The sequence below is a fragment of the Methylocystis sp. genome (assembly GCF_051062815.1).
GTDB lineage: Bacteria > Pseudomonadota > Alphaproteobacteria > Rhizobiales > Beijerinckiaceae > Methylocystis.
Window position 1 is genome coordinate 55719 of record NZ_JBPFDU010000099.1, and the last position, 56194, is coordinate 111912.

Annotated in this window: 56 protein-coding genes and 1 tRNA gene (2 of these 57 only partly in view); 24 read left to right on the plus strand and 33 right to left on the minus strand. The window is 62.8% G+C overall.

From position 1 onward, the window contains the following. Both ACR65W_RS20690 and ACR65W_RS20695 read right to left on the minus strand, forming a co-directional pair. Window positions 1-915, minus strand: the 5' portion of a protein-coding gene (locus ACR65W_RS20690; RefSeq protein WP_434503097.1) for an SMP-30/gluconolactonase/LRE family protein. The gene continues 27 nt to the left of window position 1, outside the view; only the first 915 of its 942 coding nucleotides appear in the window; its start codon is at window positions 913-915; the stop codon falls past the left edge of the window. Window positions 916-996: 81 nt separating this feature from the next. After that, window positions 997-2268, minus strand: coding sequence for a family 1 glycosylhydrolase (locus ACR65W_RS20695; RefSeq protein WP_434500587.1), 1272 nt, complete (start codon window positions 2266-2268; stop codon window positions 997-999). A 386-nt stretch (window positions 2269-2654) separates the two neighbouring features. Between ACR65W_RS20695 and ACR65W_RS20700 the strand changes: the two genes are divergently transcribed. Beyond that, window positions 2655-5090, plus strand: coding sequence for a TonB-dependent receptor (locus ACR65W_RS20700; protein WP_434500586.1), 2436 nt, complete (start codon window positions 2655-2657; stop codon window positions 5088-5090). A gap of 261 nt (window positions 5091-5351) precedes the next feature. Then, window positions 5352-6311, plus strand: coding sequence for an outer membrane protein (locus ACR65W_RS20705; RefSeq protein WP_434500585.1), 960 nt, complete (start codon window positions 5352-5354; stop codon window positions 6309-6311). A gap of 187 nt (window positions 6312-6498) precedes the next feature. Here ACR65W_RS20705 and ACR65W_RS20710 read toward each other — a convergent pair. After that, a tRNA-Pro gene (locus tag ACR65W_RS20710) sits at window positions 6499-6576 on the minus strand. A 49-nt stretch (window positions 6577-6625) separates the two neighbouring features. Then, window positions 6626-7219: a MerR family transcriptional regulator gene (locus ACR65W_RS20715; protein WP_434500584.1), complete on the minus strand. Its 594-nt coding sequence runs from the start codon at window positions 7217-7219 to the stop codon at window positions 6626-6628. Window positions 7220-7377: 158 nt separating this feature from the next. Between ACR65W_RS20715 and ACR65W_RS20720 the strand changes: the two genes are divergently transcribed. From ACR65W_RS20720 to ACR65W_RS20735, 4 genes are read left to right on the plus strand one after another with little or no spacing between them, the layout of a single operon-like run. Beyond that, entirely contained in the window at window positions 7378-8490 is a 1113-nt protein-coding gene (locus ACR65W_RS20720) for a COX15/CtaA family protein (RefSeq protein WP_434500583.1), read from the plus strand. A gap of 10 nt (window positions 8491-8500) precedes the next feature. After that, on the plus strand, window positions 8501-9424 hold the full coding sequence (locus tag ACR65W_RS20725) for a TIGR04222 domain-containing membrane protein (protein WP_434500582.1): 924 nt from the start codon (window positions 8501-8503) through the stop codon (window positions 9422-9424). Further along, window positions 9405-10247 carry a DUF692 domain-containing protein gene (locus ACR65W_RS20730; protein ID WP_434500581.1) on the plus strand — a complete coding sequence of 281 codons (843 nt, stop codon included), beginning with the start codon at window positions 9405-9407 and terminating at the stop codon, window positions 10245-10247. The genes ACR65W_RS20725 and ACR65W_RS20730 overlap by 20 nt, the downstream gene beginning before the upstream one ends. Further along, complete coding sequence (locus ACR65W_RS20735) at window positions 10238-10816, plus strand: hypothetical protein (RefSeq protein WP_434500580.1); 579 nt, start codon at window positions 10238-10240, stop codon at window positions 10814-10816. The genes ACR65W_RS20730 and ACR65W_RS20735 overlap by 10 nt, the downstream gene beginning before the upstream one ends. Here ACR65W_RS20735 and ACR65W_RS20740 read toward each other — a convergent pair. Next, the gene (locus tag ACR65W_RS20740) at window positions 10813-11217 is read right to left on the minus strand and encodes a flagellar export protein FliJ (protein WP_434500579.1); all 405 of its coding nucleotides are present in this window, start codon (window positions 11215-11217) and stop codon (window positions 10813-10815) included. The genes ACR65W_RS20735 and ACR65W_RS20740 overlap by 4 nt on opposite strands. Before the next feature lie 175 nt (window positions 11218-11392). Between ACR65W_RS20740 and ACR65W_RS20745 the strand changes: the two genes are divergently transcribed. Beyond that, window positions 11393-11866 carry a cupin domain-containing protein gene (locus tag ACR65W_RS20745; protein WP_434500578.1) on the plus strand — a complete coding sequence of 158 codons (474 nt, stop codon included), beginning with the start codon at window positions 11393-11395 and terminating at the stop codon, window positions 11864-11866. Between the two features lies 1 nt (window position 11867). Here ACR65W_RS20745 and pqqE read toward each other — a convergent pair whose 3' ends face one another. Genes pqqE through pqqB form a run of 3 tightly spaced genes read right to left on the minus strand, consistent with a single transcriptional unit; the run spans window position 11868 to window position 15029 of the window. After that, a complete protein-coding gene (gene pqqE, locus ACR65W_RS20750; protein ID WP_434500577.1) occupies window positions 11868-13340 on the minus strand; it encodes a pyrroloquinoline quinone biosynthesis protein PqqE in 1473 nt (490 codons plus the stop codon). Next, complete coding sequence (gene pqqC, locus ACR65W_RS20755) at window positions 13333-14103, minus strand: pyrroloquinoline-quinone synthase PqqC (RefSeq protein WP_434500576.1); 771 nt, start codon at window positions 14101-14103, stop codon at window positions 13333-13335. Before pqqC ends, pqqE begins: the two co-directional genes overlap by 8 nt. After that, on the minus strand, window positions 14100-15029 hold the full coding sequence (gene pqqB, locus ACR65W_RS20760) for a pyrroloquinoline quinone biosynthesis protein PqqB (protein WP_434500575.1): 930 nt from the start codon (window positions 15027-15029) through the stop codon (window positions 14100-14102). The genes pqqC and pqqB overlap by 4 nt, the downstream gene beginning before the upstream one ends. Window positions 15030-15304: 275 nt before the next feature. Here pqqB and ACR65W_RS20765 point away from each other — a divergent pair, with 275 nt between their 5' ends. Both ACR65W_RS20765 and ACR65W_RS20770 read left to right on the plus strand, forming a co-directional pair. Further along, window positions 15305-16474, plus strand: a complete 1170-nt coding sequence (locus tag ACR65W_RS20765) for an alpha/beta hydrolase (protein ID WP_434500574.1) — start codon at window positions 15305-15307, stop codon at window positions 16472-16474. Window positions 16475-16534: 60 nt separating this feature from the next. Continuing rightward, a complete protein-coding gene (locus tag ACR65W_RS20770; protein ID WP_434500573.1) occupies window positions 16535-16753 on the plus strand; it encodes an AbrB/MazE/SpoVT family DNA-binding domain-containing protein in 219 nt (72 codons plus the stop codon). Window positions 16754-16775: 22 nt separating this feature from the next. Here ACR65W_RS20770 and pssA read toward each other — a convergent pair whose 3' ends face one another. The 4 genes from pssA to moaC form a co-directional block, all read right to left on the minus strand. Continuing rightward, window positions 16776-17624 carry a CDP-diacylglycerol--serine O-phosphatidyltransferase gene (gene pssA / locus ACR65W_RS20775; protein ID WP_434500572.1) on the minus strand — a complete coding sequence of 283 codons (849 nt, stop codon included), beginning with the start codon at window positions 17622-17624 and terminating at the stop codon, window positions 16776-16778. Between the two features lie 7 nt (window positions 17625-17631). Continuing rightward, window positions 17632-18381, minus strand: coding sequence for a phosphatidylserine decarboxylase (locus ACR65W_RS20780; protein ID WP_256035090.1), 750 nt, complete (start codon window positions 18379-18381; stop codon window positions 17632-17634). Window positions 18382-18416: 35 nt separating this feature from the next. Beyond that, window positions 18417-19619 carry a molybdopterin molybdotransferase MoeA gene (locus ACR65W_RS20785; protein ID WP_434500571.1) on the minus strand — a complete coding sequence of 401 codons (1203 nt, stop codon included), beginning with the start codon at window positions 19617-19619 and terminating at the stop codon, window positions 18417-18419. 143 nt (window positions 19620-19762) lie between these two features. Next, window positions 19763-20242: a cyclic pyranopterin monophosphate synthase MoaC gene (moaC, locus tag ACR65W_RS20790; protein ID WP_434500570.1), complete on the minus strand. Its 480-nt coding sequence runs from the start codon at window positions 20240-20242 to the stop codon at window positions 19763-19765. A gap of 98 nt (window positions 20243-20340) precedes the next feature. Here moaC and ACR65W_RS20795 point away from each other — a divergent pair, with 98 nt between their 5' ends. Both ACR65W_RS20795 and ACR65W_RS20800 read left to right on the plus strand, forming a co-directional pair. Then, complete coding sequence (locus ACR65W_RS20795) at window positions 20341-20541, plus strand: type II toxin-antitoxin system HicA family toxin (RefSeq protein WP_434500569.1); 201 nt, start codon at window positions 20341-20343, stop codon at window positions 20539-20541. A 2-nt stretch (window positions 20542-20543) separates the two neighbouring features. Continuing rightward, window positions 20544-20942 carry a type II toxin-antitoxin system HicB family antitoxin gene (locus ACR65W_RS20800; protein ID WP_434500568.1) on the plus strand — a complete coding sequence of 133 codons (399 nt, stop codon included), beginning with the start codon at window positions 20544-20546 and terminating at the stop codon, window positions 20940-20942. A 35-nt stretch (window positions 20943-20977) separates the two neighbouring features. On the opposite strand, the gene trpC is transcribed toward ACR65W_RS20800, so the two are convergent. The 8 genes from trpC to ACR65W_RS20840 form a co-directional block, all read right to left on the minus strand. Beyond that, window positions 20978-21817: an indole-3-glycerol phosphate synthase TrpC gene (gene trpC / locus ACR65W_RS20805; protein ID WP_434500567.1), complete on the minus strand. Its 840-nt coding sequence runs from the start codon at window positions 21815-21817 to the stop codon at window positions 20978-20980. 123 nt (window positions 21818-21940) lie between these two features. Then, a complete protein-coding gene (gene trpD / locus ACR65W_RS20810; RefSeq protein WP_434500566.1) occupies window positions 21941-22963 on the minus strand; it encodes an anthranilate phosphoribosyltransferase in 1023 nt (340 codons plus the stop codon). A 70-nt stretch (window positions 22964-23033) separates the two neighbouring features. After that, the gene (locus ACR65W_RS20815) at window positions 23034-23648 is read right to left on the minus strand and encodes an anthranilate synthase component II (RefSeq protein WP_018408698.1); all 615 of its coding nucleotides are present in this window, start codon (window positions 23646-23648) and stop codon (window positions 23034-23036) included. Window positions 23649-23717: 69 nt separating this feature from the next. Then, on the minus strand, window positions 23718-24830 hold the full coding sequence (locus ACR65W_RS20820; protein WP_434500565.1) for a site-2 protease family protein: 1113 nt from the start codon (window positions 24828-24830) through the stop codon (window positions 23718-23720). Window positions 24831-25100: 270 nt separating this feature from the next. Next, a complete protein-coding gene (gene ldtR, locus ACR65W_RS20825) occupies window positions 25101-25601 on the minus strand; it encodes a transcriptional regulator LdtR (RefSeq protein WP_434503099.1) in 501 nt (166 codons plus the stop codon). A 199-nt stretch (window positions 25602-25800) separates the two neighbouring features. Further along, window positions 25801-26307, minus strand: coding sequence for a DUF6163 family protein (locus ACR65W_RS20830; protein WP_196399096.1), 507 nt, complete (start codon window positions 26305-26307; stop codon window positions 25801-25803). Between the two features lie 49 nt (window positions 26308-26356). After that, window positions 26357-27886: an anthranilate synthase component I gene (gene trpE, locus ACR65W_RS20835; protein WP_434500564.1), complete on the minus strand. Its 1530-nt coding sequence runs from the start codon at window positions 27884-27886 to the stop codon at window positions 26357-26359. Beyond that, on the minus strand, window positions 27883-29790 hold the full coding sequence (locus ACR65W_RS20840; RefSeq protein WP_434500563.1) for a SurA N-terminal domain-containing protein: 1908 nt from the start codon (window positions 29788-29790) through the stop codon (window positions 27883-27885). The genes trpE and ACR65W_RS20840 overlap by 4 nt, the downstream gene beginning before the upstream one ends. A 217-nt stretch (window positions 29791-30007) precedes the next feature. Between ACR65W_RS20840 and ppk2 the strand changes: the two genes are divergently transcribed. Further along, the gene (ppk2, locus tag ACR65W_RS20845; protein WP_434500562.1) at window positions 30008-31015 is read left to right on the plus strand and encodes a polyphosphate kinase 2; all 1008 of its coding nucleotides are present in this window, start codon (window positions 30008-30010) and stop codon (window positions 31013-31015) included. On the opposite strand, the gene ACR65W_RS20850 is transcribed toward ppk2, so the two are convergent. Then, entirely contained in the window at window positions 31012-31572 is a 561-nt protein-coding gene (locus tag ACR65W_RS20850; RefSeq protein ID WP_434500561.1) for a hypothetical protein, read from the minus strand. The genes ppk2 and ACR65W_RS20850 overlap by 4 nt on opposite strands. Before the next feature lie 253 nt (window positions 31573-31825). On the opposite strand from ACR65W_RS20850, the gene ACR65W_RS20855 reads away from it, so the two are divergent. Next, window positions 31826-32239 carry a ferritin-like domain-containing protein gene (locus ACR65W_RS20855; protein ID WP_434500560.1) on the plus strand — a complete coding sequence of 138 codons (414 nt, stop codon included), beginning with the start codon at window positions 31826-31828 and terminating at the stop codon, window positions 32237-32239. Window positions 32240-32282: 43 nt separating this feature from the next. Here ACR65W_RS20855 and ACR65W_RS20860 read toward each other — a convergent pair whose 3' ends face one another. After that, window positions 32283-33413, minus strand: coding sequence for a glutaredoxin family protein (locus ACR65W_RS20860; RefSeq protein ID WP_434500559.1), 1131 nt, complete (start codon window positions 33411-33413; stop codon window positions 32283-32285). A gap of 359 nt (window positions 33414-33772) precedes the next feature. On the opposite strand from ACR65W_RS20860, the gene ACR65W_RS20865 reads away from it, so the two are divergent. Beyond that, a complete protein-coding gene (locus ACR65W_RS20865; RefSeq protein ID WP_434503101.1) occupies window positions 33773-34210 on the plus strand; it encodes a hypothetical protein in 438 nt (145 codons plus the stop codon). Window position 34211: 1 nt separating this feature from the next. Here the strand turns inward: ACR65W_RS20865 and arsB are convergent, their stop codons facing one another. The 3 genes from arsB to ACR65W_RS20880 are packed head-to-tail and all read right to left on the minus strand — an operon-like array spanning window position 34212 to window position 36145. Then, window positions 34212-35279, minus strand: coding sequence for an ACR3 family arsenite efflux transporter (gene arsB / locus ACR65W_RS20870; RefSeq protein WP_434500557.1), 1068 nt, complete (start codon window positions 35277-35279; stop codon window positions 34212-34214). A gap of 3 nt (window positions 35280-35282) precedes the next feature. After that, complete coding sequence (locus ACR65W_RS20875; protein WP_434500556.1) at window positions 35283-35810, minus strand: arsenate reductase ArsC; 528 nt, start codon at window positions 35808-35810, stop codon at window positions 35283-35285. Beyond that, on the minus strand, window positions 35807-36145 hold the full coding sequence (locus tag ACR65W_RS20880; RefSeq protein WP_434500555.1) for an ArsR/SmtB family transcription factor: 339 nt from the start codon (window positions 36143-36145) through the stop codon (window positions 35807-35809). Before ACR65W_RS20880 ends, ACR65W_RS20875 begins: the two co-directional genes overlap by 4 nt. Window positions 36146-36259: 114 nt before the next feature. Between ACR65W_RS20880 and tpiA the strand changes: the two genes are divergently transcribed. The 3 genes from tpiA (at window position 36260) to ndk (ending at window position 38687) form a co-directional block, all read left to right on the plus strand. Continuing rightward, window positions 36260-37012, plus strand: coding sequence for a triose-phosphate isomerase (tpiA, locus tag ACR65W_RS20885; protein ID WP_434500554.1), 753 nt, complete (start codon window positions 36260-36262; stop codon window positions 37010-37012). Between the two features lie 91 nt (window positions 37013-37103). Further along, window positions 37104-38189: a hypothetical protein gene (locus tag ACR65W_RS20890; protein WP_434500553.1), complete on the plus strand. Its 1086-nt coding sequence runs from the start codon at window positions 37104-37106 to the stop codon at window positions 38187-38189. Between the two features lie 75 nt (window positions 38190-38264). Further along, window positions 38265-38687 (plus strand): nucleoside-diphosphate kinase, encoded by a 423-nt coding sequence (gene ndk / locus ACR65W_RS20895; RefSeq protein WP_018408682.1) that lies wholly within the window; start codon window positions 38265-38267, stop codon window positions 38685-38687. 90 nt (window positions 38688-38777) lie between these two features. Here ndk and ACR65W_RS20900 read toward each other — a convergent pair whose 3' ends face one another. Genes ACR65W_RS20900 through purM form a run of 3 tightly spaced genes read right to left on the minus strand, consistent with a single transcriptional unit; the run spans window position 38778 to window position 41217 of the window. Then, the gene (locus tag ACR65W_RS20900) at window positions 38778-39491 is read right to left on the minus strand and encodes a glutathione S-transferase family protein (protein ID WP_434500552.1); all 714 of its coding nucleotides are present in this window, start codon (window positions 39489-39491) and stop codon (window positions 38778-38780) included. Then, complete coding sequence (gene purN, locus ACR65W_RS20905; protein WP_434500551.1) at window positions 39488-40159, minus strand: phosphoribosylglycinamide formyltransferase; 672 nt, start codon at window positions 40157-40159, stop codon at window positions 39488-39490. Before purN ends, ACR65W_RS20900 begins: the two co-directional genes overlap by 4 nt. After that, window positions 40156-41217 carry a phosphoribosylformylglycinamidine cyclo-ligase gene (purM, locus tag ACR65W_RS20910; RefSeq protein WP_434500550.1) on the minus strand — a complete coding sequence of 354 codons (1062 nt, stop codon included), beginning with the start codon at window positions 41215-41217 and terminating at the stop codon, window positions 40156-40158. The genes purN and purM overlap by 4 nt, the downstream gene beginning before the upstream one ends. 148 nt (window positions 41218-41365) lie before the next feature. Between purM and ACR65W_RS20915 the strand changes: the two genes are divergently transcribed. From ACR65W_RS20915 to ACR65W_RS20925, 3 genes are all read left to right on the plus strand, one after another. Beyond that, window positions 41366-42451 (plus strand): hypothetical protein, encoded by a 1086-nt coding sequence (locus ACR65W_RS20915; protein WP_434500549.1) that lies wholly within the window; start codon window positions 41366-41368, stop codon window positions 42449-42451. 170 nt (window positions 42452-42621) lie between these two features. Then, window positions 42622-43338, plus strand: coding sequence for a DUF1013 domain-containing protein (locus tag ACR65W_RS20920; protein ID WP_434500548.1), 717 nt, complete (start codon window positions 42622-42624; stop codon window positions 43336-43338). A 155-nt stretch (window positions 43339-43493) separates the two neighbouring features. After that, window positions 43494-45152, plus strand: a complete 1659-nt coding sequence (locus tag ACR65W_RS20925) for an acyl-CoA synthetase (protein WP_434503103.1) — start codon at window positions 43494-43496, stop codon at window positions 45150-45152. 110 nt (window positions 45153-45262) lie between these two features. Here the strand turns inward: ACR65W_RS20925 and ACR65W_RS20930 are convergent, their stop codons facing one another. After that, window positions 45263-45430, minus strand: coding sequence for a hypothetical protein (locus tag ACR65W_RS20930; RefSeq protein WP_018408675.1), 168 nt, complete (start codon window positions 45428-45430; stop codon window positions 45263-45265). Window positions 45431-45738: 308 nt separating this feature from the next. Between ACR65W_RS20930 and ACR65W_RS20935 the strand changes: the two genes are divergently transcribed. Together ACR65W_RS20935 and guaB are read left to right on the plus strand one after the other, a co-directional pair. After that, a complete protein-coding gene (locus ACR65W_RS20935) occupies window positions 45739-47565 on the plus strand; it encodes an ABC transporter transmembrane domain-containing protein (protein ID WP_434499985.1) in 1827 nt (608 codons plus the stop codon). A gap of 423 nt (window positions 47566-47988) precedes the next feature. Further along, complete coding sequence (gene guaB / locus ACR65W_RS20940; RefSeq protein WP_175095083.1) at window positions 47989-49476, plus strand: IMP dehydrogenase; 1488 nt, start codon at window positions 47989-47991, stop codon at window positions 49474-49476. A gap of 622 nt (window positions 49477-50098) precedes the next feature. Here guaB and ACR65W_RS20945 read toward each other — a convergent pair. The 4 genes from ACR65W_RS20945 to ACR65W_RS20960 form a co-directional block, all read right to left on the minus strand. Further along, entirely contained in the window at window positions 50099-51193 is a 1095-nt protein-coding gene (locus ACR65W_RS20945) for a helix-turn-helix transcriptional regulator (protein ID WP_434499986.1), read from the minus strand. 107 nt (window positions 51194-51300) lie between these two features. Continuing rightward, window positions 51301-51699, minus strand: coding sequence for a c-type cytochrome (locus ACR65W_RS20950; protein WP_434499987.1), 399 nt, complete (start codon window positions 51697-51699; stop codon window positions 51301-51303). Between the two features lie 15 nt (window positions 51700-51714). Beyond that, window positions 51715-52788, minus strand: coding sequence for a metallophosphoesterase family protein (locus ACR65W_RS20955; RefSeq protein WP_434499988.1), 1074 nt, complete (start codon window positions 52786-52788; stop codon window positions 51715-51717). Between the two features lie 70 nt (window positions 52789-52858). After that, window positions 52859-54007 carry a cytochrome-c peroxidase gene (locus ACR65W_RS20960; RefSeq protein WP_434499990.1) on the minus strand — a complete coding sequence of 383 codons (1149 nt, stop codon included), beginning with the start codon at window positions 54005-54007 and terminating at the stop codon, window positions 52859-52861. A gap of 391 nt (window positions 54008-54398) precedes the next feature. Here ACR65W_RS20960 and ACR65W_RS20965 point away from each other — a divergent pair, with 391 nt between their 5' ends. Both ACR65W_RS20965 and acpA read left to right on the plus strand, forming a co-directional pair. Next, window positions 54399-55436 (plus strand): cytochrome-c peroxidase, encoded by a 1038-nt coding sequence (locus ACR65W_RS20965; RefSeq protein WP_434499991.1) that lies wholly within the window; start codon window positions 54399-54401, stop codon window positions 55434-55436. Between the two features lie 116 nt (window positions 55437-55552). Then, window positions 55553-56194, plus strand: partial view of an acid phosphatase gene (gene acpA / locus ACR65W_RS20970; RefSeq protein ID WP_434499992.1) — the beginning only. Its footprint extends 795 nt past the window's final position; 642 of the gene's 1437 nt are visible here — the first part of the coding sequence; its start codon is at window positions 55553-55555; the stop codon falls past the right edge of the window.

Genomic DNA, 56194 nt, shown 5'->3' on the forward strand with positions numbered 1-56194 from the left:
GTTTGGCGAACGTCCTTCTACGCCGGGCCGACAGCGAAAAATGCCGCCTGCATGAGGCTCCTGCTGTTTTGAAACGCCTTGCGACGCGGAGGTGACATAGAGCGAGCGATAATCTGCGTCTCCGAACGCGCACATCGTCGGTTGACTGACGGGCAGACGAATTTCGCGGTTTATGGCGCCATCTGGCGCGATGCGCACGATGCGTCCGCCGCCATACAGCGCGCTCCAGTAGAAGCCCTCGCTGTCGATCGCGGCGCCGTCGGGCTTTCCGTCCGATCGCTCGAAATGCGCAAAGGCTCGCGGAGACGATAGGGCGCCGCTTTCAATGTCGAAATCAAAAGCCGTCACCGTGCGCGTGGGCGTATCCGCAAGATACATGATGCGATTGTCCGGACTCCACGCCATGCCGTTGGCGATCACCGCACTCGCGGCCGCCGGACTCAGCGCCTGTCCATGAGCAAGAAAATGAATCGGCGCCGCGCCACCGATGGGGCCGGCGGCGCTTGCGCTGCGCTCGCCGGTCGCGCTCGGCAACGGGTCGTATTTCGCGCCAATCCAAAAGCGGCCGCGAGCGTCGCATTTGCCTTCATTGAATCGGTGCGTGAGCGGATTGTAGGGAAGCGCATTGAGCGAGGCGAAACCGCCTTCAAACAGTGAAATCCTTGCAAGTCCCAGCCGCAAGGCGGCGAGAATGTCGCCGCTGCGGCAAAGCGCAAAGGCGCCGATCTGGCATGGCATGACCCACCGCTGGTCCTCGCCGGCGCCGGGATCAAATCTATGTAGAGCAGGCTCTTCGATGTCGATCCAATAGAGGCGCTGCTCGCGCTCGGACCATGTCGGGCTTTCGCCGGTGATCGCGCCCGCGTCATGCACGAGCTCCACCTGCGCAAAATGTTCAAAGCGCGACGTCATCATCTAACTCGAGCCCGATTATTGTCGTGCAGGCGTAGAAGTTAGGGCGGCGCCGGAATCAGTCACCCCGCGAGACCCTGAGGATCAAGCGTGTTCCGACTGCTCCGCTTTGATATTGGGCGTTTGCGAGGGATAAGCGCGCGGACGCCGCGCCAAGGGAACAGTGAGGCACACGCTCTGCGCCGGCAAGACCTCGCGCCAATCCTGGATTAGCTGCTTGTAGGCCTTCCCAACCGGACGCGGCTTTCGGTCGAGATCATATAGACCCAAAGGATTCACATGTCCCCGCTTCTCGCGCAGCGCGATGTCCCAGTCCACTTGATCTGTCAGCGAATACCAAGTGAATCCGACGATTGGCACGCCGCTATTGCGCACGCGTAGAACGTTCGCCCATTCCTTGCGAAGCCAATAAGTCGCTTCGTTTCCGTCCGGGCCTTCGCAGGTGTTTGTCTCCGTGTGCATGACCGGCAGACGATACCGGTCATAATACTGGCGCGTGATTTCATTGTATCCGAAGATTTCACCGCAGGACTCGGTCTTGCCTTTGGCGTCGACCATGTGCTCGTTCCTGCTGTAATAGTCGTTGCCCATAATGCAGTGACTCTTGAGATGTTCGTTCATGAAGAAATCGTACTCCTGGTCGGTCATTCCGTTGTCCGCCAGGAATCGATACATTTCGGAATTCACTCTGTGCCCATAATTGAGATCAAGCGAAAGAAAGCGGCGCTCGTTCAAGATCTCCGCGGGCCCTATGGCTTTGGGGTTGGCGGCATGAAAATATTCCGTTGACTCGCTTTGCACGAAAATCGCGTCCGGCCGCACCGCAAGGATGGCATGCATGGCGAGGACGTTGGCTTTGACGATATGTTTGAGCGCCGTCACGAAACTCCTGTCGCTTTGCAATTGCTCGTTCCACCAGCCATAGGCGGCGGAGAAGGTGGCGCAGACGAACATTTCATTGACGGGCGTATAGAGCTGCACCCAAGGATAGCGCTCGGCGAAGGCTCTCGCGTAACGGGCGAAGAGTTCGGGAAAATCGGGATTTTGAAAGTTCCCGATCCAATCCGGCGCCCCGAAATGACAGAGATCGGCGATGGGGATAATTCCGCGCGCGTCGAGTTCGCCAAAGGTCAGGTCGGCGAACTCCCAATCGAAGCGATTGGGACCCAAAAAGACCTTGTAGAGCGGCGGACCGTATCGCAGGCACCCGATACGAAGCTCGTCCTGAACAAGAGCAAAGTCTTCGCGCCAGCATTGGTAATGCCTGCACGCCTCCATCTCGTCGACGCGCTTGCGGCCGTTATCAATGGTCGGACTGCTGTTTTCGATGCCTGTGCTGAACATGAAATGCGTCATCGTCGGGCTCCTCGAAGAGCGCACACGATGGCTAGCTATAGAGCCTTGCCGGAATTGAAAGCGCTCAGGCGAGAAAAGCTGCTGCGCTCACGTCCCGGCCCCGCTTTGGCGAGCGTCTTGACGAACATTCGATCGCGCTTGCGGCAATGCGCGGCGTGTCTGCGAGGGGCGCTCCCTCAAGACGCGCCGTGATGTTTCTGCATCACTGCCGAGAAAAAGATGCGCCAGAGAATGGCGCGCCATTTCATCGGCTTGCTGAAAAGCAAGTTTGACGCTTACTATCAGCGACGTTCCCGCAGGGCGCGGTTAAGCCGATGATGGCGCGTTCGCGCTCGACTGGCGTGACCCTTCGCAGTAATGGCCCATGTTTGCTGCGGAGTTTGCAAGTGTCATTTCGTTCAGCCTTGGCCTGCGTCCTGACTGCAATATTAGCGGCGGCGCCTCCCTTCACTGCGCTGGCGCAAACCGCGCTTCCCACAATCCAAGTCGGCGCGCATCGGGCCGCCCCGGCGGCGCGTTCCCATGCGTCCGCGCCGGGACGACCCGTCCATGCGCCGCCGCAACCGCCCCGCCCGTCGCCAATTGTCGCCGCGATCGCGCGCCCCGCGCCGCCTGCGGGCCCGACGCCGCCGCCAATCACCGCCTCAAGCGAGAAGTTCTTCACGGGCAAGGAGGTCAACGCGCTTCCCTTCGCGCGCCCCGGCGACGCGCTGGAGATCGTGCCCGGACTCGTCGTCACCCAGCACAGCGGCGAAGGCAAGGCGAATCAGTATTTCCTGCGCGGCTTCAATCTCGACCATGGCACTGATCTCGCGATCTATCTCGACGGCATGCCGCTCAATATGCGCACCCATGGTCATTCGCAGGGTTACGCCGACAGCAATTTCCTGATTCCCGAACTCCTGTCCTACGTCCTCGCCCACAAGGGTCCCTATGACGCGCAGGACGGCGACTTCTCGTCGGCGGGTTCGATCTACATGCAATATAAGGACAGGATCGACAAAGGCTTTTTCCAGCTCACCGGCGGGAGCTTCGCTTATGCGCGCGCGCTCGCCGTCGCGCCTTACCAGGATTTCGCCGGCGGCTCCGCTTATGGCGCGGTCGAAGCGCAATATTACAATGGACCCTGGGAGCGCGGCGACAATATGCGGCGCCTCAACAGCGTGTTGCGCTGGTCGCGCGGCACGCAGGAAGACGGCGCCTCCGTGACCTTCATGGGCTACGCCAACAAATGGTATGGAACGGACCAAATTCCGAGTCGCGCGGTCAGCGCCGGGTTGCTGTCGCTATGGGGCACGATGGACCCAACCGCCGGCGGCGCGACCTCGCGCTTCTCGCTCTCGTCGCGCTGGAGTCAGATTGACGGCGATCACGCCACGCGCGTCGAAGCCTATGTCGTCCATTCGACCTTGGACCTCTACAGCACTTACACCTATTTCCTGGCGCATCAGAATTTGGGCGACCAGATCCGTCAGTTCGACGATCGCACGGTCGTCGGCGTTAACGCGCAGCATGCGATCAGATGGGCCGATGTGAATGGCGCGCCGGTCGAGACCCGCGTCGGCTTTCAGGGCCGCTACGACGACATTCGTCTAGGATTGCAGGAGAGCGTCCGTCGACAGCTCTATGACACGCTCAGCAACAATGCCGTCGGCGAAGGCAGCATCGGCCTTTGGACCGATACGGCCGTGCGCTGGACGCCCTGGCTGAAGACTGTCGCGGGGGCGCGCTTCGACTATTACAACGCCGCTGTAAGCTCCCGCCAGACGCTATTGGACGCGCCAAAACTCGCGGCGAGCGCCGGCCTGCCGGCCTTCCTACTCACGGGACCGTTCAATCAGGGCGTCAAGAATGCGTCGCTGTTCAGCCCGAAGCTCTCGATCATCGTCGGCCCGTTCTACAAGACGGAATTCTACGCCAATTACGGCGAAGGCTTCCATTCGACCGACGCGCGGGGAACGGTGCTGCGATTCTCGACGGCTGAACTCGCGGACAATGACGGCTTCGTTCAGGCGGCCTCGATTCCGCTGCTGGTGAAATCACGCGGCGCCGAGATTGGCGCCCGCACGAAATTCATCGAAGGGCTCGATTCCAGCATCAGCCTGTTCTGGCTCAATCTCGAATCGGAGAACCAGTTTGTCGGCGATAGCGGCACGACGATCTTCGGTCGCCCCAGTCGCAGATATGGCCTCGAACTCGCCAACAAATACGCCCCGAACAGCTGGATCAGATTTGACGGCGATGTGGCGCTCGTGCAGGCGCGCTACCGCGGCGTCGACGTTGCGCAGACTCTGGCGTGGCTCGATTTGATGACGCCTGACGCATTGCCCTATGGAACATATCTCGGCAATGCGCCCGGCAATTATCTGTCGAACGCCATCGCGGTGACGGCGATGGGCGGATTGGAGATCGGCGAGGCGACAGGCTGGTTCGGCGCGCTGAAATATCGCTATTTCGGCGCCAGGGCGCTAACCGAAGATGGCTATTTCAATTCCCCGGCGACCGGCTCGCTGAACGCGCGACTGGGCTATCGATGGGCGGATGGCTGGCGATTGCAGTTCGACGCCTTCAACGTTTTCAACTCTCGCTCCGACCAGATCACATTTGCCTATGGCTCGCTCCTGCCAAGCGACCCTCTTTACGCGCAATGCGTCGCCGGCGTCGCTCCCACCCAGGTTTGCGGCGTCGGCGTCATGGACCGCCATCTTAAGCCGCTCGAGCCCGCGGCTGTGCGCGTGACGCTGAGCGGACCGCTTAACTTCGATGCTTCGTTCTCCGGTCTGCCCGATCGCGCGGGGCTTTGCTCGCAGTTGCCGAACTGATCGCCGCCGGTCCCGCCCTCCGCGATGCGCCGGTTCCACACGTCAGCGACGCCTTCAGAGCGAAGATCGGCGATTGAACGCAGCCAGGCCCCAACCGTGGATGTGACGGCAGGGCGCCGTTGTGTGGCGCCTCTGCCACAGTAACGCCGCAAGTGGAGGGGGGTGGGCTGAATAACCCTCATTCGGTTTGACTGCCCAAGCGCTGGCGGATTTTCATCGCTTTGGTTCGAGGCAAGGCTCAATCCGATTCGGGGAAGACAAATGAACAAGGCAGCTGTCACCGTTTTGGCCTTGACGCTGGCGGCCGGATCGGCCATAGCCGCCGACCTTCCGTCCTTCAAGGCGCCGCCGCTAGCCCCGCCGCCGCCGCCGCTGTGGACGGGTTTTTATGTCGGCCTGAACGCCGGCGGCACATGGTCAAGCAGCAACAGCACTCGGCTTGGCTCGTCTCCGCTCTGGGTGTCGAGAGATAATCCGGGTCCGAATCCGTCCGCTCCGGCCGATTACTCTGTGACTGCCGCGCTTGGCGCGTCAGGCGTCGTCTCGTCGGGCAATTCCAGCGGTTTCATCGGAGGCGGCCAAATTGGCTACAATTGGCAGGCTGGCTTCGGAGGGTATTCTTTCGTATTCGGCGTCGAGGCTGACATCCAAGGCATTGCGAACGGCGGCGGCGGCAACAATAGTTCCTGGACCAATATTCCAGCAACGGGAGCCAATGTCCTGAACGATTCGGTTCTGACGGCCGTATCCATCCGTAAGAACCTGGATTACTTGGGCACCGTGCGCGGACGTCTCGGCTATCTGATCACCCCAACGTTGCTTGTTTACGGAACGGGCGGTTTGGCCTACGGCGGCGTCAATTTTAACGTCAGCGGCTGGCAGGCAGTACTTCCCGTTCGTGCGTCCTGGCCGTCGAGTGGTTTTGGAGGCGGCGCATATTCGGATACGCGGGTCGGATGGACGGCGGGTGGCGGTCTGGAATGGATGTTCATGCCGAATTGGAGCGCCAAAGTTGAGTATCTCTACTACGACCTTGGTTCGGTTCAGATGGCCGCGGGCGTGACCGCTCAGTTTTATGACGGCAGTCTCGGCGGACCTCCCGCAGGCTTGAAATGGCTGAACGCCACGCAAGCGCGCGCCAATTACAATGGCAATCTCGTTCGCGCTGGCGTTAATTATCATTTCAACTGGGGCGCCCCTCCAGTCGTCGCCAAATACTGAACCGCTAAGTTCACCTTCCATCGCGAATCGAAGCCCGGCCGGCGACGTCCGGGCTTTTTTCGCGCCGGAGGGGCGGGAACGGGGAAAGGGTGCTACAGCGGCTTAAATCCCTCGTGAATCCCCAGCTGTGTAGAGTCCGAGCCCTTGCCGTCCGCAATTGTCCATTATCGGATTTATTTTCGGAAAATGGTCGGAGTGGCGGGATTCGAACCCACGACCCCTTGTCCCCCAGACAAGTGCGCTAACCGGGCTGCGCTACACTCCGACTGGGGCCGTTATAGTGACGCGGCGCGGCGCTGGCAACGCCCGGCTCGCTATCGCCTCGTCAGTCTGAGCAGGCGTTTGCATTCCTCGATCTCGGCCAGAACCTCGCGCAGGATGCGCGTTTGCGGCGCGGCAAGAGCGCGCGGTTCGCTGTGGGCCGAAGGCGGCGCAAAAGGCTCGTCAACTTCGACGATGGGAGCCGCGTCCGGGGCCTCGATTCCCGCCAGATTTGGATTTTGCGCGCGCAGAACGGCGAGGTCGTCGGCCGAGAGGGCGGCGTCCGTCTCGTCTTCGTCTCGCGCTGACCCGATTCGTCCCTCGCTCCCGCCCGGACGGAAAGGGGAGGGAGCCCCGGGCAGGTCCCCTTGGCGGCGCCCGGCGCCCGCCAGGACCGCCTCGACGCCAGCCTCCTTGAGGATGCGCTGCACGCCCTTGATCGTATAGCCTTCGTCGTAGAGCAGGCGGCGGATCGCGATCACCAGTTCGATGTCGCGCTCCCGGTAGAAGCGCCGCCCGCCGGCGCGCTTAAGAGGATTGATCTGCTTGAAACGGGTTTCCCAGAAGCGCAGCACATGCGCGGGAAGGTCGAGGCTCGCCGCGACCTCGCCGATCGTGCGCATCGCTTCTTCGCTCTTGCCCGACACCTGACCCCTCGACTCAAGCCGCGCTATTCTAGCATCTGCAGCGGCGCAGTTTTCAGCCAAATTAGGCAGATCCGCCGGAGACGGCCGCCGGGTGTGGACAAGCGAGGGCCGCATCCCTTAACTGGCCCCGTCATCCGCCTCCCAACCCTCGGCGTCTCATGGAAGATTGGCTGCACTTTCCCCAACCGGTTCCGGCGATCAGACACCATGCGACCGCGGCGAACGCCTTGGCGGTGCGCAACTGGCTGTGGCTCGTCGCGGGGCTGGTCTTTTTGATGGTCATCGTCGGCGGCGCGACCCGGTTGACCGAATCGGGCCTCTCCATCGTGCAATGGAAGCCTGTCACCGGCGTGCTGCCGCCGCTGTCCCAGCAGGAGTGGCAGGAGGCGTTCGAGGCATACAAGCAGATTCCGCAATATCGGGAATTGTTCCCGGACATGGACGTCGCCGGGTTCAAATACATTTACGCCTGGGAATGGGCGCATCGTCTTCTCGGACGCCTGATCGGCGTCGTTTTCGCCGTCCCGCTCATATGGTTTTGGGCGACCGGCCGCCTGCCGCGTTCGACGAAGCCGAAGCTTGTCGGCATTCTCGCGCTCGGGGCGCTCCAAGGCGGCGTCGGCTGGTGGATGGTCGCATCCGGCCTCGTCAACCGCATTGAGGTGGCGCAGGAGCGCCTCGCGATCCACCTGCTGCTCGCCGCGCTGATCTTCTCCGCCTGTTTATGGGTGGCTGGCGGCCTCGGGCCGCGCGCCGTTTCTCTCGTGCACGAGGGGGCAGGTCGGCTGAAGGCGGTCGCGCTGACGATCCTGACTTTTGTGTTTCTGCAGATTTTTGTCGGCGGCCTCGTTGCTGGATTGCGGGCGGGCCTCGTCAACAACACTTGGCCGCTGATGGACGGCGTCTTCATTCCTCCGGCCGACGTCTTGTGGCGATTGGAGCCCTTCTGGACCAATCTCGTCGACAACCCGGTCACCGTCCAATTCTTCCATCGCATGATCGCCTATCTGATCTTCGCTCTGGCGCTCGGGCATCTTCTGGACGCGTGGATGAACGCGGAAGGGCGCGCGCGCCGCGGCGCCACGATCCTGTTCGGCCATGTGCTCATGCAGATCGCGCTTGGCGTTGCGACGTTGGTGCTCGTCGAGCCGCCCTTCGCCGGCTCGCCGCATCTGGCGCTGGCGCTCGCGCATCAGGCGATCGGCATGGCGGTGCTGGCGGTCGCGACGCTGCAGGCGCGACGGCTTGTGCAAGACGTGATCACGAACTGAGGCGGTTGGCGTGCAGAATATTGCGATCCTTAATCTTCCCGGGCCAGAATTTCTCAATGTCTTCGGCCTCGTCGTCATCCTCGTGCTGGCGACCACTTACCTTTGCATTCGGCTTGCGGATCGCACCGATCGCCGCCCGCCGCCGCCGGTGCCGCAGAGCCCCGACGCGATGGAGGTCGCCTTCCTGCAGGGCGGCGTCAATCAGGTCATCCGAACGTTGATCTATGATCTTGCGCAGCGCGGCTTCGTCGTCCTCGCTGCGGAGGATCACATGATTCCTACAGACAAGCAGCCGGAGCCGGGCGAACTCAACGCCATGGAGACGCGCCTGCTCGAAGCCGTGCAGACGAAGCCGAAGGCGCATGCGCTGTTCGAAGATCGCGGCTTGCGGCGCTGGCTGCTGGAGCAGCTCGCGCCGCTACGCGCCAAACTCGCCGCGGAGGAGCTGATCAAGCCCAAGTCCGTGAAGATCTGGCGCCGGCGCGCGCAGATCGGCGGAACGCTGATCATCGTCGGCCTGGCGCTTGCCAAGATCTATGTGGAATGGACAGCGGGCGCCGTGAATGTCGCCTATCTGGTCTTTCTCGCAGCTGCGTCTGTCGCATCGCTTTTCGCGCTTGCCTATGTGCTGACCAGAACCCATGCCAGCCGTCGCGGCCACGCCTATCTCGACGCGATGCGGCTTGCCTATGGCAGCCGTCTGAAGGAGGCTGTCGGTCACATCGGATCGCCCGGACCCGAAGCGCGCGCGTTCCACGGCGCCGCGCTGTTTCTCATCGGCCTTTATGGATTCGCGCCGCTCAAAGGCACGACGGAAGCAATGTTCGCCGAAGCCTTCAGTCGCGGCTCGGGAAGCGATGGCTCCGATTGCGGAACAAGCTGCGGCGGCAGTTGCGGCGACGGCGGAGCGAGCGATGGTGGCGTCCGCGATTGACGCGCCGGCCCTGGGGTCCGGACTTGGCTACCGTCCGCAGTTTCGCGCCGATCTCTTCGCGCGACGGGAGGATGTCGATTTTGTCGAGATCATCGCCGATCATTATCTCGACGCATCAAAAGAAAAGCTCGCTGAACTCGAGCTATTAAGAGCGCATTTCCCGCTCGTCGCGCATGGTCTCGATCTCTCGATCGGAAGCGCGGACGGCGTCGACTCATGCTATCTCGATAAAGTCGCCGCGCTGATCGAACGCATCGATCCGCCCTGGTGGAGCGAACATCTTTGCTTCACGCGCGCGGGCGGAATCAGCATCGGCCATCTTGCGTCTCTGCCCTATACGCGCGAAGCGGTCGACGTCGTCGCGCGCAATATCGAAGTTGTGCGCAGGCGCATCAAGACCCCGCTGATCTTGGAAAACATCACTTGCGTGGTGCGCATTCCAGGCGGCGAAATGGACGAAGCTGAATTTTTGTGGCGTACGCTGGAGGCGACCGGATGCGGTTGGCTGTGCGACGTCGCCAACATGCATGTGAATGCGACGAATTTCGGCGTCGATCTCGAACGCGACTTCGAGCGCTGGCCATGGGACAGGCTCGTGCAAATCCACTACGCCGGCGGACGCCAGCGAGACGGCCTGCTGATCGACAGCCATGACGCCGCGACGAGCGATGCGGTTTGGCGGCTCTATGATCGTGTTGTCGCCCGTGCGCCGGTCAAGGCGGTCATTCTCGAGCGCGACGAGAAATTGCCGCCGTTCGGCGAACTCATCGATGAAGTGGCGCGTGCGCGACGAACGCTCGTGGAGAACGGGCGATGGCGTTAGCGCAGACGCAGGCGCTGCTCGCGCGCCTGTTCACCGACGGTGATCTGCGGCGGGAGTTCTTCGAAGCGCCGATCGCCGTCGCGACGCGCTTTGGCCTGAGCATGCGTGATACGCAGCGCCTCGCCGGAATCGACCGTCGCGAAATCGAAGCTTTTGCGCAGAGCCTGATCGGCAAACGCGCGCTTTATGCGCGCAGGGCGCTGCCGCTCACGGCGCGCGCATTGGGCGATCGTTTCGATGCGCTTTTCCGCCAGGCGATCCGCGGCGCCGCGCGAGAGGCGACAGATCGCTCGGACGCGGCGGCGCTGACTGCATTTCTCGATCGGCGTGTCGCAAGGTGCGAATTGGAGCCGCCCTGGGTCGCCGACCTCGCGCGTTTCGAATTGGCCTTCATCGATGCCGGGCGTTCCGGCGCGGCGCTTTTTTTCCGAGCGTTCGACTTCGATATCGTGTCGATCACGAACGCTCTCGCGAAGGGCGTAGGCGTGAGCGCCGTTCGCCGAAGAACGTTTGGCGTTTGGGCGCGCGCGCCGCGAGGCCGGCTGCGCTGGCGGCTATTTCAGCCTTAAGCCCTGCGCAAAACTTCCGGCATTTCGGCGTGGCGCCGCTCGGCGACGACATCAACCATGCGCTCGGCGCCGCGATCCCGCGCTTCCTGGTTTTGCGCCTTGGCGAAGTCTTCGCTGGCTTCCTTGAACTGCGTTTCGGCCTCTTCGAGTTGCCCGCGCAGTTCCGTGATCGACGCAACGATGTTGTCGCGTCGCGAGCGCGCCGCCCGCGCATAGGTCGGATAAGCGAAATGATTGGGATCGTCGATGTTGGCGCGCCGCTCTTCCTGACCGATTTCACGCTCGAGCTCATTGGCCATGCGCGTGAATTCGCCAATCATTGCATTCAATTGGATGACGCGCCGACGTTTTTCCTCGGCCTGGAACCGTTTGAGACGGACAAGCGTATCCCGCGACTTCATGCGACAAGCTCCATTACGCAACTTATGCGAAACAAATCCTTAACTCCGCGAGACAAGGCTTAATATGCCCGGTGGAAGTTGCTCGTTTGTTACCGAAATCGAATTTTTGAATTCTTCGCCTCTGTGTGTCTTCGGCGCACTATCTCAAGCGAGGGGCGCTTTGGAGGCCCAAGCTATGCGAAATCTTGCTGCAGTTCTTGCGGGCGCGGCCATAAGCCTCGCAGCTCCCATCGCCGTAATGGCGGAAGCTCCAGGCTTCGTGTTCTCGCAAGACAAACTCGAATGGCAGGCAGGTCCGCCGGAACTGCCGGGCGGCGCTGAAGTCGCGATGCTGTTCGGCAATCCGATGCAAGGCGGACCGTATATCCTGCGCATGCGCGCGCCGAAGGGATATAAGATAGGGCCGCACAAGCACAGCGGAATCGAAACCATGACCGTCTTGACGGGCGCTGTCCGCTACGGTCAGGGAAATCCGCTCGAATCGAACGCCGAGAAGACGCTTTCCGCCGGCGGCTTTGCGGCGACGCCCGCGGAAGCGGGCCATTGGTTGAGCTTCGACGACGACACGGTGATACAAGTGACCGGCGTCGGCCCCTGGAACATCACCTATCTTGATCCGCGCGACGATCCTCGCGCGGCTCAGCGGTAGATCACACGGGCTCCTTGGCGCGCGCCGTCGACGCCGCGGCGCCGCCATAGCGGCGGTAGACAAAGTCCGGCGCCGCGATATGCGATTCGACTTCGGCGTAAGCGGCGAAGCGCGCATGGTCCGGCGACAGATGGCAGGCGGGGTCTGTCGCTGCCGCATCGCCGGCGATCGCGAACGCCTGACAGCGGCAGCCGCCGAAATCGATTTCGCGGCGCTCGCAAGAACGACAGGGCTCCTTCATCCAGTCCGTGCCGCGGAAGGCGTTGAAGGCCGCGCCATGTCGCCAGATGTCGCCGAGCGGTCTCTCGCGCACATTGTCGAAGGTGAGTCCCGGCAAGGTCTGCGCGGCGTGGCAGGGCAGGGCCTTGCCGGATGGCGTCACCGCCATGATCGAACGCCCCCAGCCGCCGGTGCAGGCCTTCGGCCGCGTCGCGTAATGATCGTGGATGACGAAATCGAAATTGAGCACGCCGGCGAGACGCTTCTTCGCCGCGTCGACGATGCCGACCGTTTCCATGAAGGCTTCGCGCGTCGGGATGAGCGCGGCGCGGTTCATCTGCGCCCAGGCGTAATATTGAATATGCGCGATCTCGATGCGCTGTGCGTCGACCTCGACGGCGAAGTCGATGATCTGCGGCAGATGCGTGATGTTCTGGCGGTGCATCGGCGCATTGATCGTCAGTCCCATGCCGAATTCGCGCGTCCATCGCGCGACGTCGCGCTTCTTGGCGACGCCGCCCTGATAGCCCGAGATTCGGTCGGCGCTCTCAGAAACGACGTCCTGAATGGAGACCTGCACATGATCGAGGCCGATCTCGGCGAGACGCTGCAGCCGCTCGCGCGTAAGCAGAACGGCGGAGGTGACGAGATTGGTGTAGAGTCCCGCGTCGACCGCGTGCGCGAGTATCTCTTCAAGATCGCGTCGCACAGTCGGTTCGCCGCCGGAAAGATGCAGCTGCAGCGCGCCGATCGACGCCGCCTGACGGAAGGTCTCGCCCCATTCATCGGCGGTGAGTTCCGTATTCGAGCGCTCCAGTTCAAGCGGATTGGAGCAATAGGGACATTGCAGCGGGCAGCGATGGGTCAGCTCGGCGAGCAGCCCCGCGGGTCCGCCCGCGAATGGCGCGATCGACGCGGCGAAGGCGGACGGCGGCGGCGCCGCAAATTCGTCGGTTCCGTCGCGCAGCAGCCGCTTGTCGGCGAGCCCCTGCAGCAGCGCGGTAACGTCGCGCGTGATAACGTCGAGCGGCGCGGAATATTGCTGTGCGAGGCGCGCGCAAAGATCGGCGAGGCGCGTCGCGCCATCAATCGCGCGCAGCACGATGAGCCCAATCGGATCGAGTTCATAGGCGCGCTCGGGCGCGAGAATAACCGTTCGAGACCGCGCGCGGTCTTCATGCAGCCGCGCGTAGCGCGTGAAGGCCGGACGCGAGTCCGGGCCGATCACGAACCGCGCGGCCTGCGCCTCAGACACTGGCTTCTCCTGGCCGCCATGCGCCGGGCGGGATCAGCCCGGGCGTGACGTAGGCGTGATGTAATGCGTCAAGCTGCGCCCACAAGACGTCGCATTTGAACCGCACGGCGCCGACGCAGGCTTCCTGTTCGGCGCGCGTCCTGGCGTTATCGAGCACATAGCCGAGCGCAAACTCCGAATCGCGCGGCGCCTGCGTCAGTCGGCGCTTGAAATAGGCCATCACCTGGTCGTCAACGAAATCGTAATTTTCCAGCATTCCGACGATGCGTTCGCGATGGATCGACGGCGCGAAGAGTTCGGTCAGCGAAGATGCGACCGCAACGACGAGCGGCTGCTCGACGACAAAGCGCACATAGGCTTCAACGGCGAATTTCGTCGCGGGCAGGGCGCCGCGCCGAGAGGTCACGTAATCGCGCGAGAAGCCGAGCGCGTCCGTCAGCACGAGCCATCGCTCGATGCCGCCGCCTTCTTCGCCGAGGCCGTCATGATCGTGGATGCGATGTATCCACTCGCGGCGCAGCTCGCGATCATGGACGCGGCTCATGAAGGCGGCGTCCTTGCGCGGCACCGCCTCCTGGTAGCAGTAGCGGTTCAGCGCCCAGGCGGCGACCTGCTCCTTCTTGAGCTTGCCGCCGTGCAGCAATTTATGAAACTCATGCTTATCGTGATAGCGCTCGGCGCCGACGGCGCGAATCGAGGCTTCGAATTCGTCACGGGCGAGCGGCGCGGCGCCGCGCCAATCAATGGCTACGATCTCGTTCACAGGTCGACCTCCATGCCATCCTCGCCGATTTCCCAGCCGGCCGCTTGAGCGATCGCATATTCGTCCGAGAATTCGTTGAGCAGAGGATTGGAATTGTTGATGTGCACATAGATTTTGCGCTTTACGTCGAGCGGTTCAAACGCGGCGATGGAGCCGTCGGCGCCGCTGACATTGATATGACCCATGCGCGAACCGGTCTTGCCGAGCAGGCCTTGCTCGATCATCTCGTTTTCGTGGAAAAGCGTGCCGTCGAAGAACACCAGCTTGGCGCCCCGAAGCCGCTCAGCGAGATCCGCGTCAACCTTGGCGCATCCGGGAATGTAAAAGAATGAGTCGCCAGTTCCGGTTTCGATGATCTCAAGCCCCAGCGTGTCGCCGGCGCTCGTGCCGAAATTCGGCGCGTTGGCGTTCTCGAGATAGAGCGCGATCTTGCCCGGAACGGGAAAGGCGCGGATCGCGAGCCCAAGATCAATGCCCGCTCCGGTGACAGGCGTCGCTTTCTCTGTGTGCAGCTCAATGCGGGGCACGAGCTGCGTCTGCAGGATCGTGAAAATCGGATTGGCGCCGAGCGCATCGAGAACGCGTCCTGCGGCGTAGAGGCTGAACGGCTGCGCTTCTCGCATGTTGAGAAGACCCGCGACATGGTCCACGTCGCCATTTGTCAGCGCGACCGCCTTGATCGGGCTCGCGCGCAGACCGTCATCGGGAGCGGGAGCAAGCTCGGGCGCGGCGGCAATTTGCTGGCGCAGATCAGGCGAGGCGTTGAGGAGCAGCCAGTCGGCGCCGTTGACGCTCACCGCCAATGACGACTGTGTGCGCGGCAAAAAGCCGGGCGCTCCGGCGCGGACAGCCCGGCAATTGGCGCAGTTGCAGTTCCATTGCGGGAAGCCGCCGCCGGCGCCCGACCCCAAGATTCTGATCCGCATTGGCTTTTCGACATAGCGGGCGCGCCGCCACGTCGGATCTCCCTGAGTGTTATTTTCCTAGCACTATGCGCAGGCGACCCACATTCGCGCAAGTGCGACCGATTTGCGCGGGCTACATGAAATGTCGAGATTTTTTCCCTGTTGCGGCGGGCGTCTCGCCCCGGTTTCGTCGCTTTCCCAGGTCACAAGAGGGAACGGTGAGGCCAAGGCGCCTCAGGTCGAAGCGCGCCGCTGAGGATTCAGTTCCGAGCAGGCGCTGGATCGAGCCAACCAATTTGCGCACTCATGGAAAAGAAACGCTGACGCGCTTAAGCGCGCTCTTGATCGCGGCGTCGCTTGCCGGCTGCGTGTCGGACGGCATGCGCATGGTCGACGGCCACGTCGGCAACGCCGTCTCTCTTGTCTCTGGAGCCCAGGGGGAGCCGTCAAATGTCGCGATTTTCGTCGCTTCGACGCGGCGTTCCGAAGGCGCGACAGACGACGGCCGCGCGCATTTTTCACTAACCTCGATTGGCGTCCCGCTCAACCATCGTGCGGGAAGCCTTGAGCGTCCAAGCTTCGGCGGCGCCGATCGGCGTCGGCATTTCACCGTGCTGTCGAAGCGCAACATGGATGAGCGGGAGTTCTACGGCGAAGTCGCCTCGCATGTCTCGGGGCGCATCGGCAATTCGCGCGACGTGCTGCTTTACGTGCACGGCTTCAACACGGGAGTCGAGGAGGCGCGATATCGTCTGGCGCAGATTGTCGCCGACGGACGCTTCTCCGGCGTTCCCGCGCTTTTTACCTGGAATTCCCGAGGCGGGCTGTTCAATTATGAGTCCGACAAGGAGGCGGCGACGGTCTCACGCGACGCGCTTGAGAAGTTCGTCCTCGAACTGTCGCGCACGCCGGGCGTCGGCCGCATCCATGTGCTCGCCCATTCGATGGGCGCGTGGCTGACGATGGAGACGCTGCGCGGCGTCGCGCAGTCCGGCCATCCGGATCTCGACGGCAAACTTGGCGAGGTCATGCTGGCCGCGCCCGACATCGATCTCAATGTTTTCCGCCAACAGCTCGCGCGCGTCGATCCTCGGCATGTGTCGATCTTCGTCGCCAACAATGATCGCGCGCTGTCGCTCGCGTCGCGCATCGCCGGCGACCGTCCGCGCCTGGGCGCGATGAATCCCACCAATCCTGAAGACAAGTCGGAGCTCGATCGATTGGGCGTCGCCGTGCACGATATTTCGTCGTTCTCGACCGACTTCGTCGGCCACGGCGCATTCGCCGAAGCGCCCGACGTGGTGCGAAAGATCGGCGCGCAACTGTCGACGCCGCGCCCGGGGGAGGCCGAGACGCAGGCCGTGATCGATGCGCGCGGAAGCGAGGCGGAGCCGGACCGCGCCTCAGCGCCCGTCAATCAAAAGGTCGAGAGCCAGCCGCTGGCGCCGCTCGCCGCCGCTCGGTGAGCTTGATTTCGAACGGCCTAAGTCAATTTCTGACTTGATGACTATCGACGATGGTTGCTTATGAAAAACTCCGACGCCGTCACTCTCTCCGCAAAATTTCAGATCTCGATCCCAAAAGCGGTTTGCGAGGCGCACAAATGGCAGCCCGGCCAGGAGTTCGCCTTCATCCCCAAAGGATCTGGCGTGCTGCTTGTTCCCGCGCCTGAACGCGATCAACTGGCAGGGATTGCGCAAGGAGCTGGGCGGGAAAACTACCGCGACCGTGCAGATCGCTTTTGACGTTAGCGCTTACTGTCTGTGCTTACTGTGACGCCTCTTTCGGCGCCGCCGCCTTTTCCGCCTCGGCTTTTGCGAGACGGTTGTAACGCCGCACGCTGAACGGAATAGCGGCGAGGAACGCCACGCTCAATACGGCTAGAAGCTCCATCGGATAGATTGCGAGCAGCAGCGCCGTGACGCCCACGCCGAACAGCACGGGGATGACCAGATCGCGCGGTATGCGCCCGATGCGCTTGCCGGAGAAATGCGGAATGCGGCTCGCCATCAGGAAGGCGATGCCGAGCACATAGACGATGTAAAACGGCGTCATCGCCTTCGATGCCGGCAGCTCCAAAACGGAGAAATGCAGATAGAGCGGCAGCAACACCGTCACGGCGCCGGCGGGCGCCGGCATGCCGACAAAGAATTCGGCGTGCCAGGCGGGCTTCGTCGGATCGTCCATCGTCACATTGAAGCGGGCGAGCCGTAGTGCGCCAGCGATGGCGAAGACGAGCACGGCGAACCAGCCGAGGCCTTTGATCTCGTGCAGCGTCCACAGATACAGCAGCAGGCCGGGCGCGACGCCGAAATCGACGAAATCCGAAAGCGAGTCGAGCTCCGCCCCGAAGCGCGACGTGCCCTTGATGGCGCGCGCCAAGCGGCCGTCCAGCCCGTCGAGCACCGCCGCGGCCATCACCGCCGTCACGGCCGTTTCAAATCGTCCTTCGATTCCATAGCGGATCGCCGTCAGCCCCATACATAGGGCGAGCAGCGTCACGAGATTGGGAAGAACGATGCGCAACGGAATGTTGCGAAATCGCAGCCGACGCTGTTCGGAGGGCGTCAGCACGCCCTCTTGCGAATCACGCCCAGAGAAGAACGGATCGGCCATGGCGTGTTCAACCCGCCTTGAATGTCAGTGCGGCGACGCCGGCGGTCATGTCGGCGAGTATGGTCTCGCCGGCGATGGCCCGAGACCCGACAGCCACCATGGGCCGTGCCGATGACGGCATATAGACGTCGACGCGCGATCCAAAACGAATGAGGCCAAAACGGTCGCCGACGCCGATCTGCTCGCCTTCCTTGACGAATCCGACGATGCGCCGCGCGACGAGTCCTGCGATCTGCACCACCCCAAAGCGCCCTGACGGCGCTTCGATGACCATGCCGCTGCGTTCATTGTCGTCGCTGGCCTTGTCGAGGTCGGCGTTGAGAAACAGGCCCGGCTTATAAGCGATTCTCGAGATGCGGCCGGTGATCGGCGCACGGTTCACATGCACGTCAAAGACGCTCATGAACACGGAGATGCGCTGCATCGGCTCGGCCCCGAGCCCGAGTTCGGCCGGCGGCAGAAAGAAGCCAACCGCGCTGACGACGCCGTCCGCGGGCGAGATGACGAGCCCTTCCCGCAGCGGCGTCACCCGCGGCGGATTGCGGAAGAAATACGCGCACCAGGCGGTGGCGATGAAGCCCATCCAGCCGAGCGTCGGCGATAGCCAATCAAGCAGGAAGGAAACGGCGGCGAAACCGGCGATGAAGACGTAGCCTTCCGGATGGATCGGGACGAGCGACTTACGGACGGAATCGATGATCGACATGCGGGCCTGCTTTCGTGGCGGGCTGATCAGCGCGCGCGTTTCCTTTGCCATGTTGCGGCGCCAAAGTCACGGACGCGCGGCATGGATCATGGCAGCCGAAGGATGCGGCAGGGGTCGCCTTTCTTCAGGGGCGGCGCGCCTGGCTCGCGGATCAGCAGCGCTTGCGATTGCGCCAGCTCGGTGAGCAGCGAAGAATCCTGCAGCGGCTGCGGCGTTGCGACGAAGCGGCCATTTTCGTCCAGGGCGAGCCGCGCGCGCATATAGTCGCGCCGCCCCTTGTTGGCGGGAAGATCGGCGCCAGCAATCGCCGTCTCGGTCCGATCGGCGCCGGCGTCCGGATCGCCCTGTAGGGCGCGCAGGAGCGGCGCGAGAAAGACCAGCGCGCAGATGAAGGACGCGACCGGATTGCCGGGAAGGCCGAGGATGTGGGAGTCGCCCAGAGCGCCATGGATCAGGGGCTTGCCCGGCCGCATCGCGATTTTCCAGAAATCGAGCGACATGCCCTGCCGCGCCAGCGCCGGACGCAGCAGATCGCGGTCGCCGACCGACGCGCCGCCGAGCGTCACCAGAACGTCGGCGCGCGCCTCGCGGGCAAGGCCAATGCCGCGTTCGAGTGCCGCGAGATCGTCGCGGAAGATGCCGAGGTCGACAACTTCGGCGCCGGCGTCTTCGGCGATGGCGGCGACCGCCAGATTGTTGCAGGAGATGATCTGCGAGGGGCCGGGCTCGGCGCCCGGCGGCACGAGTTCGTCGCCCGAAGCGATGATCGCCACGCGCGGGCGCCGCGCGACTGGAATTGCAGCGTGATTCATCGCCGCGGCGAGCGCGAGTTCGGCCGGGCCGAGGCGCACGCCGGCGACAAGCGCGACCGCGCCTTCGCGAAAGTCGAGGCCAGCTCCGCGAATATGCGGGCCGGGCGGGGCGCCTGCCGTCAACGCGCCGTCGGCGACGACAGCGTCTTCCTGCAGCAATATGGCGTCGGCGCCCTCCGGGACCGGCGCGCCGGTGAAGATGCGCACGGCTTCACCCGCCTGGAGCGCCGCTCCATAGCCGCGGCCTGCGGCGCTTTCGCCGACGATGCGCAGCGGCCCGGAGGCGAGGTCAGCGGCGCGCAGCGCGAAGCCGTCCATGGCCGAGACGGCGACGGGCGGCTGGCTGCGGCGGGCGACAAGGTCGGCGGCCAGCGTGCGGCCGCGCGCCCGCGCCAGCGGCGTCGATTCTTCGCCAAGGCGTGAAGCCCCAGCGAGCACCCGCGCAAGGGCGTCGGGAACGGAAAGAAGCTTATCCACGCGAAAATCTATCCCCGGTTCGCGACGCGGCGGTAAATGAAAGCGCAGAGGCTCTCGGCCGCGAGCGCGGCCAGTACGATCACCGTCGCAAGCGCCGCGTCAATGTCGACGCTTGGATAAGCGATGGCGCCGCCCAAGTCGAACTATTCGCCGCGTCGCCAGTCGCCCGACTTGCCGCCGCGCTTTTCGACGAGTTCGACGCCTTCGATGCGCATGCCGCGATCGGCCGCCTTCAGCATATCGTAGATCGTCAGACAGGCGATCGAAACGGCCGTCAGCGCCTCCATCTCGACGCCGGTCCTGCCAGTGACAGAGGCTTCGGCCAGCACGCGCAGGCCGGGCAGCGCGTCATCGGGCGTGATCTCGACCGAGACGCTCGACAGGGGCAGAGGATGGCAGAGCGGAATGAGGTCGCTCGTCTTCTTGGCCGCCATGATCCCCGCAACGCGAGCGACGCCGAACACATCGCCTTTCTTGGCCTGACCTTCGACGGCGAGACGCAGAGTTTCGCGCGCCATCACCACATGGCCGCGGGCAAGCGCCACGCGCGACGTCTCGGCCTTCGCCGACACGTCGACCATATGCGCTTCTCCGGCGGCGGAGAGGTGGGTGAGTTTGGTCATCGCTCGCGTTTTGCGCTTTTGGCGGGTTCGAGGCAAGGTTAGATCACATTGATAATCGCTCAGTCGTGTGTATAATAGTGCGCATTACAGGGTGATTTATGGCAAAGGTCGAAACCAATGCCCGTAAAATCGTCGCGCGACTGGAAAGGGACGGCTGGATAAACATCGGTGGCGGAAGCCATGACCGTTTCGTCAACGAAAAGCGGCCCGGCGTCATGATCACTGTGCCACGCCATCGGCAATTGACGCTCGGAACCGCGCGGTCCATCGCTAAGGCCGCCGGATGGATGGAACAATAGGAATGACGCATTTCGTTGGAGTGATCGACGGCGCCGGAAAGAATTGGGGCGTGCGTTTTCCGGACGTGGACGGTTGCGTCGGCGTCGGCGCGACGCCGGAAGAGGCGATCGCCAGCGCGACGGAGGCGCTGCGCGAAGTGATGAGCTACAAGCATGGCGGCGGGTTCAAGATCAATAAGGCGCGAACGCTTACGCAAATTCTTGCATCCGGCGAAGTCGCGCCGGGAGAGACGACTGTGCTCATTCCGCTGCTGCTCGACTCCGGCCGCGTCGTGCGCGCCAATCTGACCTTCGACGCGGGGCTACTTGAATCGATCGATGCGGCGGCGAAGAATCGTGGCCTCACGCGCTCGGCCTTTCTTGCGAGCGCAGCGCGGGAAAAGATTGAGGCGGGGAGGTAACTAAATTCACCGCTCACGTTGGCGGCGCGCGCACCTTACGCCCCTGCCGTTGACCTTGCTGGGTCAGATTTGGGATTTCCTGCCGAGCCTTGCAGGAGTTCGCGCGCGGCCGCTTCCACGTCATGTTTGCGCATCAGGCTTTCACCTACGAGAAAGGTGAAGATGTGCGATTTTTCGAGGCGCACGCAGTCGTCATGCATCGTGATGCCGCTTTCGGCGACGATAATCTTGTCGCGCGGAATCTTCTCGGCGAGCCTCTCGCTGACTTCGAGCGACACTTTGAAGTCGCGCAGATCGCGATTGTTCACCCCAATCAGACGCGTCTCCAGCGCCAGGGCGCGATCGAGCTCCCGCTCGTCATGCACTTCGACGAGCACGTCCATGCGCAGATCATGCGCGGCCGTGTTCAGCGCCTTCGCTTCGTCGTCGTCGACGGCGGCCATGATGATCAGGATGCAATCGGCGCCGTAAGCGCGCGCCTCATAGACCTGATAGGGATCGAACATGAAATCCTTGCGGAGCGCCGGCAGATGCGTCGCCTTTCGCGCGGCTTCGAGATCTTCGAGCCTGCCCTTGAACGAGGGCGTGTCGGTGAGCACTGAAAGACAGGCCGCGCCGGCGGCTTCATAGGCGCGCGCCAATTTTGGCGGATCGAAGTCTGGGCGAATGATTCCCTTGGATGGGCTCGCCTTCTTGATCTCGGCGATGAGCGCGATACGACGCTCGTTCAGTTTCTGCTCGATCGCATGGACAAAGCCGCGCGGCGGATCATGATCGCGCACGTTGCGCTCGAGCGTCGCGAAGGGCATGCGCACCTTGGCCTCGGAAATCTCGGTGCGCTTATAAGCTTCGATCTTTCTTAGGATGTCGGTCATCTTCTCGCCTACGGCGGGCGGGCCGCGACCGCCATCGCTCGAATTCGTTCCGCCGACTGCCGGCTGCACATGAATAGCCGATAAACGGGCGTAATCCTATCCCGATCGAAAGGCGAAGGCCGATCAGCCGTCTCGATGGGAGCAGTGAATCAGCGCGTCGAGCTTATCCCGCGCCGCGCCGGAATCGAGCGCCGCCTCGGCGAGCGCCGCGCCTTCGCGCACATTTGCGGCGCGCCCGGCGACGACCAGCGCCACGCCGGCGTTGAGGACGGCGACGTCGCGGTAGGGGTTCTTCGCGCCCTCCAGAACGGCGCGCAGGGCTCTTGCGTTATGCGCCGCGTCGCCGCCGACAAGCGCCTGAATCGTCGCGCGGGGCAATCCGGCCTCCTCCGGCGAGAGGTCAAAGCTGCGGATCTCGCCGTCTTCCAGCGCGACGACATGGGTCACGCCCGTCGTCGTCGCCTCATCCAGTCCGTCGTCGCCATGCAGCAACCAGACGCGCTTTGCGCCGAGCTCGCGAAGCGCGCGGGCCAAAGGTTCGAGCCAGTCGCGGGAGAAGACCCCGATCGTCTGCCGCTCGACCCGCGCGGGGTTACACAGAGGGCCAAGCAAATTGAAGATCGTGCGCACGCCCAGCTCGCTTCTCACCGGCGCGGCGTGGCGCATGGCCGGATGGTGCGTCGTCGCGGCCATGAAGCAGATTCCGGCGTCTTGAAGAGATGCGGCGGCGGCGGCTGGCGAAACGCCGACCCTGACGCCGAGTTCGCCGAGCACGTCGGACGAACCCGAAAGCGACGAAGCCGCCTTGCCGCCATGTTTGGCGACGATCGCGCCGGCGGCTGCGGCGATGATCGCGGCAAGAGTGGAAATATTGTAAGTGCCGGCGCCGTCCCCGCCGGTTCCGACGATGTCGATTGCGCCGGCCGGCGCTTCGACCGGCGTCATCGCGGCGCGCATCGCCTCCGCGGCCCCGATGATCTCATCAATCGTCTCGCCGCGCAGTCGCAGGCCGATGAGAAAGGCCCCAAGCTGCGCCGGCGTCACTTCGCCACCAAAAATCAGAGAAAACGCCGCTCTCGCTTCGTCACGGGCGAGGGGCGCGCCGGAGACCAGCGCGGCGATGTAGGATTTGAAATCCTCGCTCACTGCAGTTCAGCGCCGTTGCGCAAGGGCAGGGCCGCCGGCCGACGGGCGCAGGCGAGCTTGGAAGCGGCCCTCACGCCGCCTTCTCACGCCGGCGGGGGCCCTCGTTCCACTCCCGAGCGAGATCGAGGAAATTTTGTAAAATCTTGTGGCCGTGCTGCGAGGTGATGCTCTCGGGATGGAACTGCACGCCATGCGTTGGAAGCGTCTTATGCGACAGCGCCATGATGAGGCCGTCCGGCGTCTCGGCCGTCACCCGCAGGCAGTCGGGAAGGGTGTCGCGGCTGACGATCAGCGAGTGGTAGCGCGTCGCCTGGAATGGCCCTTCGATGCCGCGAAACACGGCGTCGCCGTGGTGGAGAATGGTGGCCATCTTGCCGTGGATCGGCAGCGGCGCCCGAATGACGTCGCCGCCAAACACCTCTCCGATCGACTGATGGCCGAGGCAGACGCCGAAAATCGGCACGGTCTCGGCTGCGGCTGAGATCAGCTCCATGCAGATGCCCGCTTCATGCGGCGTGCAGGGGCCCGGCGACAGCACGATCGCGTCGGGTCCGCCGGCTAGCACTTCGGCGACCGAAACGGCGTCGTTTCGGTGCACGGTGACGTTCGCGCCCAACTGGCCAAAATAGTGAACCAGGTTGAAGGTGAAGCTGTCGTAGTTGTCGATAAGCGTGACGTTGGACATTGGGCTGCTGTCCAGCCTCCTGGCGCGGGTTTGACCGGTTTTGAGAGTGCAATAGGCCGGGCGGCTGGCTTAAGCAACCGTCGGACGGCTGTCGTCCCGCGGCGAGAAGCGCCAGTCCGGCCGAACATCTTTGATCATCATGATCTCGGCCAGCGACTGGCGGGTCAGGAGACCCAAGAACCGCCCCTCCTCGTCGGTGACGCCGACCGTCTCTCCCCCAGTAAGCTTAGGCAGGACGGCGTCGATGCTCTCGCGACCATCGATCGTCTCAGGCTCCTGGCGAACGAAAGGCGCGATCGGCGCGCCGGGTTCGGAAGCCCGCAAGGCTTCGATGATGTTGGTGCGGGACAGGAAGCCGCTGAGCCGGCGCGAGGCGTCCACGACTGGGAATTCGTCCTGAGACGTGGCCAAAAGGATGTCCACCGCTTCGCGCACGCTTGCGCTGCGTTCGATCACGGCGATGCGCGTCTCCATGGCGTCGGCGGCCTTCAGGCCACGCGCGGCCTCGGACATCGACGTCATCTGCGCTTCGCCCGCCGCCGCGATATAGACGAAAATCGCGATGAACAGCAGCAGTGGATTTCCGAACAGGCCGAGAAAGCCGAGGAGGAAGGCGAAGCCCTGACCGATCTGCGCAGCGATGCGCGTCGCACGGCCCTGGCCAATCCAGATCGACAGCGCCGCCCGCAGCACGCGGCCGCCGTCCATGGGAAAGGCCGGGATCAAGTTGAACGCCGCAAGAAAGATATTCACCGCCGCCAGACGCTTCAGAAGATTGACGGATGGGTCGCTGATCTGGATCCCGTCGGATACGTCGACAGCGCCAAGAAACAGGATCAGCAAAGCCGCAATGACGAGATTGACCGCCGGACCCGCGAGCGCGATCAGCAGCTCCTGGCGGGGCTTGTCGGGCATTTTTTCCATGTCGGCGACGCCGCCGATCGGCAGCAGCGTGATCACCGGCGAGACGATGCCATAGCGCCGCGCCGTCAAGATGTGGCCGAATTCATGCAACACGACGCAGATAAAGATCGCGACGATGAACAGGACGCTGTCGCGCGCTGCGACGGCGCCGCCGCGCTGGTAGGCCGCAAAGCCAATCCAGCCCAGGAGCAGCAGGAAGGTGACGTGAATGCGCACGGCGGTTCCCATGAAGGAGCCGATCGTGAGGGACCATCGCATTTGAGCTCCTGCGGTCGTAGTTAACAGCCGGTAAGATAGGACTGAGCGGCGGTTTGCGCTAGAGCGCTTCCCGCTCACATGGATTATGTGATTGATAAGGAAGCGCTCAAAATCAAAATGTTGAGCAGGTTCCGAAAAAGTCTGTCAACTTTTTCGGAACCTGCTCCAAGCGCGGGGGACGCGCACGAAAAACGCCGGCGAAGCGGCCCTGGGACGCTTGCCGGCGATAGAGAGACATCAGTTGAGAGACGAGAAGAAAGCGAAATCGCGTCAGAGACGATAGCGGACCTGATCGGTCCAGAAGCGCTCCAGCCGTGAAAGCGACGTATTGAGGGTGCGAAATTCGTCGCAGGTGACGCCGCCGATCTGCTCGACCGTCAGCGCGTGCTTCTCATAAAGCTGCGCGACGATATCGTGAATTTGCTTGCCCTTCGGAGTCAGGCTGATGCGCACCGAACGCCGATCAAGGCGCGAGCGCGCATGATGCATATAGCCCATGTCGACGAGCTTCTTGACGTTGTATGAAACATTGGAGCCGAGGTAATAGCCGCGCGTGCGCAATTCGCTCGCGGTCAACTCCTTGTCGCCGATGTTGTAAAGCAGCAGCGCCTGCACGGAATTGACGTCGCCAAGATCCCGGCGGTCGAATTCGTCCTTGATGACGTCGAGCAGACGGCGGTGAAGGCGTTCGACGAGCGTCAGCGCTTCGAGATAAACCGGTCGGATCTCGCTGGCGCGATCCTGCGGGGCGGTCTTCATCATGGCGCTCATCGTCTTCTCCATCACAGCGGATGCGTCGGGCATCTCTTGATCGGCCTTCGATGAAACCAAATTAGATCGACGCAGATGAAAGGCGGTTTAAACAACAGCCTGAATCCCGCGTTTACCGCGATAGGGCTGTTTGCGGTGAATGATGGATGAACTTAAAGGTTCGATTTACGCTAATGATTCCTCAAACTAACCTTGCGGATCAGGAATCTTTTGGCGTTTTCCTGTCAAATCTGCGGCGACGGCGGCGTTCGCGCATGTGCTGCGCCTCGACGTCGCGTCCGGCCTCGAAGGTCAGCCCGAAATACATGGCGATCAGCACGGCGTTGACGCCGATCAGCCAATAGCCGCCAGTGAAGAATCCCGGCATGCTGAGCGTAAGAAAAATCTGCGCGCTTGCAACGAGCAGCCACAACACGCCGCCCCAGGGCGTCGCCAGCCACAGGCCGACGCCGGCGATGAGATCGAGCACGGCGAAGAAAATAACGGCGGAGGCTGCGCTCTGCGGCATGGTTTCAAAAATCGAGCGTTCCGCAGCGAGAATGATCCGCCACTGCATCAAGCCTTGCACGAGCCAAAATAACGCGACGATGCGCATGAAGCGCGAGAGCAGCACGCCCCATTTGGCGGCGTCGCCGCCATTCGGTTCGCCGACGCGAATTGCGCGGTAGGGATCATCGCCGTCGTCGTAGATCGTTGGGCCGTCCATCAGATGCGCCGCCGCCTGTCTCGCTGTCCGTGCGCTTTGGCGGAAATGGCTACTGCCCCCGCCGCGCGCGCGTTGCGAAGCGAACCGCTTCCTCGGCGGCGCGAAAAAGCGCCTTCGCCTTGTTGACGCATTCGCGGTGTTCATACTCCGGTTCGCTGTCGTAGACGACGCCAGCGCCTGCCTGCACATGCATCTTGCCGTCCTTCACGATCGCCGTGCGCAGCACGATGCAGGTGTCCATTTGGCCGCCGGCGCCGAAATAGCCGATGCAGCCGCCGTAGATTCCGCGCTTGTCGGTCTCGAGTTCGTCGATGATCTCCATGGCGCGCACTTTCGGCGCGCCGGAGACGGTGCCGGCGGGAAAACCCGCGGCGAGCGCGTCAATGCAATCGTGGCGCGAATCGAGCTCGCCTTCAACATTGGAGACGATGTGCATCACGTGACTGTAGCGCTCAATGGTGAAACTGTCGGTGACGCGCACCGTACCCGTCTTTGCGACGCGGCCGACGTCGTTGCGGCCGAGGTCGAGCAGCATCAGATGTTCGGCGCGCTCCTTTTCGTCGGCGAGGAGATCCGCCGCCAGACGCTCGTCCTCCGCCTTCACCTCGCTGCGCCAGCGCGTGCCGGCGATCGGGCGAATCGTCACCTTGGCGTCGGCGACGCGCACGAGGATCTCGGGACTCGAACAGACGATCTGGAATTCGCCGAAATCGAGAAAGCATAAAAACGGCGCCGGGTTCACGCGGCGCAACGCGCGATAGAGCGCAAAGGCGGGCAAAGCGAAAGGCGCGGTGAACCGCTGCGACAGCACGACCTGAAAGATGTCGCCGGCGCGAATGTATTCCTTGGCGCGCTCGACCATCTCGAGAAAACGCGATTGCGGCGTATTCGAAACCGGCTCCTGAGCGAGGAGCTGCGCGTCAGCCCCGCCGTCGCGATGCTCCAGCGGCGCCTCCAGCGTCGCGACGACCTTGTCGAGGCGGGCGAGCGCCGCTTCATAGGCCGCCTTCGCAGCAACGCCGGCTTTTGGCCGAGCGGGCGTGACAATGGAGATTTCGTCGCGCACCGTGTCAAAGACGATCATGACCGTCGGACGCACGAAAAGCGCGTCAGGCGCGCCGATCTTGTCTTCCTTGGCCGGCGCGAGGCGCTCCATCTGGCGCACCATGTCATAGCCGAGATAGCCGAAGACTCCCGCCGCCATCGGCGGCAGCCGCACGGCCTGCGGCACGGCGGATTCGGCGATGAGCTGACGCAAGGCGACGAGCGGCGCCGCTTCGCAAGGCGTAAAGACGCTCGCGTCGTCGAGCGCGGCGTGATTGATGTCCGCTCTGTCGCCGACGACGCGAAAAATTACGTCCGGGTCGAGGCCGATCATCGAGTAGCGGCCGCGGGCGGCGCCGCCTTCGACGGATTCGAGCAGAAAAGCAGCGCCGCGCCGATCGCGCGTGAGCTTGAGATAGGCGGAGACCGGCGTTTCGAGATCGGCGATCAACCGGGTCACGACCAGCTGTGGCCGATCAGCGTCGTATTCGGCGCCGAAGGCGTCGACGTCGGGCTCGAACAGCGCGCCGCTCACTTGTCGGGTTCCGCTCCGGTCGCGGCTTCCAAGGCCTTCTGGTTGATATCGACGCCGAGCGCCTTCTCGAGGCCGCCGACATATTGCTCCAGCAGATCGTTGTGAAATGCAGGCTTCAGTTGCTCGGCGATCGTCTTCGCTTCGATCGAGTTCGGGTCGAATACGGGAGTCTTCGAGTCGCGGACGAAAAACACCAGCCGGCCATTGTCGACGACGACGGACCCGGCGTTGCGCGGCGCCACATCGAAGAATCGAACGATGACGTTGGTGTTGAAGTCGGGACGCGCCTCGCGCTTCACCTCATTGGCGCGTTGGGTCTGAACGCCTACTTCTTTGGCGACGTCTTCGATCGGCCGGCCCGCGTTCAGCTTGGCGACGATTTCGTCGGCCTTGGCGGCGAGCGCCTTTTGCGCCGCGTCGCTGCGCATGGCGTCGGCGACGGCCTGCTTCACCTCTTCGAAGGTCTTCTGCCGGGCGGGCTCGATGCCGTTAATCTCGTACCAGACATAGCCGCCGTCACGCGTTGCGACAGTATCGTTGTCGACGCCGATATCCGACGCGAAGGCGGCCTTCACGAGGTCTGGACCGGCAGGAAGGCCAGCGATCGGCTTGCCGCCGCGGTCATTGCCTGCATCGTCGACGCCGTCATAGACCTGCGTCTCTAACCCCACCGCATTTGCGGATTCGGCGAGCGTCTTGCCGGAGGCGCGCTGATCCTCGATGGCCTCATGGAGTCGGCGCACTTCAGGCATGGCGCCCTGCGCGGCGATTTCCGCGCGCAGCTCCGGCTCGGCCTGCTCGAAAGTTTTATTGTAGACCGCCGGGGCGATGCTCCTGACCTGGGACACGACGGCGCCGAAGGCGGTATGCACCGGCGCGGTCAGCCCCGGCTCGGGAAGCGCAAAAACGGCCGCTCCGACCTTGGGGTCGCCGAAGTCGCGCTGCTCGACGAGGCCGAGGTTGACGTCCTTGGGATTGAGTTTGAGTTCGGCCGCCATCGCGTCGATGTCCGCGCCGGCTTTGAGCTTGGCGAGCGCGGCTTCAGCTTCCGTGTCGGTCTTGAACACGATCTGCCGCACATCACGCTTTTCCGGCGTTCCATAGCGCTTCGATTTGACCTCGTCGTAAAGCTTGCGCGCCTGCTCGGCAGGCACGCTTTCCGGCTTCCCGACCGTGGAAGGGCTGACGACCAGCGTCGTCAGTTTGCGGTATTCCTTGGCGCGGAAGGTCTGCTCGCGCTCGTCGAAGTATTTTTTCAGCTCTTCGTCGGATGGCGTGGCCGCGGCGCCGACCAGCGACGGCGGCAGAATGATGTAGTCGATCGTTCGCGATTCATTGCGGAAGCGATGAATCGCCTCGACCATCAACTTCGGCGGCTCGATTCCGGCGACGGCGATGTCGGTAATCATCTTGCGCAGGTAAGCGTTCTTTTGATCCGCGACGAAGCCGCGCTCGGTGAAGCCGGAGTCATTGGCGATCTGCTTGAACCGCGCGGCGTCGAATTTGCCGTCGGGGCCCTGAAACACCTTTTCAGACGCGAGCAGTCGCTGGGTGGTCTCATCGCTTGCGGCCAATCCGAGCTGCCGCGTCTTTTGGTCGAGCGCGACCTCGGTGATCAGGCGCTCCAGGATCTGCAGATCCAGTCCTGACTGATGGGCTTCCTCATTGGTGATCGCGCGCCGCATCCGCTGCTGAATGCGGCGGAGTTCGTTCTGATAGGCGCTGCGATAGGTATCGACCGTGACTTCGCCGCTGCCGACGCGGGCGAGCCGCTGGGCCGTCATGCCGCGAAACACGTCTCCGACGCCCCAGATCGAAAAACTGATGACGATGACGCCCATGACAAGCGCCATGATGGTGCGGCCGATCCAGTTCTGCGAGGCGACGCGCAGGCCTTCTAGCATGGGTATTGCTTCCTTGGGTGCGTTGGATCCGGTTCCCCCGGTTTTGGCGGCGGACTATAGGGAGGGGGCGGGCGCGTGGCAATGCGCTCCGCACAGAACCGCCGACGCGTCGAAATGCGCTATTGCCCTGTGTTTCGAATGCCTGCAGTCTCCCCCGAGCCGAAATCCCGCCTGAGCAGTTCCAGATCGGAGCGCGCGCCGGAAATGAGATGCGATAATGGATGAAACCGTTAACGCCGTCGCTGCGACCGGCGTGGAGGTTCCAGGTCCCAAAGTCGAGGCTGAGCCCGGGGACGTTCAGGGGGCCGAGCGCGCGGCGCATCCCCACGCGCCATATCAGGACGTCCGTCGCCTGCGGGCTGACGCCGAGGCGGTCCGGAAGGCGTTTGAATCAGGAGAATTTCCCTACAAGACGCGCCTGAGCGAGAAGGTCTACCTCCGGCACATGGAACTCCTGCAGGTGGAGCTCCTCAAAGCGCAAAACTGGGTGAAGGAGACCGGTCAACGCATCGTCTTGCTGTTCGAGGGGCGCGACGCCGCCGGCAAGGGCGGCACGATCAAGCGCTTTATGGAACATCTCAATCCGCGCGGCGCGCGGGTCGTCGCGCTGGAAAAACCGTCCGAGCGCGAGCGCAGCCAGTGGTATTTCCAGCGCTACATCCAGCACCTGCCGGCGGCCGGCGAGATCGTGTTCTTCGACCGCTCCTGGTACAATCGCGCCGGGGTCGAGCGCGTGATGAATTTCTGCACCCCGAACGAATATCTCGACTTCATGCGCCAATGTCCCGATCTTGAGCGCATGTTCGTCAATTCCGGCGTTCGCCTCTACAAATATTGGTTCTCGGTGACGCGCGAGGAGCAACAGCGCCGCTTCCGCTCGCGCATGACCGATCCCTTGAAGCAGTGGAAACTCTCGCCGATTGATCGTGCGTCGATGGACAAATGGGACGATTACACCGAGGCGAAGGAGGCGATGTTCTTCTTCTCCGACACGGCCGACGCGCCGTGGATCGTCATCAAATCGGACGATAAAAAGCGCGCGCGCCTGAACTGCATGCAGCACTTTTTATCGAGCCTCGATTATCCGAACAAAGATCATAGCGTCGTACACGGGCCCGATCCGCTCATCGTCGGCGCCAGCGCACATGTCATCGGCCGCGACGAGCACATTCTGGGCAAGTCGCTTGCGATGGATATCGAGAAGAAGCGCAAGCGCTCCCGCTAGGGCTTTACGGTATGGGCGTGGACATCGCGCCCGGAATGGCGCGCCAAGATCTCCTTCGCCTTACGTTCGCGCTCGGCGTCCCAGGTCCGCACCCAAAGGAGCAGGCCGCCATGGCGAAGTTGTTCTTCGAGGTGTTTCGCGTGATGTTCGCCGATCAGCCTGGCCAAAGCCGCGCCGAGCACGCCGGCGCTTCCTCCCGCCAGCAGCGCGCCTGTGATCACCGTCGCCAGGGCGCCGCCTGACGCGAATATGGCGCTGATCGCCGCGCCGGCGCCGACATACACCAGCCCGCCGATCACGCCCCCTTCCGCATCGCCGATCGATTCCACCGAGACGTAATGCGTCCGCGGCGCGGCCTCCTCGTCTTCAAGCTCGGTGACCTTCTTGTATTTATGACCGAGCTTTTCATCGACGGCCTCCTCGCTTGCGAGCAGACTGATCTCAGCGCGATCGAAGCCCGACGACATCAGATCGTCGATGGCCTCTTGAAGCGCGCCAGCGTCGTTGAACACCCCAACGACCTCGCGCGTCTGACTCTGTTCTTCTTCGATCGTCATTAACGCGTCTCCTTGAAAAGGGCTGTCCGGCGACCGCAAACCGCGCCGTATCTGATGGATAAGGGCCCGGATCGCGGAACTTCAAGCGCGCGGCTGGCCGATTGCGGCGAACGCCGCCGTGGCGAATCGACGGCCCGCTGCTGGTGCGGTCGTCGCTACTTGTTGTCACGCCTTCTTGGTCTTGAACTCATGGCCACCATTTGAAACGCATGGCCGCCATTTGAATTGAAACCACTAAGTTGGAGAAGGCAGCATGTCAGTCGACGAAAAGACGATCGGAGCGCTGCGCGAGGCGCTCGACGATGAATACAAGGCTCGCGCGACCTATCAAAGCGTGATCGACAGATTCGGGCCAGTCAGACCCTTTGTGAATATCATTGAAGCCGAAGAGCGCCACGCGAACGCGCTTCTCGGTCTTTTTGAACGCTTCGGCATCGAGCCGCCGAAGGATAGATGGGCGGGTCAGGTCCTGGCGCCCTCGAGTCTTGCCGAAGCGTGCAAAGCGGGAGTCGAGGCGGAGATCGAGAACGCCGCGATGTATGCGCGGCTTTTGGCGCAAGTCAGCGACGCGAGAGTTCGCGACGTCTTAACGCGGCTTCAACAGGCTTCGCAACAGCGACACCTCCCGGCGTTCCGTCGCAGTGCGGAGCGTCGATCCGGTATATGAGCGCGCTCTTCCTTGCATTGCGGTTGCACGGGTGTCCCCTCGCTCAACGCGCCAGCATCCAACCGCCGAGGCCAATGAGAACGACTCCGCCGATCATGCGGCTGATGGCGGCGTAGCGGGTATTGACAATTTTCTGCACGGCGAAGGCCGCCAATCCGAAGATGATGAGATCGTCCAGCATGAAAAAGGCGACGTAGAGCCCGATGTAGGCATAGTGCAGAGCGATCGGCAGATCGGTTAACGCAAGCAAGTGCGTGTAGATCGCCGGCAATGCCGCAGAGCAGATGAATTCGATCGCGTTCACCGCGAAGGCGAGCGCAATCACCATGACGAGGCTGGCGATCCCTACGGGCGCGGCGACGATCTTGCGTCCCCATTGCATCGTGCGCTGGCGTTGCTCCAGGTCGCCCACTTCGCAGACGACCTCTCCGCGCGCCCTTGCGACGCCGATGAGATGGTCGAGGCCGAAACCGATGGCCGTCAGCGCGATGAGCTGCGTGAGCGGTCGAATATATCCAATGAAAAGAAAAGTGTTGAGCCACGCGGTCATGAACAGGAAGTACAGGACTCCTGAAGCGAGCACGAAAGTGCCCACCAGCCACCAGATTTTTCGCCGATCCTGAATATTCACGATGAGAGAGATCAGGTAGATCAGCACCCACATCGCGCACGGATTGAACCCGTCCGACAAACCCATGAGCGCTGTCAGCGCGAGAAGGGAATGATGCGTCGGATCGATTTCGCCGATGAGAGGAATGGTGATTTTCGATTCGGCGGCGCGTCGCGCGACGGTTTCCTGGCCGGAAAGCAGCGCGAGAATGTCGCGCCCGGTCGTTTGCGCTGAGTCAAAGCCAATGACATAGCGCGAGCCGCGCACGAAGAGGGGAACGGCTGGGTCCTCTATGCCGTAGTGCTTCACGACTCTACGAAAGAGCGCCTCGCTCGACGGCTTTGAAATGTCGTGTAGCACGTAAGCGATTTTGCGCCGCTGTTTGAGAAACTCGATGGCTTCATGGCAATGCGGACAGTCGGGCGAGAAAAATACATGCAGCTGGCCGTCCTCGCGCCAGTCGATCTGCGCGGGCGGCGGGCCGGCCGGCTCCGCAAACTGCAGCCACGCGAAAGCGAGTCCAAGAAGAATGACGAGCGCGACGCGAAATGGAGGGAGTTTCAACCTTCGCTCCTTTGCAAATGCGGGAAAATAAATTTAGCAGCTCTGGAGATGGATCCGCTGTGTTTGTTAGGCGCCGAACCTCCCGCGCGCCATGGATCTCGACGTATCGTTGGGCTGAAGGCGCTAGGGCGCATTGCCATCTTGCCAAGCGTCATCTACAAAAAAATTAACCATAAAGTTAAGGCCCTGCTTGCACTGCAGATATCGCTTGTTTAGAAAAGGAACGCTGAAGCTGGAAGAGGCGCGAGTTGTTGCCCTTCCCCTTCCCGAGGGGCCCGAGACATGCGCTCGGTCGACTGAGCCCTGACAGCTGTGGGCGGCGCGGCCGCCCCCTTACGAGCGCCCCAAAAGGAAATCCTATGCTGCGATCACTTGGTCTTGCAGGAACGATGACGCTTGTACTTTTGACTGCGCCCGCGAATGCTTTCGATGTCATGTCCCCGGATTATGGCGGACGCGTGGAGCAATATGAAGCCAGGCTTGCGAGGGCGCGAGCTCGGGGCGAGCCGATCCGGATTGGCCCGACTGAATGCGATTCCTCATGCACGCTCTATCTGGCGAATCCCCAGTCCTGCGTTTCCGAGGGCGCGGTTTTCGGCTTCCATGCGCCCTGGTTTGGCGGGCCCGAGGGGGGCGTCGTCGATCCGCGCATGACCGCGGTCTTCGCCGCGCATTATAAGCCCCGGCTGCGCCAAGCCTTCATGGCTCACGTGCGACGCCACGGCAATCGAGCTCCGGCGCCCATGATGCGCATCACCGGCCGCCAGCTCGCGGCGTATGGCTATCGCCTCTGCTGATCTAGGGCAGATCGATGGGCGCGGAGATTCGATCAGCCGATCGAAGCGCTCCGCGCTCATACCAACCCTTGCTCCGATTGACGATCCAGACGACGCTCAGCATCACTGGAACTTCGATCAGGACGCCAACAACGGTGGCAAGCGCAGCGCCAGAGTCAAAGCCGAACAGGCTGATGGCCGCCGCGACCGCCAGTTCGAAGAAATTGCTTGCCCCGATCAGCGCCGAAGGGCCGGCGACGCAATGCGCTTCTCCCGCCGCGCGATTGAGCAGATAGGCGAGCCCGGCGTTGAAATAGACCTGGATCAGTATCGGCGCCGCGAGCATGGCGATGATCGCGGGTTGCCGGATGATCTGTTCCCCCTGAAAACCAAAGAGCAGAACGAGCGTCGCGAGCAGCGCGATGAGCGACGCCGGGCCGATATGCGCGAGCGTCCTGGCGAGACCCTTTTCGCCGCTTGCCGCGAGCAGCCGTTTGCGGGCGAGCTGGGCGATGATCACCGGAACGACGATGTAGAGGACCACCGAGAGAAACAGCGTGTCCCAGGGCACGACGATCGAGGACAGTCCAAGCAGCAACCCCACGATGGGCGCGAAAGCGACGATCATGATTGCGTCGTTGAGCGCGACCTGGCTCAGGGTGAAATGCGGCTCGCCCTTGGTGAGATTCGACCAGACGAACACCATGGCGGTGCAAGGGGCCGCCGCGAGCAGGATCAGGCCGGCGATATAGGAGTCGATCTGGTCCGCCGGCAAATAGGGTCGAAACAGATAGCCGATGAAAATCCATCCGAGCAGCGCCATTGAGAAGGGCTTCACAGCCCAATTGACGGCGAGCGTGACGCCAATCCCGCGCCAGTGACGTCCGACTTCCGCAAGCGCGGCGAAGTCGATCTTCATCAGCATCGGCGTGATCATCAGCCAGATGAGCGCCGCGACAGGCAAATTGACCTTTGCGACCTCCATCGCGCCGATCGCGTGAAACACGCCCGGCAGAAAATGGCCCAGCGCGACGCCGGCGACGATGCAGAGCGCCACCCAGAGCGAGAGATAGCGTTCGAAAATGGTCATGACTTACTCCGTGACCGCGTTCGGCGATGTTGCGCCTTCCATCTCGCCGATCTCGCGCAGGCGCTGGCTCAGCGCGAGTTTGTCGAGGCGACGCAGCGGAATCGCGCAGAACTGATCGACGCGGTTGCGCAGATAGCGGAAGGCGGTGGCGAAGGCGCGCTGCTTTTCTATGTCGCTTCCTTCGACCGCCGCAGGGTCTTCGATGCCCCAATGCGCGGTCATCGGCTGACCAGGCCATGCCGGACAAGCTTCGCCCGCTGCGTTGTCGCAGACGGTGAAGACGAAATCCATGCGGGGCGCGTCAGGGCGGGCGAATTCGTCCCAGCTTTTTGAGCGATAGCCTTTGGAAGGAAGGCCCATCGTCTCCAGCGTTTTGAGCGCGTAAGGGTTCACCTCGCCCTTGGGATGGCTGCCGGCGGAAAAAACGTTGAACCGGCCGGCGCCGCGCTCGCGCAGCAGCGCTTCGGCCATGATCGAACGCGCGCTATTGCCGGTGCAGAGGAACAGCACGTTGTAGATCCTGTCTGTCATTGGGGAGACTCACATTTGATGCGTGCAAGAGATTCGGCGGGCGCGCAGGGCGCGCCGCCGCAACAGTCTTCGGCGAGGAAGCGCGCCAGCGCATTCAGCCGCGAAAGATCCGCCCGATAGACGATGCTTCGGCCAGTGCGGGCGCTGATGACGAGCTTCGCCTGTGAAAGCACGTTGAGATGGGCGGAGAGCGTGTTTTGCGGAACGCAGAGCGCCCGCGCGACGTCGCCGGCCGGCAGACCCTCGGGCTCGTGCCGGACGAGCAAACGGAAGGTCTCAAGCCGCGTCGGCTGCGAAAGCGCGGAAAGACAGGCGAGAGCCGCTTCTATTTCCATAAATCCAGATATATCGAAATAAATGACGGCGCAATGACATTCCTATGGGCGCGCGGCCGCATTGTTGCGCGCCCATAGCTCTGTTACCCAAGCGTATTGTCAGGAGCATTTCGCATGATCCGTCGTCCGCTCGTCGCCGGAAATTGGAAAATGAACGGGCTGCGCGCCTCGCTGGCCGAGATCGAGGCGATGGGCGCCGCCTATGACGATGCGCTGCGCGCGCGCGCCGAGCTGATCGTCTGCCCGCCGGCCACGCTGATCGCCCTCGCGCGCGAGATTGCGACTCGGGGCGGCTTAAGCCTTGGCGGGCAGGATTGCCACGCCGAGGCCAGCGGAGCTCACACCGGCGACATTTCCGCCAAGATGCTCAAGGACGCGGGCGCCTCCTACGTCATCGTCGGTCACAGTGAACGTCGTTCGGACCATGGCGAGACCGACGCCGACGTGCAGGCGAAAGCCGCCGCCGCCCTGCGCGCCGGGCTCACGCCGATCATTTGCGTCGGCGAAACGCGCGCCGAGCGAGAGGCAGGCGATGCGCTGAGCGTCGTCGGCGCGCAGATCGAGGGCTCTCTCCCCGCTGACGCGCCTGCGCATATCGTCGTCGCCTATGAGCCGGTCTGGGCGATCGGCACAGGCTTGACGCCGACCGTCGATGACGTCGCCGAAATGCACGCCTTCGCGCGCGAGCGGATCGAAGCCGGGCTCGGCGGCGGCAAGAGCGCCGACATTCGCATTCTCTATGGCGGCTCGGTCAAGCCGTCGAACGCCCACGAATTGATGCATGTCGCCAATGTCGACGGCGCGCTTGTCGGCGGCGCGAGTTTGACGGCCAAGGATTTTATCGGCGTCGCGAGCGCCTATCGCTGATCAGGCGAAGCTGGACAATCGTATGGGCTCGAATAAAGTCATCCGTTCAGAAGGGTTTGTTTTCATCAATCGATTGAAAGAAAGGCGCGCCATGAGCCAGAATGATTTCGGCGTCATCGAGCTGGTCGATGAAGACCGCGTCTATCCGGGTTCGCGATTCAGTGAAGTGCGCGACGCAGTGTTCTCCAATCCCTATCAAAAGGTCTGGGGCGCGCCAGGAGAAGAGCCGCTCCCCTTCGTGATGCCGACCTTTTTCGACATGTTGCGCGCGCTTTGGCGGGGCAGGCACTTCCTGACGCAGGCCGCCGAGCGATCGGTCGACGCCCGCAGCGACCTCAGGTGGGGACCTGACAAGAAAGGCTTCAGACGCATCGTGCATCCCTGGGGCGTCGTTCTGACGGGGGTCTGGGAAATTACCGAGGACAGCGGCTACACCGGCTATTTCCAAAAGGGCAGCAAGGCGCTTGTCGTCGCGCGCTATTCCAACGGCGGGGCGGTGAAGCGCGGCAAACCGCGCGGGCAGGGCATCGCCGGCAAGCTTTTTCCAACCACAGACCCAGACCATAAGGAGCCATTGCAGACGGCGAATTTCTTCACGATCGACGATATCGTCGGCGCCTCGACGCGCTACATCAACGATGTCGAATTCGTCAATGCGCCGAACGTCACGCTTTCGAATGATTGGCGGACCTCGCCAATTGTCATGACCGCGGGCGTCGTATTCGCGATCACCGATAAGGATCCGACCGAGCGGCAGCTCCACGAAGTCGCCGAGCTCGGCAAGCCTCGCGACATTCCTACCCGAGCGCCGCGCTTCATGCGCTTAAAGCTTGCGCCGGGTCTTCCGCGAATTGAAGGAGATGACCTCGATTCACGCGACGAATTGCTCGCGATGATGTTCGACAAGGGCGATCCGACGCCAAGGCGCGAGATTGTTTTCACCATCGAGGTCACCGAGGATGGCGAAATGACCGGCCGCACCGGATTTAAGAAAGGGACGTTTCGTAATTGGCGGCGGATCGGCGCGCTGACGTTCGACAATGCCGTCGTTTCCTATAATGGCGATCGCGTCCTGCATTTCCACCATCCGAACTGGCGCATCGATCGCAACGATCCGGCGACCAGGTTCCGGCCCTCGCCAACGAGCAGCGAAGCGGAAAAGGCCGAGGCGATCTAGGCTTGCCGCCTCGCCAAGCGACCGATATAAGCGCGACGCCTACACCATGCTCCAACGACGAGGCGACGCGCTCCTATGGCGATCGAACGCACTTTTTCCATTCTCAAGCCCGACGCGACGAAGCGCAATCTCACAGGCAAGATCAACGCGCTGATCGAAGATGCGGGCCTGCGCATCGTCGCTCAGAAGCGTATTCACATGACGCGCGAACAGGCGGAAGCTTTTTACGCCGTGCATAAGGAGCGCCCCTTTTTCGGCGAGCTCGTCGACTTCATGATTTCCGAGCCCGTCGTCGTGCAGGTGCTCGAAGGCGAGAACGCCATCGCGCGCTACCGCGAAGTCATGGGTGCGACCAATCCTGCGAACGCCGCGCCGGGAACGATCCGCAAGGAACATGCGCTGAGCGTCGGCGAGAATTCGGTGCACGGCTCAGACGCGCCAGAAACCGCGGCGGTGGAAATCGCGCAGTTCTTTTCCGGCAACGAGATCGTCGGCTAGCCAAGGCGTCATGCCCGCGCTTGTCGGGGGCATGAGATGTGACGGCGTGATGGCCGGGCCAAGCCCGGCCAAGACGGCCCGACGCGGAAATTAGGCCGCCGCGGTCTCAGGGAAATACGCCTGCATGATCCTGTCGCGATAGGCGACAAGGTTGGCGTTCGCGAGCGCCGCGTCGCGAACGGCGCTCTCCGACATCGGCGATAAGACCGACGCCACAAAGGCGAAGACCGTAGCGTCGGCGCCGCAGAGCGCATCGCCGAAGAGATAGGGCTTGTCGCCGATCAACGTCGCGAGCGCTTCGATGTCGCGCACGCCGAGCGCATCGATTTCCGACGGGCTGTGACGGCCCATACCCTGCGCCCAAAGCGATTTGGCGATCTTGCGGCGAATGAACCATTTCGCCAGCGGGCGCGCGAGGGCGGGCACGCTCGAGAAAAAACGCGCCGGACCGCGTTCGAAATTAGCCTCGTCCATCCAGCGGGTATGGACGATGATCCAATAGAGATGTTCTTCGCACATCTTTTCGACGCACCAGCCGACGGCCTTTTGCGCGTCGCTCAACTGCGCGTCAAAGTCCACGCCGTATGTCTTTTCGATATGGAAGCGAATGAAGGTCGAATCGGCGACGATTTCGCCGTCGTCATGGACATAGGGCTGCTTGCCTTTCGGCGCTTTCGAGAAGCCGCTGCGGTCTTCGACATAGTCGAGGCCCGCCATCTTCAAAAGCACCATCGCTTTCGTCACGAAAGGCGATGCGTCCGGCAGTCCGGCGACAGGGCGGAAGCAGTAAAGCGTGATCGTCATGAAATTCCTTGGATCGGCGTGGTTGCGTCGGGAACAATGAGCGCTGCCTCGCGGGGCGCCGGCGCCGCGAGCACGCGATTGCCTTCGATCCGTACGGCGCCCGACGCGACCAATCGCAGCGCCATCGGATAGATGACATGCTCCTGCGCAAGCACACGGGCGGCGAGCGTCTGCGGCGTGTCATCGTCGAGCACGGGCACGGCGGCCTGCGCGACGATCGGACCTTCGTCCATCTCGGGCACGACGAAATGCACGGTGGCGCCGTGAATCTTTACGCCGTCGGCCAGCGCACGCTCATGCGTGTCGAGTCCGCGATAGGAGGGCAACAGGGCAGGGTGGATGTTGAGCATGCGCCCGCGCCAGAGGCCGACGAACCAGGGCGTGAACATGCGGAGAAAGCCTGCGAGGCAAATGAATTCGATGCGATAGGTTTCCAGCACCAATTGCAGCGAACGCTCGAATTCCTCGCGTCCCGCATAAATCTTGTGGTCGACCGCCGCCGTCGCGACGCCAGCGGCCTTCGCCTTGGCGAGGCCCGGCGCATCGGGGCGATTGGAAAGCACAAGGGCGATTTCAGCCGGAAAGCTGGGGTCCCTGGCGGCGGCGATCAGCGCGTCCATGTTTGAGCCGCGACCCGAGATGAGAATCGCGGTGCGCAGCCGCGTCACAACGTCAGAGTCCCGTGCGTAACGACGCGCTCGCCGTCGGTCTCGATGACTTTGCCGATGCGCACGGGCTTCTCGCCGACGGCGCGCAAGGCCGACTCCACCTCGCCGGCGGCGGGCTCGGAGGCCACCACCACCATGCCGATGCCGCAGTTGAAGGTGCGCAGCATCTCGCTTGCCGCAATGCCTCCCGTCTCGGCGAGCCAACGGAAAACCGGCGGAGGCGCGAACGTCGACAGATCGAGCGCGACGCCTAGCCCGCTTGGCAGCACGCGCGGGAGATTGTCGGGAAAGCCGCCGCCGGTGATATGGGCGAGGGCGACGATTTGCGGCGTCGCCTTCAAGGCCGCGAGCAGGGGCTTCACGTAGATGCGGGTCGGCGTCAACAGCGCCTTGGCCAGATTGAGGTCTCGCGCGAAAGGCGCGGTGGCGCTCCACGCAAGGCCGGCGCGCTTCACAACGCTGCGTACGAGCGAATAGCCATTGGAATGGACGCCGGAGGAGGGGAGTCCGAAAAGCACGTCGCCGGCATGGACATCGCGGGGTAGAAGGCGATTGCGCTCTGCGGCGCCGACCGCGAATCCGGCGAGGTCATAGTCGCCGCGCGCATAGAGGCCGGGCATTTCGGCGGTTTCGCCGCCAAGCAGGGCGCACCCCGCCTCGACGCAGCCGGCGGCGATGCCCTTCACCACCGACGTCGCGACGTTCGGGTCGAGTTTGGCGGCCGCGTAATAATCCAGGAAGAAAAGCGGCTCGGCGCCCTGAACGATCAGGTCATTAACGCACATGGCGACGAGATCGATTCCGATCGTCTCATGCAGACCGGATTCGATCGCGATCTTCACCTTGGTGCCGACGCCGTCGTTTGCCGCGACGAGGACAGGATCGGAAAATCCGGCCGCCTGGAGATCGAACACGCCGCCAAAGCCGCCGATCTCGCCGTCGGCGCCGGAGCGCCGCGTCGAACGCACGGCGGGACGGATCATGTCGACGAACCGATTGCCTGCGTCGATATCGACGCCAGCGTCGGCGTAGGTAAGGCCCGAATTTCTCTGTCGCATTTCATCCTTCGCGTCGTGGGCGCCGCAGTTAGATGGGCGCAAGCGGCGGCGGCTGTCAAATTCGCTCGGAACGGCTACGCTCTTGTGCGTTTGCACAAAGTTTTTTCCGTAGCGCGGCATATGGATGTCCTCGCAAAGGAGCAGCGCCATGAAGTTTCGGTTCACCATTGACGATATCGCGGCCGCCCGCGACGCCGGCGCAATTGACGCGGCGTCCTTCGAGCGGCTGTCGCATTTTCTTGCGTCGCGGCGCGCAGCGATAGCGGAGGTGACGTCCCAAGCGCCGCGCTATGACGTCGTCAACCTGCTTTGGTACGCCGGCGCGCTGATCGTGCTCGGCGCCATGGGCATGTTTTCGACGACGGCCTTTGGCCTTTGGGGCGATAAGGCGCTGCTGGTCACCGCGATCGTCTACGCCGCCATGTTCGCCTTCGCCGGCGCTTATCTCTGGCGTCGGCGCGACCTGCATACGCCCGGCGGGCTGCTCATCGCTTGCGCGGTCGGCATGGCGCCGCTCGCGATCTTCGCGCTGCAGTCGATGTACGACGTCAGTCCGGCGGGGGAGGCGCGCCCCTACCGGGACTTCTACATTTGGATTCAATCCAGCTGGCTTCCCATGGAGCTTGGAACGATCGGCGCGGCGTCTGTCGCGCTGCTCGCCTTTCCCTTTCCGTTCCTCGTCATGATCATCGCCTTCGCGCTTTGGTTCATGTCGATGGATCTGACGCCCTGGCTGATGGGCGTCGCAGAATTTTCATGGGATCAGCGGGCGACGGTGAGCATGTATTTTGGACTCGTCGTTCTCGCCGTGGCCTGGCTCGTCGATCTCAAGCGATGGCGGAACGGCGATTTCGCTTTCTGGCTGCATCTCTTCGGGCTGCTGGCCTTTTGGGGTGGGCTGACGGCCCAGCACAGCGGCAACGAATTGGGTAAGGCGCTCTACTGCGGCGTCAACGTGGGACTGATTTTTCTGTCGCTCTTCCTGATGCGCCGCGTCTATGCGGTATTCGGCGCCGTCGGCGTCACGACTTATCTGAGCTATCTCGCCGGCAGCGTTTTCAAGGATTCGATCCTTTTCCCCTTCGCGCTGTCGGGCATCGGCGTTCTGCTCATCGTCTTCGGCCTCTTGTTTCACCGCTACGGCGCCGCCATCGGCGAAACGATCGGCGAATTGTTGCCGGCGCATTTGCGCGGATTGCGCCCGGCGCATGCCCGCGAGCAGGACTCAGCATGAGCGCTTGCCGAGTTGGCGGCGCTTTAGCGGGAGTTTCCGGATTGATTGCGCTTTAGGCGGCGGCGGATTATATAGGCAAAATCCCAACATGGACGGTCGTTCTGTGGGTCGCTGGCGCCGGGCGGCGCGGCGCCAGACGTCGCCCCCATGCCTGATCAAGGAGTTTGCAGATGGGCAACGCCCCGCTGATGCCGAAGGCCACGGCCGTTTGGCTCGTCGAAAATACATCGTTGACGTTCGATCAGATCGCCGATTTCTGCAAACTGCATCCGCTCGAGGTGAAGGGCATCGCCGACGGCGAGGTCGCGGCTGGGATTCGCGGCCATGATCCGATCACCTCCGGGCAACTCACGCGCGAGGAGATCGAAAAGGCCGAGAAAAATCCGGGCCATCGCCTCCATCTCTCCGTCTCCAAGGTCGTCGTGCCGGAGGTCAAGAAGGCGCGCGGGCCGCGCTATACGCCCCTCTCGCGCCGTCAGGACCGTCCGAATGCGATTCTGTGGCTCGTGCGCAATCATCCGGAGCTGAAGGACGCCCAGGTCATGCGTCTCGTCGGCACTACAAAGACGACGCTGAAGGCGATCCGCGAGCGCACCCACTGGAATTCCGCGGCGCTGACGCCGATGGACCCGGTGACGCTCGGGCTTTGCTCGCAGATCGATCTCGACTTTGAGGTCAATCGCGCGGCGAAGGACAAGCCGGCGACCGTGGAGGATCATGGCCAGACGCTGGTGCCTGCAAGCGTCACCACCAGTCCGCGGCCCGAGCCGTCCACGACCGAGGACGTCTTCGGCAAGGCCAAGCCAGCGGCGCCGCCGGACGATGAAGATAATTTCGACGCCGACCGCGTATTCGGACGGCTCAAGGATGTCGATTTCGGCGAGTAACGACGCTGGTCTTCGCGCGAGCGCCGATTGATCAACCGGTAGCTCGCGCGTATCTTTCACACAGAGCTTAGCCGCGCGGACGTTACGCATATCGCGCTGGCGAGGTCGCTTTCGCCGTGATCCCATTCTCGCTGGCGAACCTTTGGACTCTCCGGATGACCAACTCGCCTTATGATCGCGACCTCGGACGAAATCCCGCCAATTTCCAGCCGCTGACTCCGATCACCTTTCTGGAGCGCGCCGCAGCCGTCTTTCCCGAACGCATCGCGATCGCGCACGGCCAGCTGCGGCGCAATTATCGCGATTTTTACGCCCGCAGCCTGCGGCTCGCGAGCGCGCTGGAGAAGGCGGGGCTTGGTCGCGGCGACACAATCTCCGTCATGCTCGCGAACACGCCGGCGATGCTTGAATGCCACTATGGCGTTCCGATGATGGGCGCGGTGCTTAACACGCTGAATACGCGGCTTGACGCTTCGATCCTCGCCTTCACGCTCGACCATGCCGAGACGAAGGCGCTGATCGTCGATCGGGAGTTCTCGGACGTCATTCGCGAGGCGCTCTCGCTCGCGAAGGCGAAGCCCGTGATCATCGACTACAGCGATCCGGAATATGACGGGCCCGGGGAGCGGTTGGGCTCCGTCGAATATGAGGAGTTCCTGAACTCGGGCGACGCCGATTATCAATGGTCGCCGCCGGAGGACGAATGGGACGCGATCTCGCTCAATTACACCTCCGGAACGACGGGCGATCCGAAAGGCGTCGTTTATCATCATCGCGGCGCCTATCTGACCGCGCTTGGCAATGTCCTCACCGGCGACATGGGCCGCCACCCGGTCTATCTGTGGACGCTGCCGATGTTCCATTGCAACGGCTGGTGTTTCCCTTGGTCGATTTCGGTCAACGCCGGAACCCATGTCTGTCTAAGGCAAGTGCGCGCGGGCCACATCTACGAGTTGATGGCGGAGCACGGCGTCACGCATCTGTGCGGCGCGCCCATCGTCATGTCGACGCTGCTCAACGCGACTGATTCGGAAAAGAAGCCGCTGACGCGAACCGCGCGCTTCTTTACCGCCGCCGCGCCGCCGCCGCAGGCGGTTCTCGCCGGCATGAAAGCGGCCGGATTCGAAGTCACGCATCTTTATGGACTGACCGAAACCTATGGCCCCGCCGCCGTCAATGAATGGCACGACGACTGGGATTCGCTGGACAGCGCCGCGCAGGCGCAGATGAAGGCGCGCCAAGGCGTGCGCTATCTCGTTCTTGAAAATCTCGACGTGATTGACCCCGACACCATGCAGCCGGTGCCGCGCGACGGCGCGACGATGGGCGAGGTCATGTTCCGCGGCAACGTCGTCATGAAGGGCTATCTGAAGAACAAGAGCGCCTCGGAGAAAGCCTTCCACGGCGGCTGGTTTCATTCAGGCGATCTTGGCGTGCGCCATCCCGACGGATATATCCAGCTGAAGGACCGTTCGAAGGACATCATTATTTCGGGCGGCGAAAATATTTCCTCGATCGAAGTGGAAGACGCGCTGTTTCGCCATCCCAAGGTGCGAGCCGCCGCGGTGGTCGCCGCCCCTGACGACAAATGGGGTGAAACGCCTTGCGCCTTCGTCGAGCTGAAGGATGGCGAACAGGCGAGCGCGGAGGAGTTGATCGATTGGACGCGCCAGCATCTGGCCCATTTCAAATGCCCGCGCCACGTCGTCTTTTGCGAGTTGCCGAAGACCTCGACAGGGAAGATTCGCAAATATGTTCTGCGCGAACGCGCTCGAGAAATCTGGCCGGCGAGCGCGACGACGGCGTCACTTTAAAGGATCCGAAGGAACGGCCCAAAAAGAGAAGCCAGCAGTCTTTACGACTGCCGGCTTCGCGTCGGGGGCGGAAGGCCGAAACTTTCCGCGCCCCGCTATGTCGCTTGAATCTAGAAGAAGAGTCCGAGGCAGCCGCCAGCCAGAGCGCCGACGACAGCCGCCGCGATCGTGTTCGGAATGCCGCCAAGCGCGACAGAGGCGAGACCGCCGAGGATCACGGCGCCGATGCCAGCGAAGATGTAGGTGTTCGTGGTGATTTCGAGTTCTTTCTGAGCCATCGTTCTTCACTCCTCTTATTTTCGTTCCCTGAGTCGCGCCTTGTCCGCCGGCGCATTCTCATCCCATGGGCGCGTCATTTCGACGCAGGCGGGAGGTTAGCACAAGTTGGCGCTGAGTCAATTGCGTGTGCGACAGGATGTCGCGCATGTAACCAAATGATAGATATAATGCTTCGCTGTTTATACGATTATAGCCGCTCAAGAGGGAAAAAGAAATTTCGATTTCGACGCGCTTCTGCGTCGGTTTCGGTCGCGAAGCGCCCGCTTCAATTCGTTTTCGTCGAACACGGACGCTATACCCCCAGCCGATGACAAAAAAGAACGCTGACGTCGATTCCGTCGATCCCGTGGCGCGCAAACCGGATCGCGGTTTGAAAGCGACACTCTCTCCGCTTCGGCCCTTGCTGCCCTATGCGCTGCGCTACAAGCGAACGATCGCGTTCGCCTTTGTCGCGCTCCTCATGGCGGCGGGCGCGACTCTCACCTTGCCGCTCGCCGTGCGCGGCATGATCGACCACGGCTTTTCGGCCGACAGCGCCGGCGCGGTGAACGCCTATTTCGGCGCAATGATCGCAGTCGCCGCGACGCTCGCGATCGCGTCGGGCACACGCTACTATTTCGTCATGACGCTCGGCGAACATGTGGTCGCCGACCTGCGCGCCGATCTCTTCAAACACCTCACAGCGCTCGACGCCGCTTTCTACGACACCGCGAAAACGGGCGAGCTTCTCTCGCGGCTGACCGCCGACACGACGCAGCTGAAATCCGCCTTTGGCTCATCGGCGTCGGTCGCGCTGCGCAATCTCTTCATGTTCTTCGGCGCAATCATCATGATGGTGGCGACGAGCCCCAAGCTTGCCGGTATGACGCTCGCGGCCATCCCGATCATCGTTCTGCCGCTCATCGCGTCGGGCCGGGCCGTGCGCCGACGCTCCCGCTCCGCTCAGGACACGCTCGCGCAGGCTTCCGCCTATGCCGGGGAAAATCTCTCGGCCGTGCGCGCCATGCAGGCGAACGGCGCGCAGGCGTCGACGACGGCGCGATTCACGCGCGCGGTGGTGGCCGCCTATGACGCGGCGCAGGCGGCGACGCTGCTTCGCGCCTTCGTGACCGCCGGAGCCATTCTCGTCGTCTTCACGAGCGTGGTCGGCGTGCTCTGGTTGGGAGCCCAGGACGTGCTCGCCGGACACATGACGTCGGGCGTTCTGTCCCAGTTCGTTCTCTATGCGGTGCTTGGCGCAAGCTCGCTCGGCGAGCTCACGCAGACCTGGAGCGAGCTCTCCGCCGCCGCCGGCGCGGCGGGCCGCATCGCCGAAATTCTTGCCATTCAACCGCGCATCGTGGCCCCGGCGCGGCCGACGCCGCCGCCCGCGCGCTGGCGGGGACGCATCGCCTTCGATCATGTGCGCTTCGCCTATGCGACGGCGCCAGAGAAGGCTGCGCTGCAGGATTTCTCGCTCGTCGTCGCGCCCGGCGAGCGCGTCGCGCTGGTCGGGCCGTCCGGCGCGGGCAAATCGACAACCTTTGCGTTGCTCCTTCGCTTCTACGACGTCGACTCCGGCTCCATTACTCTGGACGGGGTCGACCTGCGCGATCTTGATCCTGTGGCGCTGCGCAGGGCGATCGCGCTCGCTCCGCAGGATCCGGTGATCTTCGGGCTCTCCGTCGCCGAAAATATCGCCTACGGCCGTGACGACGCGTCGAGCGGGAAGATCGTCGCCGCGGCGAAGCGCGCTCAAGCGCACGACTTCATCATGGCGCTGCCGATGGGCTACGACACGCTGCTCGGCGAGCGCGGCATCACGCTTTCTGGCGGGCAGCGCCAGCGCCTCGCCATCGCGCGCGCAATTCTCGCCGACGCGCCGGTGCTGCTCCTGGACGAAGCCACTTCGGCGCTCGACGCCGAGAACGAGGCTTTGGTGCAGGCGGCGCTGCATGACGTCATGCAGGGGCGCACGAGTCTGGTCATCGCCCATCGTCTGGCGACCGTGTTGGAAGCAGATCGAATCATCGTGATCGACGAAGGACGCATCGTCGAGCAGGGCACGCACGCGAGTCTGACCGCCGCCGGCGGCCTTTATGCGCGGCTTGCGAAACTGCAGTTCGACACCGACCGCGCCGGCGCCGCCGCCTGAGCGCGGATGCGTCTTCGTTGACGCCAAGGTTCCTTGAAGTTGCGCGCCTCCGGGTCGCCGAAAAATCATGTCCGCATCGCCGACAAAAAATCATGTCCGCGTGCCGACATATGTGTCGATGGTGGCGCCAGGTCAGCGCGAGGTTCGCCATACATCGAAGAAATCGTTCAGCACGCGAGCGATGCCTTCTCGGCTGCCGACCGCGCATACGCCTGGCGCGCCAACGAGGCCTGCGCACTCGGACTCTCAAACGGAGCCGTCCACGAAGGCTCTGTCCTGCGGCTGTTCAAGGCGAGATTTCCTGTCATTTGCCTTCGTCCTGAATAATGCTATGAGCACGCGCCAACCCCAGACGGCGCAGGCCGTCAAATTTCCATCCTGCGGCTGACGCGTTTGCATCGCCGCTCAGAGGAGTTGGCGCCAATGGCCATATCGCCCGTCACGTTGACCGAGGCATTGACCTTCGACGACGTGTTGCTGCGGCCCGGCCATTCGCGGGTAATGCCCTCCGCCGTCGATGTCACGACCCGGCTGACGCGCGAGATCACGCTTAATCTGCCGATCGTTTCGGCCGCGATGGACACCGTCACCGAGGCGCGTCTCGCGATCGCCATGGCGCAGGCGGGCGGCATCGGCGTCATCCACCAGAACCTGTCGCCCGCCGCGCAAGCCGCCGAGGTGCGCAAGGTCAAGCGCTACGAAAGCGGCATGGTGATCGACCCGATCACCATTTTCCCCGACGAAACCCTCGCCGACGCGCTCGCTCTGATGGCGGGCCACGGCATTTCGGGAATTCCGGTCGTCGAGCGCGCCAGCGACGGCGGCAGGGGCAAGCTCGTGGGCATTCTCACCAATCGCGACGTGCGCTTCGCCCAGGACCGCAGCCAATCCGTGGCCGAGCTGATGACGAAAAAGCTCATCACGGTCCAAGAAGGCGTGGGGCAGGCGGAGGCGCAGCGGCTGCTTCACGAACATCGCATCGAGAAACTGCTCGTCGTCGACGAGGATTACCGCTGCGTCGGCCTCGTCACCGTCAAGGACATCGAGAAGGCGACGCAGCATCCCTACGCCTGCAAGGATCACGAGGGGCGGCTGCGCGTCGCCGCCGCCTCGACCGTCGGCGACCACGGCTTCGAGCGCGCGCTTCAGCTCATCGACGCCGGCGTCGACTGCGTGGTGATCGACACCGCGCATGGTCATTCGCAGTCAGTGATCGACCAAGTGATGCGGGTCAAGAAGGCGTCGAACAAGGTCTCGATCATCGCCGGCAACATCGCCACCGCCGAAGCGGCCAAGGCGCTGATCGGCGCCGGCGCCGACGCGATCAAAGTCGGCATCGGCCCCGGCTCGATCTGCACGACGCGCATCGTTGCGGGCGTCGGCGTGCCGCAGCTCACCGCGATCATGGAGGCCGCGGACGAAGCGCGCAAAGCCGACGTGCCGGTGATCGGCGACGGCGGCGTCAAATATTCCGGCGACCTCGCCAAGGCGATCGCGGCAGGCGCCGACGTCGTCATGATCGGCTCGCTGTTCGCTGGAACCGAGGAGTCGCCCGGCGAGGTGTTTTTGTATCAGGGCCGCTCGTTCAAGGCCTATCGCGGCATGGGTTCAGTGGGCGCGATGACCGCAGGGTCGGCGACCCGCTATTTCCAGGGCGACGTGAAGGAACAGCTCAAACTTGTTCCTGAGGGCATCGAAGGACAGGTGCCCTATCGTGGCCCGATCGCGCCGATTCTCTACCAGCTCGCGGGCGGCCTGCGCGCGGCGATGGGCTATGTGGGCGCGCCGACGGTCAAGGAATTCCAGGAGCGTGCACAGTTCGTGCGCATCACCAACGCCGGATTGCGGGAGAGCCATGTGCATGACGTCGCGATCACCCGCGAGAGCCCGAACTATCCGACGGGCGTCTAATGCGCCGGGCAAAAAAATGGGGCCGCGCAACGGCCCCTAAGAGATGGGAGAAAAGTCGAGGAGGAAACATCCTGGTAAAAGTCTCGCCTGAGAAGTGAGCGCCAGATAAGCGAACAATGAGAGCATATGCGCTCGTCCAACTCCTTGCGCCTCTCACTGTTCACAAAAAAAACTACGACCAAAATCGCTTCTCCGCGTCATTCGAATTGATGATGACGGCAGTTTTTTTGAAGCGTGGCTCAAGTATTCGTCGAGAGCAGGTTCCGAAAAAGTTGACAGACTTTTTCGATGAGAACCTGCTCCAATATTTTGATTTTCGAGCGCTTCCCTCCCGATCACATGTGTCGATCTCTGATGGTGCGCCCTTAAGCTGACGTGGGCGAACAGAGGGCCTCGCGAAGACCCTCCAAATTTAAGCTCAAAAGGGCTGCTGAAAGAGCCGGGCTCAAAAGGCAGGCTGAAAATTGAGCGCGTAGTATCGAACCCCGAGTTACTGAAGCGTCCGCGGCAATTTCGTCCGCCCCCCCGACGTTCGAGAAAACGTTAAGACGAAAGAAAGGGGCCGGCATCATCCAAACGGATGAGGCCGACCCCTCAATTGCTTGAAATCAAATGTATACGCTTATTCGCCCTTTGGCGGGTTGAGCGGGGCGAGTCCACCCAGGAGCGCGACCACCTCCGCCTGACGGTTGCATCCGGTTTTCTCCATCACGCCGCGCAGATGCGTGCGCACGGTGTTGCGCGACACGGACTGCTCGGTGGCGATTTCCTCGAGCGTCTTGCCCGTGACAAGTCCGCGCGCGACGCGCGCCTCGGCCGGCGTGAGGTCATAGAGGGACTGAACCAATTCGATCGCCGGCGCCTGCGGCGAACCCACCGGGGTCATCACCAGAACCGCCGCGCAACGCACGAAAATGTCGCGCGCCGCGCCGCGGATCGGCACCAGATTGGCGATCATTGGGCTTTCGTCTTCGCCAGCCCGGGCGGCGAAGGATTTCGGCGCGCCGACGAGATCGTCGTCGAGCGTGTCCATCGCCTGACGCAGCAGCCCGTCGGCGGAGGCGTCGACGAGCGACACGCGGTCATGGGCGCGCCAGCGGACGTATTTGTTCAGCGCATTGCTCGGGTCATTGGCGGAGATGACGCGCCCGTCTTCGTCAAGCACGAGCGCCGGAAGGCCGATGAGCGCGAAGGTTTCGCCGGCGACGCGCGCGCGCTCGAGTTGCAGACGGGTGGCGAGGAAGGCGGCGCGCGCAAGGTGAGGCCGCAATTCGTCGAGCTTGCGGATGACGGACGGCTCGACCGGTCCGCGGTTATGCGCGCGTTCGAGGCAGATGATGCCAGTGTCGCCGGTGGGCAGCGAGATCGCCGTCGCCGCGCTGAACCCCAGCCCGCGTGGCCGCAGGAAGTCGCTATAGTTGGTGTCGCGCTCAAGCTCCTCCGCCGTATAGACGTCGTCGTCGGTAAGGAATCCCGGATGGCGGCGACTGAACAGCCTGCCGCCGCGCGTGCAGTTGCTCAGCCAGTCGCCGCGCATGAAGTTCTCGACATGTTCGCAGATCGCCGGAGACGCCGTCCAGCGGGAGACTTTTTCGCGCGCCGCGAACAGCACGCCGCCCTGCGCCTCGGCAAGATGTGAAAGCTCGTCGAGCACGTCGGGCCACATGTCCGGCGCGAAGGAGCATTCGTAAATACGATCGATGAGTTCCTGAACCATATTCAATATCTCTTGCTGGCGGTCGCGCTAAAGGCGCGTGCGCTTTGAAATAAACCGTATGCAAACGTGCGGCCGGCGAGATGGTTCCAGCCGGCCGCGAATTTGGGTCAGTGCTTGCCGGCGTCGATCGCGACTCCCTTGCGCTCCTTATGAATATAAGCGACGAGCGCCGTCATCTTCGGATCGTCGGCCGGAAGCGCGGCTCCCTGCAGCGGGTTTCTGATACACCAGTTCACCATTTCGAACAGCTGCGCGACCTTGCCGAGCTGCTTTTGGAATTTCGGGTAAGTCTCCGGATGGGTGTTGGCGGCGTTGGGATGGCACTGCGCGCAGGCCACGCCGTTCGTGCCGACGGCTCCGCTGGTCCAAAGCTCCCGGCCTTTCTTCGCGACGGAATCAAATTCGCCCTGCCAGCGGTCGACGTCCGTCGTCGTAAATTCGTCGGCGAGCGTTGCCGGCGAAAGCAGCACAGCGCCCAAAACAAGCGCAATCGTAAAGCGGCGCATCGTCATTCTCCTCGACTAGTAATGCAGTTGCGGCGCCTTGCGGACGATCGCCTCTTGATATTTCTTGTCGACAGGCTTTCCGAGCTTCGGATCGTAGCCGACGACGCGCTCCTGGTTGTCCCACAGCTGATAGCGCGCGGTGACGCGGCCGGAGTTGACGTCGATCATCTGCCAGCCTGTGGCGTCGCGTTCGAAGAAGGGGTCAGCGCGGTTCATCGGAACCGTCAGCACAGGAACATGCGCGCCAGCTTGCGCATAAGTGTCGGGATATGGCCAGGGCCAGGCCGTCGCCATCACCGCATTGAAGGCGATGTTGCCGATCTGATTGTACTGGATCTGGTGCACATGGCCGTAGATCACATTGACGGTCTTGAACGGCTGCAACAGCTCCTGCACCTGCTCGGCGTCGTCGGTCCAGAAATTCCAGCCCTTGTAAATCTTCTGCAGCGGCGAATGCGAGAAGACGATGAGCGGCGTGTCCTTGGACACTTTGCTGAGATCATCCTTGAGCCAGGCGCGCTGCTTTTCGCCGACCATGAACGGCGAACCGTTGGGATTGTCGAGGCCGGCCATCTCGAGCATGCGCTGCTCGGCCGTCGGCCACCGATGAAACGTCCATTCATCCGTCGTGAGAATCGAATTCAAGACGACGAAATGGACGCCCTTGTGGTCGAAGCTGTACCACTGCGGACCATAGAGCTTTGACCAATACTCGCCGAGGTCGAGATAATAGTCATGCTCGCCCATGACGCAGTGGAGCTTGCCCTTCACATGCGAAAGCATTTCGCCGCCGTGATCGAGCTCCTCCTTCTTGCCGAGCTGCGCGAGATCGCCGCCGAACATGACGAAATCGGCTTCAGGGAGGATGAGATTGGCCTCGGCGACGGCGCGCTTCAGGCCCATGTCCCAGTTGCGCACGAAGCTCGCGCCTTTGATCTGCTGAATGTGCGAATCGGAAATATAAGTGAAGCTGAAATCCTCGCGCGTTCCGCCGAAGGCGAGGCGCACCATGGAGATCGGCAGGGTCGTGAGCGTTCCAGCGGCGGCGCCGGCGGCGATCACGCTGCGTCGGGTGATGAGTCTGGTCATTTCTATCCTCCCTCGCGACTTCGCGCTCTCGTGACGACGCCGCTTGTTTTCTCCTGCGCTTTTCTCGCTGTTATTTTGTCTGCGCCGTCACATAGGCGGGACTCGTCAGCGTCTCCAGGAAGGCGACGAGGTCGTCGATCTGCTGATCCTTCAAATCCAGCGGCCGAATGCCGCCGGAGAGATAGGGATTGATCGGCGTCGGATCGCCGGGGCTCTTTCCGCCCTCGTTGTAATGCTTGACCACGTCTTTGAGCGTTTTGAGCGAACCGTCATGCATATAAGGCGCGGTCATTGCGATATTGCGCAGCGTCGTGGTTTTGAAGGCGCCGATTTCGTCGAAGGAATTTGTGACGGCGAAGCGGCCGAGTTCGGAGACCTTCGGATCGGCGAGCACCGTCTTGTCGACGGAGGCGCCAGCCGCTTTGGCCTTGAGGAATTCGGCGGCGAGGCGCGGCACGTCGTTTTGGATGCGGTTGATGCCGACGCCGATATTGTGGAACCGATTGTCGGTGAAGAGCGCCTGCGTCTGTTCGATGACATGGCAGGAGATACACCGTCCCTGGCCGACATAAAGCTCGAAGCCGCGCTTGGCCTGATCGCTGATGGCGTTGCGGTCGCCGCCGAAATACCATTTGTCGAAGGGCGAATCGCCCGAGATGACCGTGCGCTCGAAGCTCGCGATCGCCTTTTTGACGTCGTCCATCGTCACGTCTCGACCGCTCTTGCCGAACGCCTTCTTGAAACCGTCGACATAGGCGGGATCTTCGCGAACGATCTTGAGCACCGGCTCGTGATCGGGCAGCCCCATTTCGACGGGGTTGACCATCGGGTGCTGCGACTGATCCTCCAGCGAGATCGAGCGCCCGTCCCAGAACTGCGAGGTGTAAAAGGCCGCGTTGATGACCGACGGGGCGTTGCGCGTGCCGGTCAGCTTGTGGTGACCCTCGGAAACCCGCAACGGACTGTCCGTGAAAGCTTTTTTGTCGTTATGACAGGTCGAGCAGCTCACCGTGCCGTCGATCGAGAAGCGCGCGTCATGGAACAGCTTGTCGCCGAGCGCGATCTTTTCCGGCGACTGCGGATTGTCCGCCGGAACCGGGACTTTTGGCAGGCCGAGCGGCTCGGCCCTCGCCCAGCCGCCGGCGGCGAGCAGCGCCGCAAGCGGAAGCGCAACAAGCGCCGTCTCAACGGATTTGCGAAACTTAGGAACGCGCGCCATGAGCCCCTCCGCGACCGCTCGGCTTCTCGCCGGCTTTGTTTTCACGTTAAGTTTGCTCTGCTTTTAGCGGCAGGGCAAGTCATGCCTGTGACGCTCGGCACAGCCGTCAAAGAACTCGCCGGACGAATATTCCGTCATGGCGAGTAATGATTGTGCATTGCATTAAAGTGGCGCAATAAACCGCACGATCTCCTGCTTGGCCTGTGCTTGGCGTTCCGTTCTGGTGCTACGGTCTTCTGGTCGTGTTCATGCTACACTGGATTGTTTTTAAAGAGGTCACTCCCCAGGCGCCCTTCCGCCGCCAGCGTGGCTGTGGTAGCTGAGGTCCGCAGAGAGGCCTTCCTCGCGGCGCGAAACAGCGCCTCCGCAAAATCAACTGCAGGAGTAAGGGATGTATTTGACCAGGTTCGCCGCGCTCGCAGCGACTCTGCTGGCGCCGGCCATGGCCGTCGCGGGCGATTTGCGCGCCGACGCCAACGCGGTCTTCAAGCCGATCGACGCCGCGAGCGTCGCGAGCGTCGTCAAGAATAACGAGATCACGCCCGCCAAGATCGACCTCGGCAGCAAGCTCTTTTTCGATCCGCGACTTTCGAAGAGTCAGATCATCAGCTGCAACAGCTGTCACAATCTCGGAACCGGCGGCGTTGACGCCGGCCCGACGTCGATCGGCCACGGATGGGCGAAAGGACCGCGCCGCGCGCCGACAGTTCTCAACGCCGTATTCAACGTCGCGCAATTTTGGGACGGGCGCGCCGTCGACCTTAAGGCGCAAGCGAAAGGCCCGGTTCAGGCCGACGTCGAAATGAACAACACGCCGGCGCAGGTCGAAAAGATGCTGAACAGCATGCCGGCCTATGTCGCGGAGTTCAAGGCCGCCTTTCCGGCCGACCCGAAGCCGGTCAGCTTCGACAACATGGCGAAGGCCATCGAGGCTTTTGAGGCGACGCTGACGACGCCAAATGCGCCATTCGACAAGTTCCTGAAGGGCGACGTCAACGCGCTCAATGACGTCGAGAAAAAAGGCCTGCGTCTTTTCATCGACAAGGGCTGCGCCGCTTGTCACGGCGGCGTCAACATCGGCGGCAACGGCTATTTCCCCTTCGGCGTCGCTCAAAAGCCGAGCGTCGAAATCATGCCCGTCGCCGACAAGGGCCGCTCCAAGGTCACCAATGACGTAGCGGACGACTTCGTCTTCCGCTCTGCGCCGCTGCGCAACGTGGCTCTGCGCGCGCCTTACTTCCACACCGGCTCTGTCTGGACCCTGGAAGAGGCGGTCGACCTGATGGCCAAAGACCAGCTCGGCGAAAATCTCTCCGATCCGGACATCAAGGCGATCGTCGCATTCCTCGGGACTCTGAATGGCGACCAGCCTAAGGCGGTCTATCCGGTGCTGCCGCCACGCACCAAGGACACGCCGCTTCCGCAGTAAGCGGGCTTGAGCGAAGGGCCCGTTAAATTGAAAAGAAGACGGCGCCGTCACAAATGGTGCGGCGTCGCCAATTAAATTCTCCGCGCGGCGCAGCGCCGCGCGGAGAACGCCTGTCAATGAAAGCCGTCGGACGATTCGTAATCTCGCTCGCCATTTGTGCGACAGCGGCCTGCGCCTGCGCCGCGGCGCAGGAACAGCAAGATCCTTTCGCGCGAATTGGCCATGTCGTCGTCATTTTCACCGAGAATCGCAGCTTCGATCATGTGTTCGGGCTGTTTCCCGGCGCCGAGGGCGTCAACTCGGCGCAGCACCCGCCACAAGTGGATTTTGATGGACGGCCGCTGACCGCGCTGCCGCGTCCGCGCGCCGACGATCGCTTTCCGCGGCGCTTGCCGAACGCGCCCTTTCGTCTCGAGCCCTTCGTCGACATCGATGGACGCACCATGGATCCGGTCCATGATTTCTATCTCGAGCAGGAGCAGATCGACGGCGGAAAAATGGACCGATTCGTCGAGGCGTCGAACGCTGGCGCGCTTGTCATGGGCTATTACGACGGTTCAGAGCTCAAGCAGTGGGCGCTCGCCAAGGAATTCACGCTCGCCGACCATTTTTTCCATGCGGCGTTCGGCGGCTCGATGCTCAATCATTTCTTCCTGATCTGCGGTTGCGCGCCGACCTTCGACAATCCGGTGGAGGCGACCAGAAAGAAATTTCTGCCAAAGCTCGCGGCGATCAAGGATTCGCAGGGCGCCGAACTC

Coding starts and splice junctions, on each gene's coding strand:
- ACR65W_RS20695 (WP_434500587.1), bottom strand. CDS start 2,268: ATGACGCATTTCATGTTCAGCACAGGCATCGAAAACAGCAGTCCGACC.
- ACR65W_RS20705 (WP_434500585.1), top strand. CDS start 5,352: ATGAACAAGGCAGCTGTCACCGTTTTGGCCTTGACGCTGGCGGCCGGA.
- ACR65W_RS20720 (WP_434500583.1), top strand. CDS start 7,378: ATGGAAGATTGGCTGCACTTTCCCCAACCGGTTCCGGCGATCAGACAC.
- ACR65W_RS20730 (WP_434500581.1), top strand. CDS start 9,405: ATGGTGGCGTCCGCGATTGACGCGCCGGCCCTGGGGTCCGGACTTGGC.
- ACR65W_RS20735 (WP_434500580.1), top strand. CDS start 10,238: ATGGCGTTAGCGCAGACGCAGGCGCTGCTCGCGCGCCTGTTCACCGAC.
- ACR65W_RS20740 (WP_434500579.1), bottom strand. CDS start 11,217: ATGAAGTCGCGGGATACGCTTGTCCGTCTCAAACGGTTCCAGGCCGAG.
- ACR65W_RS20745 (WP_434500578.1), top strand. CDS start 11,393: ATGCGAAATCTTGCTGCAGTTCTTGCGGGCGCGGCCATAAGCCTCGCA.
- pqqB (WP_434500575.1), bottom strand. CDS start 15,029: ATGCGGATCAGAATCTTGGGGTCGGGCGCCGGCGGCGGCTTCCCGCAA.
- ACR65W_RS20770 (WP_434500573.1), top strand. CDS start 16,535: ATGAAAAACTCCGACGCCGTCACTCTCTCCGCAAAATTTCAGATCTCG.
- pssA (WP_434500572.1), bottom strand. CDS start 17,624: ATGGCCGATCCGTTCTTCTCTGGGCGTGATTCGCAAGAGGGCGTGCTG.
- ACR65W_RS20780 (WP_256035090.1), bottom strand. CDS start 18,381: ATGGCAAAGGAAACGCGCGCGCTGATCAGCCCGCCACGAAAGCAGGCC.
- moaC (WP_434500570.1), bottom strand. CDS start 20,242: ATGACCAAACTCACCCACCTCTCCGCCGCCGGAGAAGCGCATATGGTC.
- ACR65W_RS20795 (WP_434500569.1), top strand. CDS start 20,341: ATGGCAAAGGTCGAAACCAATGCCCGTAAAATCGTCGCGCGACTGGAA.
- ACR65W_RS20800 (WP_434500568.1), top strand. CDS start 20,544: ATGACGCATTTCGTTGGAGTGATCGACGGCGCCGGAAAGAATTGGGGC.
- trpC (WP_434500567.1), bottom strand. CDS start 21,817: ATGACCGACATCCTAAGAAAGATCGAAGCTTATAAGCGCACCGAGATT.
- ACR65W_RS20815 (WP_018408698.1), bottom strand. CDS start 23,648: ATGTCCAACGTCACGCTTATCGACAACTACGACAGCTTCACCTTCAAC.
- ACR65W_RS20820 (WP_434500565.1), bottom strand. CDS start 24,830: ATGCGATGGTCCCTCACGATCGGCTCCTTCATGGGAACCGCCGTGCGC.
- ldtR (WP_434503099.1), bottom strand. CDS start 25,601: ATGAGCGCCATGATGAAGACCGCCCCGCAGGATCGCGCCAGCGAGATC.
- ACR65W_RS20830 (WP_196399096.1), bottom strand. CDS start 26,307: ATGGACGGCCCAACGATCTACGACGACGGCGATGATCCCTACCGCGCA.
- ACR65W_RS20840 (WP_434500563.1), bottom strand. CDS start 29,790: ATGCTAGAAGGCCTGCGCGTCGCCTCGCAGAACTGGATCGGCCGCACC.
- ppk2 (WP_434500562.1), top strand. CDS start 30,008: ATGGATGAAACCGTTAACGCCGTCGCTGCGACCGGCGTGGAGGTTCCA.
- ACR65W_RS20850 (WP_434500561.1), bottom strand. CDS start 31,572: ATGACGATCGAAGAAGAACAGAGTCAGACGCGCGAGGTCGTTGGGGTG.
- ACR65W_RS20855 (WP_434500560.1), top strand. CDS start 31,826: ATGTCAGTCGACGAAAAGACGATCGGAGCGCTGCGCGAGGCGCTCGAC.
- ACR65W_RS20865 (WP_434503101.1), top strand. CDS start 33,773: ATGCTGCGATCACTTGGTCTTGCAGGAACGATGACGCTTGTACTTTTG.
- arsB (WP_434500557.1), bottom strand. CDS start 35,279: ATGACCATTTTCGAACGCTATCTCTCGCTCTGGGTGGCGCTCTGCATC.
- ACR65W_RS20875 (WP_434500556.1), bottom strand. CDS start 35,810: ATGACAGACAGGATCTACAACGTGCTGTTCCTCTGCACCGGCAATAGC.
- ACR65W_RS20880 (WP_434500555.1), bottom strand. CDS start 36,145: ATGGAAATAGAAGCGGCTCTCGCCTGTCTTTCCGCGCTTTCGCAGCCG.
- tpiA (WP_434500554.1), top strand. CDS start 36,260: ATGATCCGTCGTCCGCTCGTCGCCGGAAATTGGAAAATGAACGGGCTG.
- ACR65W_RS20890 (WP_434500553.1), top strand. CDS start 37,104: ATGAGCCAGAATGATTTCGGCGTCATCGAGCTGGTCGATGAAGACCGC.
- ndk (WP_018408682.1), top strand. CDS start 38,265: ATGGCGATCGAACGCACTTTTTCCATTCTCAAGCCCGACGCGACGAAG.
- ACR65W_RS20900 (WP_434500552.1), bottom strand. CDS start 39,491: ATGACGATCACGCTTTACTGCTTCCGCCCTGTCGCCGGACTGCCGGAC.
- purM (WP_434500550.1), bottom strand. CDS start 41,217: ATGCGACAGAGAAATTCGGGCCTTACCTACGCCGACGCTGGCGTCGAT.
- ACR65W_RS20915 (WP_434500549.1), top strand. CDS start 41,366: ATGAAGTTTCGGTTCACCATTGACGATATCGCGGCCGCCCGCGACGCC.
- ACR65W_RS20920 (WP_434500548.1), top strand. CDS start 42,622: ATGGGCAACGCCCCGCTGATGCCGAAGGCCACGGCCGTTTGGCTCGTC.
- ACR65W_RS20925 (WP_434503103.1), top strand. CDS start 43,494: ATGACCAACTCGCCTTATGATCGCGACCTCGGACGAAATCCCGCCAAT.
- ACR65W_RS20930 (WP_018408675.1), bottom strand. CDS start 45,430: ATGGCTCAGAAAGAACTCGAAATCACCACGAACACCTACATCTTCGCT.
- ACR65W_RS20935 (WP_434499985.1), top strand. CDS start 45,739: ATGACAAAAAAGAACGCTGACGTCGATTCCGTCGATCCCGTGGCGCGC.
- guaB (WP_175095083.1), top strand. CDS start 47,989: ATGGCCATATCGCCCGTCACGTTGACCGAGGCATTGACCTTCGACGAC.
- ACR65W_RS20945 (WP_434499986.1), bottom strand. CDS start 51,193: ATGGTTCAGGAACTCATCGATCGTATTTACGAATGCTCCTTCGCGCCG.
- ACR65W_RS20950 (WP_434499987.1), bottom strand. CDS start 51,699: ATGCGCCGCTTTACGATTGCGCTTGTTTTGGGCGCTGTGCTGCTTTCG.
- ACR65W_RS20955 (WP_434499988.1), bottom strand. CDS start 52,788: ATGACCAGACTCATCACCCGACGCAGCGTGATCGCCGCCGGCGCCGCC.
- ACR65W_RS20960 (WP_434499990.1), bottom strand. CDS start 54,007: ATGGCGCGCGTTCCTAAGTTTCGCAAATCCGTTGAGACGGCGCTTGTT.
- ACR65W_RS20965 (WP_434499991.1), top strand. CDS start 54,399: ATGTATTTGACCAGGTTCGCCGCGCTCGCAGCGACTCTGCTGGCGCCG.